The organism is Runella sp. R0.1_18 (assembly GCF_057652155.1).
The window spans coordinates 1-57,671 of record NZ_JBYFCK010000013.1 but is presented as its reverse complement, the minus strand read 5'-3'; the positions used below and the strand labels follow the sequence as shown (position 1 = coordinate 57,671).

Sequence of the window (57,671 nt, the reverse complement as noted above, 5' to 3'; positions counted from 1 at the left end):
CTCCTGGGAACTGAGCAGAAGCGGCGTAATTCATACCTAAAACGGCTGTTAGAATGTAAAATATTCTCTTCATTGTTGTATTTATAAAAAGTCTTGTCTATCTCTTAGACAATAATTCAAGTACAAATGTTGCTGACTCTCTGTTAGTATTCAGAGAAAAACGACCAAATGCAAGGTCTGGACGACTAAATGGGGGTAAATTATAGACGAACTATTAGTCAAATAGCGGCCAATTGAGACCAAAGCCCAAAGAGCGCCCCACAACTGGATAAAGAGGAGTAGAAAAATAGCCCGGATTAAAAGGCCCTTGGAAGCCTTGGCCCGCGTTGGCCATTTTGAGAAATAAACGCACACGATTAATACGTGCATTCACAAAAAATTCAGTGTAAACCACACCTTCCGCTTTTGTTGAGTTTTGAAGATGGAATTGCTGCGTCAGCGGCATGTATGTATCCGCATAATAAGCTGATTTATAGTGCAGTTCTGCACCTAGCTGCAAGAAGAGAACTTTGTAGTAAACAAAGTCAAAGGTGGCTCTAAAATTGGCTACAAAACGAGGAATCCGTAGAATATCGTCGTTGGAGACTAACGTGTAGTAGGTTTGGGTTAAAAACTGAAACTTCCGAGGTTTCCATTCGGCCAATGCCCCTACCCTGACGACGCTAAAAGGCGACGTAAATTGTCGCGCTACAGCCGCCGTGTCATAATAAAAATAATTGGTAATAAGGTGGTAGTCTAGTCGGGGGCTAAACCGTACTTTTTTAGCCGCTACGTTAAGTTGACCATAAATGTTGTTAGAATTGACTAATCTCGACGTATTTTCCCATTTTAAGTGATTACTGGTGTACAACAATTGAAGCATCGTCGGCGATGAAAACACCGAATAATAGCCCGCCGTAAACCACTTACTGATAATCTCACCTTTTATTTTAAAATCACGCCCCAACGAATACTCAAATTCTGCCGTAGCGCGCTGTGTACTGTCTTTTAGGTAATACGCTAACCAAAGCCCTACAAAGTTTTCAAAGCGATTTAACTTGTACGTTGCGTTCGTCGAATCCGCCAAGTTGTACGTGCCATTCATTGACAAAATTCGCTGACGATAATGCGCCCGATAGTTGAACCCTTGATAGCGCCCCTTGATACCAAACTTATTTTCAAACAACCTAAACCGCACCTTTTGGAGCGTATTTGTATTGCTATAGTAATAATTGGGGTAAAAATTATTGGCTTGAGCTTGTGACAGGTCGGCATCAACGTACTGATCTATCGTCCTTTTATAATCAAACACATGATATACCTGAAAACCTTGCGCCAATACATATTGCTGGTAAATATGCCAATTGTTACGGCGTTCCCACGATTGAGCGGTCTTTAAAATTGCCGAAGGGTTGTTGTATTCTATCGTCCCATCCGACCGAAAATTCAGTGTATCCGACGACATACCCCCTTGCTCGTATGCGCTGTGGTTCAAGTGGTTAAACTGCCCCATTAGCAGATATTTCTCATCTTTGGAACGATAATTTCCATGAAACACAAAGGCCCAGTTTTGCGTCAAGTTGTTTTGGGAATCGCTGGTCCCACTGGTGCCGAAGTACTTGTTGGTGGTAAAACGCTGGGCGTTGATGCCCAAATTGAGGCGAGGCGTGATGTTTTGGCTGTGGTCAAAACGGGCGATATTTTGCCCTAAGCCACCCAGTGCTAAATACAGATTGGTGTAGGGCGACTTCGTATCAAAATACTTAACATCCTGAACAGCATAAGCGTAGGGCGTGTACGCTTCGTACCCAAACTGCGTCCCAATCTGCTCAATAGGACGGTAAAAGAGGGAACGAGAAGCCGTTCCCAAATTTCCCAAATCGACCAGCTGAAAATCAGCCCGCTGGACGAAATTATAGCGATGAAAACCGTCGTAAGACGTGTCTATGGCATAGAGCGTCTTACGATTGTTGAAGACATCTTCTTCCAAAAAATAGCGCGACGTATGCGGCCCATAAATCATTTTGGTCGAATCGTCGAGTTTGACTTGTCCACCTTGACCTAAGCCACCTCCCCCGCCGCCGCCAAACGACCCGTTTCCTGGCATACGAATTTGGCCGTAGCTTACTACCGACCAAATGCTACAAACGATGATGAATAACCACTTTTTCACACCGCAAAGTTAGCATAAGTTTCTGCTCAATGCGTTTTCAAAAAGGATTTAAGAAAATTTAACCAATCAAAAATTAATCTGGCAGTATCTTTACCATGATGTCTTTGTACATCACTTTGCTTTTGGGGTCGTGGGCTTGGAGGGCAAAAGTACCGCTGCTAAGTTTACGTCCTTCCGTAATTTTCTGCCCTACTTCCTCAGGCTCGGTATAGTCAATCACGGTTTTGTCATTGATTTTGACCCGAATACGCTTGCCTTCCACAATGATGTGCTCGGTGTACCATTCGTTGTCGTTGACAAACACATCTTTCAAATCTTGCACGCCATAAACACTTCCCGTACGGCGCCAGTCGGTGTGCGAGTTGTTTACCTGTATTTCGTACCCCTTTGAAGGCCAACCTTTTTCTTGGTATTTAGTGTGAATGTACATACCCGAATTGGCACTTGGGAAGGTCATCACTTGGGCTTTGTATTCAAAATTTTTGAAGTCGTGGCCGTTGATTTCGCCATCGTAAAACAAATGCCCGCGTGGGCCATTGACCACGATAGCACCATCTTCGACTTTAAACGAAGCAGCATTTTCTCCTACTTTCCAGCCTGCCAACGATTTACCATCAAAGAGTGAAATCCATTTTCCTGTTTTTACTTTTTGGGCAAATCCAACCGTCGCCCAGATAAGAAGCGCAACGAGACTCAACGTTTTTTTCATCTGTGTTATGGATATAAAGGTTTAAAACTGTATAAGGATGTCGAGGGGTTATTACTACTTTTGTTGTGTCAATTCTTTTTGTCAACCATCGTAATTTTAACTTGTTTTGATTGAGCAACTACTTCTTCGTCATGACTTTGCACCTGTAGTTCCTTTTCAGTGGTCGAAAGGCAATTACCTTGTGCTTGATTTTACGGATAACAACCCCGACCTAGCCACGCTTGATTTACAGTCGAGCGAGACGTTTTCGGACTATGTTTTTGGAAAGCTGCAACAAGCCAAAGTCGTTGTAGGGGTAGGTGGCTACAACGAACACCGTACAATCTACCGCCGCAGTGCGCATTTCCAACAAACCGACGAACCACGTTGTATTCACCTAGGAATTGACATTTGGGCATCGGTGGGCACCCCTGTTTTTGCCCCGCTTGACGGGAAAGTGCATAGTTTTGCCAATAATGATAACTTTGGTGACTATGGCCCAACAATTATTTTGGAACATCAACTTGAAGGAACGACTTTCTATTCGTTGTACGGCCACCTCAGCGAAGAGTCGTTGCGAGGGCTGTATGAAGGCAAGGTCATTGAAGAGGGTGAACGTTTTGCGAGTTTTGGCAATTACCCTATTAACGGCGACTGGCCTCCGCACCTACACTTCCAGCTTATGACCGACATGCTGGGGCTCAAAGGCGACTTCCCTGGGGTTTGTACATTGGGTGAACGGCAAAAGTTTTTGCAACTTTGCCCCAATCCGAATCTTATTTTGAAAATCGAAGAACTGTAATAGGGAATGTCGAGTGCAGAAGGTAGAATGTCGAATGTGGGGAAAATTGCTCTCGTGGAGAGGGTTGCTAATGTGAAGAGGGTTGCTCACAACCCGACGAATACTTTTGTCACCCCGACGTTAGGAGGGGTCTATAGCCTTAGATTCCTCAAAATGATGAATGTGGGGAGGGTTGCTATCGTGAAGAGGGTTGCTCACAACCCGACGAATGCTTTTGTCACCCCGACGTTAGGAGGGGTCTGTGACGGCTTAGCCCTAGATTCCTCGGAATAATGTGGGGAGAATTGCTGTTGTGAAGAGGGTTGCTCACAACCCGACGAATGCTTTTGTCACCCCGACGTTAGGAGGGGTCTATAGCCTTAGATTCCTCAAAATGATAACAGAAACTAGAAAAAGTAACTATAAATATGAGCAATCGTCGTTTGCGAATGGGACAGTACAACCGCTTGAAAGTTATTAAGCAGTTGGATTTTGGGATTTATCTCGATGGATTTGAAGATGAGATTTTGGTTCCTAAACAGTACGTCCCTGCCGACATAGAAATCGGGGATTTTTTGGACGTCTTCATCTATCGCGACTCCGAAGACCGCGTCATTGGGACTACCCTTGACCCTTACGGAACAGTGGGCGAATTTGCCTATTTGACGGTCACAATGGTTACATCATTGGGCGTTTTTATGGATTGGGGACTTCCTAAAGACCTTTTTATTCCGTTCAAACAACAACGGGATAACATGCTCGTGGGTAAAAGTTTCTTGATTTTTATCCACCTCGATACCAAAACCGACCGTATAGTGGGTTCAGCCAAGATTGAACGCTTTTTGGAGGAAGACATCTCAGCCCTTTCGGAAGGGATGCAAGTGGATCTTGTTCCCTACGAATACACCGACATGGGCATCAAAGCACTCATCAATCAGCGGCATTTGGGGGTTTTGTACCGTGACGAGGTTTTCAAAAACATCGAATTAGGAAAACCCGTTGTAGGCTACATCAAAAAAATTAGGGAAGACCAAAAAATTGATTTAGCCCTCGTGGAGCAGTCGTATGGCCGTATCGAAGGCAGTAAAAATGATTTGTACAGTATGCTCCAAGAAGCCCAAGGATTTTTGCCTTTTACGGACAAATCAGCTCCTGAACTGATTTATAAAACCTTTGGAATGTCGAAAAAAGACTTCAAAAAAGCCGTAGGAGCGCTTTTAAAAGAGCGAAAGATTGAATTGAAAGACGACGGAATGTACTTACTGTAAAGCAAAAAGAGCGTGGCCATAGGTCACGCTCTTTTTCACTAATTTCTATTGTTTACCCCAATAGATGTCTTTATATTCAAACGGGAATATCAGCGTTAATAGGTAGCTACCGTTCTAAAGACGCACCAACTGAGGAAAAGGTTGGAATCGTTTTCAATTATTTTTCACTTTCTTTCATTTTTTTCAAATCTTCCTTCTGATCGTCGCGCAACGTGGGGTATTTGATGCCTAATTGTTCCAAATACGTCTTGTACTTGGTAGGGTCATAATAATACTTCGACAACTCTGGTTTGAACTTCTCCATGATGTTGCGATTCAAATACACCGCAGGTACTTCTTTGGGCGAAATCAACGGCTCATACTTCTGATCTTTGGTTTGTTCGTTGCGGTAATACTCCCACGCTTCTTTGATAATTTCGGGTTTCAGCAACATATCAATCAAGGTCATTGCTTCGGCTTTGGCACCGTACACTACGCCTTTGTGCGCAATCGGCGTCGCCATTGAAATGGCGTTCGACCAGTGGTGACCTGGAAGCCCAGGAATATTGGAAGGGTAACGCAGCACGATGGTTGGCAACGACCACGAAATATCCGCAATGTCGTCGGAGCCACCTCCCACCGACATGGCCTGTCCACCCATCATCCGCGTAGGCGAATCCGCAGGCAAACTCAACGTGTCGAGTTTTGTGGCCAATCCTGAAATTTTCGGTGCTTCAAGTTCTTTTTGGGATGCTTTTGCCAACATTTGATCTTCTTCCGACCACGTAGGTAATCCTACTTTTTTGATGTTTTGGTACATCGCTTCTGCAATTGGCTTATTGAAGTGCCCAGGCCAAGCCGACCCCAAAATTTCGTAGGTAAACTTCGTATCGGTCATCAAAGCCGCACCTTCCGCGATTTTCACGCCAATGTCAAACAGCTTTTTGATTTTAGGATAAGAACGCTCGCGGAAATAATACCAAACCGCCGCTTTAGATGGCACAACGTTGGGCTGGTCGCCACCATCTGGAATGACATAATGCGAACGCTGCGTTACTTCCAAGTGCTCACGACGAAAGTTCCATCCTATGTTCATCAATTCAACCGCATCCAAGGCACTACGGCCACGCCAAGGCGCACCTGCGGCATGGGCAGCCGCCCCTTCAAAATTGAAACGAACCGACACCAAACCATTGTTGCCTGCATCGCCGTAAGAAACGCCCAAATTGTTGGCCACGTGGGTAAAAATACAGGCATCAACGTCTTTGAAATAACCATCACGCACATAAAATGCCTTCGCTCCTACCAATTCTTCGGCTACGCCAGGCCACAACACCAACGTGCCTGGGATTTTCTCACGTTCCATGATTTCTTTCACAGCCAACGCCGAAATGATATTGAGCGCTTGCCCCGAGTTGTGCCCCTCACCGTGACCTGGTGCCCCTACCACGATGGGATCTTGATAAGCTACCCCAGGTTTTTGGGAGGCTTTGGGAATGCAGTCCACGTCCGAGCCGATGGCGATGATGGGCTTACCACTGCCCCATTTGGCCAGCCAAGCCGTGGGCATATTGGCAATACCCCGCTCGATGGTGAAGCCATTTTTTTGAAGCAGTTCGGTCAAATAACGCGCACTTTCGACCTCCTGAAATCCTAATTCAGAGAAGCTAAACAGCATGTCGTTGATTTGTTGTCCCAATTCAGCCCGTTTTTCAACGCCTGAGACGGCTTCTTGTTTGAGTTTTTCGAGGCGAGCCTGTTCGGGGGTGAGTTTGGGCGCTTTTTTGGATTGGGCAAAACTAGCCATGCCTAATCCCACCAAAAGCAGTGCGGTGTAGAGCGTTTTTTTCATAGTTTGGGTTAAGAAAAAGTGTAACTTACCCAAATGTAGGAAAAAACGCTCATTTTGGCCTATTTTGCCCTTAAAAGTAATTTTTAGCGGGTTGTTTTTAGTGCAATTCCCCCGTCGTATCCTTCAATAAGCGTCGCGTATTGTTCTTCAAATTTGGATTTACGGTCACTTTTTTTCCACGAAACCGCTGAGTAAAATTTACCTTCGTAACGATTGATTTCTTCCTCCTGCACGGGTCTGCCGTCCAACATATAAATCAGCCTAGCATTTTTTTCAAAACCCGAAAAAAATGGTTGATTATACACAAAACCTCGCACGACAATCATCATCACTTCATTGCCCTCATTGTTTTTAAGAAAACGCTTGCTCAATCGTTTATTCGTCGTATTCAATATTTTTCTTATGTTTTCTACAGCCAACATTCGTTCTTGTTCCGTTTTGAAAAAGCAATCATCAATCGTCTTTATATCCACCACTCCGTCCACTGCCCGAATTCCGTATTTTAAAATGGCTTTAGAATCATTAGGTTTTACTGTGTAAGTCATCCCAAATTTACTTGGATCAACGCGCGTCAGGACACTTGCTGGAAATTCTTCTCCATTGATAAAAACTAACGGATTTTCGCCCAATTCATTTGCTGGTAAAAAAGTACGTATGATATCTGCAGGCCCTCCTGAGCGAAGCGATAGTTTCTTATCAAGCTTAGGAGCTGGCACTTTTTTGAAATCAAACGCCTTTCTCTCTATCCACACAATTTTTTCATTTTTCACTTCTAGTTTGTGTTTCTTTACAAACGCAGAATATCTATTATACTCAGGCTCAAGTATATCTACTTTTTTTATGTGCGATGGCTTCAGCGACTTTACCACATCCTCTTGCACCTTTATACCATCCAAATAATAAATCGGGAATTTGCCCATTCCCACTACCAAACCTGTTGCTGCTGTGCCCTCACCACCTCGGGCAAAAACCAACATTTCTTTTGGCCCATCTGCTTTTGATGTAATCTCAGCTCGTTTGAAGAACATATCCTTTGAGCGCATCTCTTGCACAATCTTGTTAAATTCTTCAAATGAATTTTCATCAGGAAGCGTTTCTTTTTGAGACGTTTCTTGAGGAGCAAAAGGGGTTAAACGCCCATGTTTTTTCATCGCTTCAGTCCGTTCCGCAGCTAAATTCTTGTCATATCCCCTCAAAGGGTACGCTTTCACAGGCATTTCTTTTACCTTTTTGGGCGCTTCAGGCTTTTCGTTGTACACAAGCACTTCTTTACGCGGCGCAAAGGCCAAAACTCCCGCTACTCCCAGCGGTAATCCAAAAGCATACAATAGTTTTTTCATGGCAGAAGTTGGTTTTTGAAATAAAAAATGAATACGATTTGTGACAGGATGTTTTCCAAAAGAATGGATCAGCGGATGCGAAGATTGGGTCGCCAATTTCAAAATCAAATGAGCGTAGGTTTTGGCATCAATGCGAGCCGCTAACTGTTCATCTACCTCATATTCATGAATTTCGGAAAGTGATTTTTTATAAAAATACACTACGGGATTGAACCATAAAATCACTTTGCAGAGCTCAATCAGCAGCACATCTACTGAATGAAATAGCCGAGCATGGGTTTGTTCATGCAACAACACTTGTTGGGCTTCTTCGTCGCTCAATGCTTCTGAATTCATAAAAATAATCCCGAAAAACGAGGCCGCCGTAAATGATTCCGACACTTCTACCCAGTCTTTGTGGGAGGCGTTTTGTCGTTTTCTGCTCAAACGTACTATTTCCCAAAGTCGTCGTGCTAATGCCAACAAGGATACCAAAAGACCCATAACGTACCCCCCTATACTCCCTTGTTCCCACGTAAGCATCGCTAACCAATCCTTCTTTTCAGGGATAGACTCCACCTCTCTTAATTTACTGTTAATCAGTTGACTAGATTCTTCAACCAACGATTGGGTGCTTTGCTCAAAAACCTCACTTTCTGGTGAAGTGACAGGTTCTTCCGCTACGGGAATGACCTCTACGATTCGCTTTTGCTCTATTTCTACCCACGGAATCATAAAGCTCAACCCTAAAGTCAGCAGCAGGTAAATCCGATTGAGACGATGAAAGGTAAATCGTCGGAATAGAAAATAGTACAACCCATAAAACAGCCCCAAACAGGCCGACACTTTGAGCAAATAGAGCAAGAGTAGCATCTTACTGGTTGTTTATAAATTGGCGAAGTCGTTCAATTTCAGCCGCATCCAACGTTTTGTCATTGACCATAAACGACAACAAACTGGCGGGTGAATTGTCAAAATAATTGGCCAATACCTTGTGAAAGGTTTGTTTTCCGTACGACTCTTTGGGGATAATGGGAAAATATTCGTACGTCTTTCCGTAGGCTTTGAACCCAACAAATCCTTTTTTCTCCAAAATACGAACGACCGAAGAAATCGTGTTGTAAGGTGGCTTAGGCTCGTCGTCGAGTCGCTCAATAATGTCTTTGACAAAGCATCGTTCCAAATCCCAAATGATTTGCATGATGCGCTCTTCTGTGCGTGTTAGTTCTTCCATGTCCCAAACTTACACCTGATTTTTCAGTTATACAACTGTTTTATCAGTTTTATTTAAAAAAGTTTTCAATAACCTGAAATACGTATATTTGTCTATTGCCCTTCTAACTTCACTTCAAACCATTTACTTACTCGTATGAGACAACTTTTGCTTGCCTTTTTTATGGGCGTGACCCTCTGCCTTCATGCCCAAAACGGTTACTTTTTTCCCAACAAAAAATTTAATCCTTCGATACCCACCCCCAAACAGTTTTTGGGACACGCGATTGGCGATTACCAAACCCGCTACGACCGCTTGGTGGCTTACATGTATGAGCTCGACCGCTTGTCGGAGCGTGTGCAGGTGAAAGTCATTGGAGAAACCTACGAAAAGCGCCCGCACTTGGTCGTATTTTTCTCGTCACCTACCAACATGGCCAAGTTGACCGAATTACAAAATGAACACCTAAAACTCACCGACCCCAACGCTCCCCTGCCTGATGTGGCGAAAATGCCCGTTTTTGTGCAACTTGGCGCCAACGTACACGGCAACGAAACTTCGGGAGGAGAGGCCATGATTTTGGCGGCGTATTATTTCGCCGCTTGCGAAGACGAAGATGCCAAAAAGATGTTGGACGAATCGGTAGTTTTGATTGAACCCGTGCTCAACCCCGACGGTCGCGACCGTTTTGTGAGTTGGGTGAACCAACATCGCGGTACGCCTTTGGTATCGGACAACAACGACCGCGAACACCTCGAAGTATGGCCAGGCGGCCGCACCAACCACTATTGGTTTGACCTCAACCGCGACTGGTACTTGGCCGTCCACGTCGAAAGTCAGAATCGCTTGAAGTTTTACCACCAGTGGCTGCCCAACGTCGTCACCGACCACCACGAAATGGGCACTAACGCCACTTTTTTCTTTGAACCCACCAAAGAAAACGCCGAAAACCCGCTCGTGCCGCAGTACGTTTACCGAACCCTCAACGGGAAGTTTGCGAAGTACTACGAAAAAGCACTCAACGCCATTGGGTCGTTTTATTATACCAAAGAGTCATTTGATAATTTGTACCCAGGTTATGGCTCTAGCTACCCCGACATCCAAGGCGGACTAGGATTGTTATTTGAACAGGCAAGCTCGCGGGGATTTGTGCAAGACAGCCCCAACGGCCCCGTTACCTTTGCATTTACGATACGAAACCAGCTCGTGTGCGCCTTGGCTACCTGCCAAGCTTCGGTGGACGAGCGCCAAAACTTGCTCAAATTCCAACGCGAGTTTTTTGCTTCAGCCATTTCAGAAGGCAACAAAAATGCCATCAAAGGCTACGTAGTTGGCGAAAGTATGGACGCAACGCGGCTACGTCGTTTTACCCAAACGCTGTTGCATCACCGCATTGAGTGTTACCAGCTTACCGACAACCTTACCATTGATGGAAAAGTATATGAGAAAGGGAAAGCCCTCTTTGTCCCTACAGCTCAGCCCCAGTACCGCCTCGTGCAAAGTGTGTTTGAAAAACCTACCAAGTTTGCCGACAGCCTTTTTTATGACGCTTCTGCGTGGAATTTACCGTTGGCGTTTGGATTGGCCCAAGGAGAAGTGCGTACACCGCTCACCAAAGGAGCGCGCATTGGGGATGAATTTGTAAAAAGCACGGTCATTGCCCCTACTAAATCACCGTACGCCTACCTGCTCGACTATTCCGACTTTATGGCCACCAAGGCACTGTATCGCCTTATCAGTCAAGGCATTTCGGTAAAGGTAGCCACTAAAGCATTTAAGATTGGCGACAAGACCTATTCACACGGAGCGCTGATGATTCCCGTTGAAACCCAACAGGGTATTTCGCCCGATGCGCTTTACGAAGCGGTAAAAGCCGCAGGACAGGAAGCAGACGTTTCGTTTGTAGGTGTACCGACAGGTTACAGCCAAATGGGAGTTGATTTGGGGAGTAACACCTTCCAAAAAGTCACCAAACCCGAAGCACTTATCGCCGTTGGACAGGGTGTGAACGGCAACGAAGTGGGTGAAATATGGTATTGGCTCGATACACACGTTGGGATGCCCATTACGAAAGTGGATGTGGGTACGCTTCCACGGCTAAACCTCAGCAAGTACAACGTCATTGTGATGGTATCAGGACAATATGACCGCACCCTCGCCCCTAAAATCAAGCAGTGGGTGGCCAATGGCGGTACGCTCATTACACTCAAAACAGCTACCGAGTGGGCGATTCGGAGCGATATTGTCAAAGAAAAACTACGGATAAACAGCAAAGCTGATTCCGCCGCTCTTGCCAAACGTGGTCGCATCAACTACGAAGATGCCGCTGCGGCTGAAGGCTCAAAAAACACGGGCGGAACCATTTTTGAAGCTGATTTGGACATTACGCACCCGATTGGTTTTGGGTATAAAAACCGTAAAATCGCGCTTTACCGAAACAATAATACTTTTTTAGAGCCATCGGCAAGCCCTTATAATACGGTGGTTCAATATTCCGACAAACCCTATTTGACGGGCTATGTACATCCTCAATCGTTGAAAAAAATCAGCAGTTCCGCCGCTGTCGTCGTTTCTCCCGAAGGCAGTGGTCGCGTCATTCTTTTCTCCGACAACCCAAGTTTCCGTGGCATTTGGTACGGCACTGAGAAAATGCTTTTTAATGCCATATTTTTTGGAGCTAATATCAGTACTCCCAACCCAATGGGGGGAGAATAGCTCCACGGTGTGTCAGGGTACTCATACCCAGACCATTCGACGCAAGCGGCAGGTTGGGAGCAACCCGCTCCACGGTGCGTCAGGGTATGAGTACCCTGACCATTCGACGCAAGCGGCGGGTTGAGAGCAACCCGCTTCACGGTGCGTCAGGGTACTCATACCCTGACCTTTTCGGCGACAACGGCGGGTTGGGAGCAACCCACTCCACCGTGCGTCAGGGTACTCATACCCTGACCTTTTTCGGCGATAACAGCGGGTAGAAGCAACCCGCTCCACGGTGCGTCAGGGTACTCATACCCTGACCATTCGACGCAAGCGGCAGGTTGGGAGCAACCCGCTCCACAAACCAAATTAGAGTAAAATTGGCTCATTTTTACTTTTGAACTCTATACCAGATGTACCTCTTAAAGCAGAAAAATAATGCTTACCACGGAAGAAATTGAGTTTTTGGACACCAACGGTTATCTCAATTTGGGGCAACTATTATCACCTGAGCAAGTGAAACAAGTCAACGACCGCCTTGCCGAATTGATGGAGTCAGAAGGCGAAAACGCGGGGGCCGAATTGGCCGAGTCGAAGTACATTCGCCATCCCAAAGAAGAAGGCGCCGACCGCCTCGCCGATTTGGTCAACAAAGGAGAAGTATTTGACGTTTTTTATACGCATCCGCGCGTTTTGGCAGGGATTGAAGCCGTTTTGGGGCACGAATTTAAGTTATCATCGCTCAACTACCGAGCGGCCAAGCCTGGCAAGGGACACCAAAAACTCCACGTCGATTGGCGCAACTCCGTCGCGGGGGGCGCTTATAAAGTTTGTAATAGCATTTGGTTATTGGATGATTTTACACCTATCAACGGCTCTACCCGCATTGTTCCCAAGACACATAAATTGAGCCTTTTGCCCGACGAAGCCATGACTGACCCCAACGATAAACACCCCGATGAGGTTCGTATCATTGCGCCTGCGGGCTCGGTATTTATCTTTAACTCTCATGTTTGGCACGGCGGCACTACCAACCAAACCGACCACGACCGCCGTAGTATTCATAGCTATTTCTGCACGAGAGAACAACCGCAACAAATAGACCAGAAAAAGTACATTACCGAGGCTACCCTCCAGCGCATTGGAGAAAAAGGTAAATATATTTTAGACGTTTAAGGAAACCAAAACCGCAAAAATTCAATCCACTATGTCAACCCCAAAACTCCTCACTATCTCGGCGGATAAGATGAAGAAGACCTTGAAAAAGATTCTTCTTCAGCACCAGTTTCCCAACAAGAGAGCGGAGGAATGTGCCACGGTATTTACCCAAAATAGCGTTGATGGTATTTACACCCACGGTATCAATCGTTTCCCTCGTTTTGTTCAATATATTCAAAAAGGCTACATCGTCCCCGATGCGAAACCTACGATTGTGCATCGTTTTGGAGGTATTGAGCAATGGAACGGCAACTTAGGTGCAGGTCCTTCTAACGCTATTTTTGCCACCGAACGCGCCATGAAATTGGCCCAAAAACACGGGATTGGGTGCGTTGCGCTGGCTTATACCAACCACTGGATGCGCGGCGGGGCGTACGGTTGGCAAGCGGCAAAAGCTGGTTTTGCATTCATCGGCTGGACCAATACCACCGCCAACATGCCCGCTTGGGGAGCCACCAATCCTAAACTAGGCAACAACCCACTGGTGTTTGCCGCCCCTTACGGCGACGAAGCCATCGTGCTAGACATGGCCATGTCGCAGTATTCGTTTGGTGCGATGGAGTTGGCCGTGATGAAAAATGAAAAGCTTTCGGTGGTGGGTGGTTACGATAAAGACGGAAACCTCACCGACGAGCCTGATAAGATTTTGGAGTCGTGGCGGTCACTGCCCGTTGGTTTTTGGAAGGGCGCGGGTCTTTCGTTTTTGTTGGATGTACTGGCGGCTACCTTAGCCAATGGATTAGCCACGCACGAAATCACGCAGAAGCCCGCCGAAATGGCTTCTTCTCAGATTTTCATTGCGCTCGATTTGTCGAAACTAAGCAACTTTTCAAGTATTTCTTCGACCATTGACGCCATTATTAAAGACTATAAAACCTCCGTTCCCATCAAAGAGCAAGGCAACGTAAGCTATCCCAGCGAGCGAGTACTAGCCACCCGACTCAAAAACAGTCAACAGGGAGTTCCTGTACTGGAAAACGTCTGGAAAGAGGTAAACGGGTTTTTGAAGAAATAGCGCTAGAAAAAGGTAGAGATGCTTCCTGCCGTCAGCATGACAAACATCTCTTCCTTTATGCCCACACTTGCGTTCCTTCGGTGCAGTTTTTACACATTTCAATTTCAGAGCGGGAGCGAATCAGAGCTTGGCGAAAATCGGTGTAGGCTTTACTTTGCCAAAGGGTTTGAAAAGAAGTTTCAGACACGTCGCCAAGGCGGTAATGAGCATCTTTGTCGAAGCAGCAAGGTACCACTTTCCCATCCCACGTAATGACGCACGAATGCCACATTTTCCAGCAGTGACCGTCTAGGCTATTTTTGATTCGGTAGGTGCCGTCGTTGTTTTCGGCATAGCGAGAATACTTATCTAGCGTCGGAATAAGCGGGTCGCCGTGCTCATAGTCGTAGATTTGAGCCGTTTTAAAACCAATTTCATCCACGCCAATTTCTTTGGCAAGGCGTTTGGCGTCTTCGATTTGATGTTCGTTAGGCCGTACCACCAAAAACTGAAAAACAACGTGAGGCGTCTTAGACTTTAGTTGTTTTTTCCATTTCAATATCGTGCGCGTTCCCTCCAACACTTTTTCTAGCTTCCCTCCTACTCGGTACTGTTGATACACTTCCTGCGTTGTGCCGTCGATAGACACAATGAGGCGATCGAGTCCGCTTTCTACCGTGCGGCGAGCAGCAGCATCGGTCAAATAATGCGCGTTGGTGGAAGTAGCGGTATAAATTCCTTTTTGAGAAGCATATTTAACCAACTCCAAAAACTTAGGGTGCAAATAAGGTTCGCCCTGAAAGTAAAAAATGAGGTACAGAAGAGTATCAGCGAGCTCGTCGATGGTGCGTTTGAACAAATCACCCTCCAGCATCCCCGTAGGGCGCGTAAACGACCGCAAACCACTGGGGCATTCGGGGCAGCGTAAATTGCAGGAAGTAGTCGGCTCAAACGAGATACTCATCGGCAGGCCACGGTGCAGTGCTTTTCCCGTCGCCTTCGATTCGTAGAAACTATAAATAACTTTTAGGGCATTCCAAACCCGCTTGCGCGTGAGTTTGGAGAAAAAATTAAGCCCATCTTGTAGGTTGCGATTCATGGAGTGGTTGTTAAAAATCAACGGGGTTTCGACGCTTAAGCCCATACCCTTGTTGTTCATCAAAGCAATCGACCGCCGTATTTGGGAATGCTTCTAGTAGCGCTTTTACTACCGTGGGTACATCTGAAAAAACTTCATACCAAACCATAAAAAAGCCTTTGGAAATAGCTGCGGTTTGAAGAAGTTTCAAAAATGCAGGAGTAGTTTTTCCCCAATCATTCCATTCATTTCGCCAATACTTGGCCATTTGTAGGGCTTCAAAACGGTATTTCCACCGCAAATCTGTTGCCCGAGGGGTCACTACCACTTTATCTAGTTGGCAAAGATTAACAGTATTTTGGCCTTTAATCGCTTGAGCAGGCGTCAAACCCGATTTGACCGTAATAATACAAGCATTTTTACTACGATAAGAAACATTTCTTGTTTCGAATGCCAATATTGTATTGTGAAAATCGGGTAGATAATGGGTATCTGTTCCACACGGGTTATTACTTTTGGCTCTATTACACGGCCCACACGCTAGCACCATATTGTCCCACGCCAACAAAGAGCCTTGGGGCTGATTAGGCTGAGGATTTTTAGGAACGACGTGCTCCACTTGGGGGCTGTCGTTTAGTACCATGTCACAGTACGAGCAATAATTTCCAATTCGGTCTATCAAGTCCATTCGCCAATCCTTGTAGTCACTCACTACTTTTATCTGCCCATTTTCGTCGATAGGCACTGGCCCACGAAAAACAGGTCTCATAGTGGTTGTTCAGGATTAAGTTGCTTTTTGAGCTTTTTCATTTGAAGCAGCGCTCTCATCGCAGGGTCGGCTATTTGAACTTCTATTTCTTCCAGTCTATCCCGCGTAGTGGGTTCAGCAAGTGTGCCCGTTTCTAATGTCTCGAAATACGTTTTACTTAGCTGTTCTTGCTGCGTGTTTTCAATGCTGTACGCACTTTCTACTCCCATTATTTCTTGAGCAACCTCTTCAACGGTCAATTCCTTAGGCGACACATCCGAAACCGCATCCAAATTAATTAACTCATTGCTATTCAGCGACTGTACAATAAAAGGCGAATGAGTAGTAGCTACAAATTGTATGTTCGGGAAGGCTGTTTTTAGGTCATTGACTACGTGCCGTTGCCAATTGGGATGCAAGTGCATATCCAATTCGTCAATCAGTACAATACCTTTGCTCTGTTTCACTGCGTCTTCTCCTAAATGGCTATTGAGTATGACGCAACGGTAGGCTATCTCAGCGACAAGTCCTGCCATCGTACGCAAGCCATCGCTGAGATAATACAGTGGCATCTTACTAAGCTGCCCGTCGGGCGTATGGAGTGTTCCGAATAAATCATCGGTATCTTCATCCCATTCTTCGGCAGTCCAATTAGGAATACAGGTACTTATTGCCTCCAAAACAGCCTTCAAAAGCCCTTGCGAATCGGCTCCTTTAAGCTGTTTATAATAATTACTTTTTATCCACTCCATCGGAGTGATACGGTCGGAGCGTTGGTCGAGGCAGCGAGCGTAGCCATCTTTCAAGCGCGACCCTTTTGTTTTCAGTTTAAACGTCTGTTTTGATTCTGCCCAAAGCCGCGCCGTACTAAAAAAACCAAGCACAGGAAGGTTTATTTTTTCTTCCAAATTTTCATTTACCCGTTGTTCTATCACTTGGGCAAAGCCAATCAGTTCATTGGCATCGGCCGAAGTGGTACGTCCATCAAGCGTATTTTTGCTTCGTTTCCAAGACACAGGTTGTCCATAAAAATCTCCCTTTACCATAAACTCACAGGGAAATTGTGGGGCAAATCGGGTATTCAAATCAACCCTACGAATATCTTCCGAAAGAATATGAATCCTTTCGGCCTCCTTCAGTCCCAGCAGAAATGTCCCTGCTGCTACCTTTAGTGATTGTAACAACGTGGACTTCCCTTTCCCATTTTCTCCGATGACTACGGTAAAAAGGCTAGGGAATTGAAACGTCTGTTCTTGAAAATTACGAAAATTTCGTAGCGTGATTTCTTCGATTCTCATGTGACTACTTTACCGTTTAACCCAAAAACTGTCGCAAATAGTTTCGGCTGGTCAAAATCGCGGACTTCACGTCTTCGATGCTTCCTTCATACGCCTTGTCTTCTACTTCGATGCAGACAGGCCCACGGTAGCGCACGTCGGTGAGGGCGGCGAAAAACTTCCGCCAGTTGACGTCGCCTAGCCCAGGGAGTTTGGGGCTATGGTATTCGAGCGGATTGGCCATGATACCCACGCGGTCGAGTTTGTCTTTATAGACTTTGGCGTCTTTGAGGTGAATGTGGTGCAAGCGGTCTTTGTAATCGTAAATTGGCTTGGCCTCGTCCATCATTTGCCAAATCATGTGCGACGGATCGTAGTTGAGTCCCAAAATCGGGCTAGGAATAATCTCAAACATACGATCCCAAATCGCGGGTGTAGTGGCCAAATTTTTTCCCCCAGGCCATTCGTCGTTGGTAAAAAACATGGGGCAGTTTTCGATACCAATCTTCACGTTATGTTCTTCAGCGACCTTGATAATTTCGGGCCATACTTCCCCAAACGTTTTGAGGTTTTCGGTCACATTTTTTGACGGGTCGCGGCCGATAAACGTATTTACATTCTGCAATCCTAGCTTTGCGGCAGCCTTGATGAGCGTTTTAATGTGTTCGCGATAGAACACCGCTTTTTCAACGTCAGGGTCCATAGGGTTAGGATAATAGCCCAATCCCGAAATCGTTATCCCCTTTTCTTTGGCATAATACACTAGGTTTTGAGCGTAGGCGCTGTCGGTCAGCACGCGCTCGGCGTTGATGTGCGTCACCCCTGCGTAGCGGCGCGCATCGGCATTATCAGATGGCCAGCACATCATTTCTACACACGAAAAGCCATGATTGGCGGCAAAATCTATCACGTGTTCGTACCCAAAATCGGCCAAGATGGCACTCACAAATCCAAGTTTAAGCATGTTTTGAAGTGGTTAATCTGTTTTTGTTGCAACTTACAAAAAAGGGCGAGATAGTCCAGAATTACCTAGTAACAGGTTAAACTCATTAAAATATAGCGCGACTATTTATTGCTCCAGAGGAGCTAAATCTTAGTAGAAAGAGTGAGTCAGGTCATTGTTTACCTTTTTCTACCCCCAGATTTTTTAGATTAAAAATACCCAAAAAACCCTCCCGAAAGTTTAAAACTTTCGGGAGGGGGAAAGTTTTTAAAGCACATCAGCCTTCATCACATTATCATCAGACATTCTATCGATGAGTTTGTTGTAGGGGTCGATGCCGCCTTTGACGGGCTTGCCTTTTACCACCAACTCAATCGTGTGTTTGCCAGGAGCTAGTTTATGCTTTTTGAGGTACAATGGCACTTTTTGTTTCATGCCCAGCTTGTTTTTAGACTCCTCCGTAAATACTCCAATATCAATGTAATTTGGCGTTTTTCCTTGGGCAATTTCTTTACCTGTTTTATCAAAATACAACTTCTTGGTTTCCACCGTCAGTTTTACTTTGTACTGATCACCCTTCAACGGTGTCGCTTCTACGCCAGTCACTTTGTTTTCGTATAGGGCAATTTTTTTGATGCAGTCCTCCACAAAATACTTCAACGAGTCAGGAGTTTGGGAGTAAATACTGTTGTACCATTCGTCGGTAGTCGTAAAAGGAGCTTGCTGACGGAAAGCCGTGCGTTCGGCGTAGTCTTTCAACCACGTGTTGAGTCGTTTTTCGCCCACCATGTCTTGCAAGGCATAAAACGTCAACGTCCCTTTTCCGTACCAAATGTACGCCCCGTTTTCGTTGTCCATCAGCGGCTGTTCGCCTTTGTTTTCCGTTCCGCGACCGCGCAAATACTGGTCGAGGGCGTACTTGAGGCGCTCTTGCATCACATCGGGGCCGTAGGCGTGGTGCAGTACCATGTGCGAACTGTACTCGGCCAATGCCTCCGCGATGTTGTTCGCTCCCCGCGTAAAACTCGGCATCACTTGGTGCCCCCACCATTGGTGCGCCACTTCGTGCGCCGTCACGTAATACGCATAATCGGTTTTGTTAGGGTCAGAAAAATCGGCCAAGAAGCCAAAGTTCTCGGAGTACATAATGGTATTCGGAAACGACTGCGCAAAGGTCTGATAACGCGGAAATTCCAAAATACGCATTTGACGGAATTGGTACGGACGGAAATTGGACGAGCAATACCGCAACGCATCTTTCAAGCCATTCATAAAGTGGCCAATGTTTTTGTTGTGCGTAGGATGGTGGAAAATTTCCACTTTAATATCCTGTCCATCCGAGTTTTTAACCGTTTCACGATGGACGGCATAACGCGCCGACGCTACGTTGAAAAACAAATCCATGAACTCGTTTTGTTGGTAATGGAAGTACTTCCGACCGTTCTGCGTCCATTCTTTTTGCAAATACCCAGGCATAATCGCAATTTGGTCGGGTTCGGTACTGACCGTGCCTTCAAACGTAATCCAGTCACCTTCTTGGGTAAACAAAAAATTCTTTAACCCTGTGGAATCGGTACGTTTGGGCATTTCAAATTCACGAATTGGAAGTTTATACTTTTTCCGATACCGCTCCGACGACAGTTCGGCTTGCTGACTGTATCCAATGCTCGGGAACAAATCGCCTTGGTTCACAAAAGTACCGTTGTCCGTAACCGTAAACTGCTCTTCTCCCCCATTGCGAAAACCTCTAAATTCACCGTGCGAAACAATTTCAAGCACTGCCGAGTCGTTGGGCATCAGCCTTTTAGGCAATTGGTAAATATAAAAACGTTGAATTGTATCGTTCAACAATTTTTTAGGCTCTACTCCGTCGATTTTTAGGCTCATTCGGTAATGAGGGAAACCACCTCCCACGTTCAAAATCAACGAATCCAACGGATGGTTGTGCTTATTTTTTATCACAAATCGACCTCGGGCGTCTATCATTCGTTTTTTAGGGAACAAATCTACCTCTACCTTCACCGACGTTACTTTAGGTTGGGGTTTAAGGTACAATTTGCGGTATTTTTCTTCGTACTCTGCGCTCCGCTTGCGGCCTTCTTCGGCCGTGCGGTATTTGTTTAACACACTTTGGTTGTAATAAATAAAACCCGCTGAACCCAACCAAACCAAGGTAAATGCTGAAAGCAATGCTCCCGTAGCGGGGGTAAAACGCTGCATGGCCAACCGCCAACGATTTTTGAAGTTGGTTTCGGTACCTCGCGACCAAAATAGGTTGCCAATCACCAAAAAGACTGCCGCCAATCCGCCCCAGCACAACAAATACCACATCGTATTTTCGGTAAAACCAAACCCATTCATGTCTGAATAAGTCGAAGTAGGGACGGCGTTGAAGTACAGCAACATGTATTTATACTCCGAAAACGCCCGCGTGCCGTACAACACCGCCCAAAACGCAATATTGACCACGTGCCCCGTCATTTTGTTATTGACCAAGGTATGAATCAAAAACGTAATCATGGTCAGGAACGTCCACTGCAAAATAGGCACTACGTAGCCTTGCAGGTACAACACCAAGTCGTAATCGAAGTATCCTTTGATGGTTTGCCAAATAACGCCGCACAAAATACCCACGACAGGAATGAACAGCATCACCCCAATCATGGCCAAAAACTTGGAGCCATACACTAACCAGTTGGGCAAAGGCAAAGCATCACCGATGAGGTGAAAATTAACGGTTCGGTCGCGGTGGACTACCTCGCCCGTAATGAAGATAATCAGGATAATTACCACAAAATAAAACGTACTGTCTTTCGACTCCAGCATCAAATAGGTCGTTGGTAATGAGTCGGTTCCGTACATCATTCCCGCATACTGATTGTCTAAAAACAAAAACAACGCCGCTGCCAACAAAATGGCAATAAAGAATGGATCACGGATGATGTTTCTAAACTCAACGTTGGCCATACTCACCATCTGGCGAATGTAGCGGCTCGTGGTGTAGGCTTTAGCTGCCACTGGCAAATCGGCCAACGCGCGAGACACGATCGTTTTTTCAGTTTTTGATTTTTTAAGCTTTTGGGCTTTGGGCGCAATAAACCGCTGAAAATCAAAACGAAACAATAAATACAACAACGGTAGCAAGCCTACTCCCGTCCACAATAAACGGTTCCAGAGAAAATTGCCCTCCAACGGAAAAAAGCGCGTATTTTGTTCGGACACCGTCCAGTAGCGCGTCAAGTCATCAAGTGCCCCTAGCGCAAAAGGGTCGAGAATAGCCGCCAAACTTTTATTGTCCAAATCGGTCATCAGCGATGACGCGACTAGGTAGGTCACCAGCAATACTACCCCACCTGCGTAGGTAACAAACACACGTTTTGTCAAGGCTACGAGGCTAAAAAAGAGGCTTCCCGCGAAGAATAAATTAGGAACGCCAACCACCAAATAAGGCCACAAGTAATTGAGTAAATTGTAGGGACCAATGCGTTCGACGTTATCTCCGACCTCGAAGGTTTTACCAATCACACAGCCAAACAAGTGCCCCACAATCATCCCCGACCCAATGAACAACAGCGTCAGGAAAGACCCCATAAAGCGCCCCATGAGATAGCCCTTTTCGGAAATAGGATAGCTGAAATAGTAATTTTGGGTCTTGTGTTCAATGTCGCGATAGACAGGGACACCCATCACGGCTGTCGCAAGCATGATTCCGAATACACTCATCACCGCAATAAAAACGCCCGCAATCGCGGGGCCGTTGATGAATACTTTTTCGGACGAACCACCGCTGATGCTCACCGAACCAAACAGCGCCAGCACCAATGAAAACAAAAACATCACCGCCCAATACCCCCAAGTAGCGGGTCGCTTGAAGCGGTATTTTAATTCAAAAGAGAGTATTTTAGAAAACATACATTTAGCTGAGTTTACAATTTTTTAGTTTATCTACTTCTTTGTCAAATGACTCACCCCTTTGTCACCAAGACTTATTCTTTTGTCACCCCGACATATTCCTTGTCACCCCGACGAAGGAGGGGTCTATCACCGCGTACTTCGTCGATTTTGATTCCTCCTATCGTCGGAATGACAAAAAACCAAAATGACAGACCCCTCCTTTGTCACCCCGACTTATTCCTTTGCCACCCCAACTTATTCTTTTGCCACCCCGACGAAGGAGGGGTCTATCACCGCGTACTTCGTCGATTTTGATTTCTCCTTCGTCGGAATGACAAAAAACCAAAATGACAGAACACTCCTTTGTCACCCCGACATATTCCTTGTCACCCCGACGAAGGAGGGGCCTATCACCGCGTACTTCGTCGATTTTGATTCCTCCTATCGTCGGAATGACAAAAGTTTTTTCGTCAGTCTTGAATTTCGTCATTCAAGAATTTCCAATCAGGATTAAACTCCTTGATAAGAGCCTCTTTCTTTGACCGTCTCCAACCTTTGATTTCTTTTTCACGTTCAATAGCGTTTAAAACATACTTGTGATGCTCCCAATAGAGAAGATAGAAACAATTGTACTTCGCGGTAAATCCGCTTACTCCCTGTTTATGCTCCTCCAATCGTCGCACCAAATCATTTGTTACACCTACATAAAGTACAGTTTTGGTATAATTGGTCAGGATATACACGTAATAGCTGTGATCTTTCATAGTTTTTGAACGGCAAAAGGGGACAAGGATTTTGATTCCTCCTATCGTCGGAATAACAAAAGGCGCAGAATGACAAATCACACGGCAAGTCCTTGTCGAACTGTAATTTCTGAGAAATAAACATCCTCCAAGTCGGGAGTAGCAACTTCAAACCCTTCTAATGGCTCGTCAGCAATAACCCTAATCTGGGTTTTACCCATTTTTAGCGAAGTAGAAATCACTTGGTAGTTTTCGCGGTAGTTGGTCAGCTCATGTTTTTCAATACTCTTCTTAAACACCTTTCCTTCAAGGCTTTTCACCAATTCGTTCGGGTTTCCTTTAGCGACCACTTCCCCCAAGCAGATAATGGCCATGTGAGAACAAAGATTGGTGACATCTTCGACGATGTGCGTTGAAAGAATCACAATCGTATTCTCTCCAATTTCGGAAAGCAAGTTGTGAAAACGGTTTCGCTCAGCAGGGTCGAGGCCCGCCGTAGGTTCATCGACAATGATGAGTTTAGGATTCCCAATGAGCGCCTGTGCAATGCCGAAGCGTTGTTTCATCCCCCCCGAGTACGTTCCCAAATTTTTCTTACGCGCTTCGTACAAATTCACCTTTTGCAGCAAAGCCGTAACGATGTCTTTTCGCTCAGCTCGATTAGAAATCCCTTTCAAATCTGCAATGTGATCGAGCATTGTTTCAGCGCTTACCCGCGGATACACACCAAACTCCTGCGGTAAGTAGCCTAAAATTTTGCGCACGTCGTCTTTTTGTTGAAGGACATCGAGGTCATCAAGCATAATACTGCCACTATCGGCCTCTTGTAGGGTAGCGATGGTTCGCATCAACGAACTTTTCCCCGCCCCATTAGGGCCCAATAGGCCAAACATTCCCTGTGGAATCGTCAATGAAACATCTTTCAAGGCTTGCACGCCATTCGAGTACGTTTTGGAAAGATTTGTAATTGTTAGCTGCATGAAAAAACGGATTTTAGGTTTTAAGGTTTGTGCGAAAATAAAAAAAAGCCGACTCGATGTACCACTTTTGGTACTAATGGCAATATGAACAGATGAATGTGCCGCAATAGCGATTGAAGTTTTTGTTTTGTAGATTTGAAAGAACTTGATTTTACTGGCTAATATGGATAATTCGCATCATTTACGTCGCTGGCAAAAAGGTGACGAACTCGCACTCGTTCGCTACGCCAACAACTACCACATTTGGCGCAACGTGCGTGATGCCTTTCCTCATCCTTACACCCTTGAGGATGCGCGGCATTGGATTAGTATGTGTGAATCGGAGAAAACCCCTTCTGTCTTCGCCATTGAAGTTGACGGTGAGGCAGTGGGTTGCGTGGGAATTGTTTTACAAAAAGATATTTTCTGTAAAAACGCCGAAATTGGCTATTGGCTTGGGGAGCCGTTTTGGGGCAAAGGAATCATTACGGCCGCCGTCAGCGAAGTCGTTGAGTATGCCTTCCGAACGTTTGATATTCACCGACTGTATGCAGGGGTGATGGCCCATAATCCTGCCTCCATGAAAGTCCTTGAAAAAGCAGGGTTTCAATTGGAAGCTATCTTGAAAAAATCTATCTACAAAGAAAACACCTTCATCGACGAGCATTTGTACGTGCGCTTTCGGGAAGCTAAAAAATAAAATAGGGAGGTTATGAGTAACCTCCCTGCACATTAAAGTGATGGAGGTTACTCATAACCTCTACCATACAACTACCTAATTTTCAAACACACGTCCTTCAATATGTTTGTCAATATCTAAACGAGGTATCCCTTTCGACCACCATTCTGGCGCAGGTTTTCCTTTTAAGAAATGGTCGAAAAACTCCATCATCCGCACAGAATAGTCTTTGCGGTTGGGTTGTTTAGCTAAACCGTGATTTTCGCCTTTGTACTGCACCATCACCACTGGCTTTTTCAAGCGACGTAGCGCCGTGTAGTACTCTACTCCTTGGGTAAAATCAACAGCACCGTCGGCGTCGTTGTGTAACATCAAGAGCGGAGTCTGTACTTTTTTAACGTTGTAAATGGGCGAATTGCGGTTGTATGCCTCCCAGTTTTCCCACGGAGCCACTAAGCGACCTTGCGAGCCTTCAAAAATCTGCCCGTTGCTCGTACCCGAATTTTTGTAAATCAAGCTATACATCGAAACCATGTTGGTCAGCGGTGCGCCTGCGGCAGCCGCTTTAAACATATTGGTTTGAGTAATCAAGAAACTTGTTTGATACCCACCCCACGAATGCCCGTGGATGCCTATCTTAGTCTCATCTATTACGCCCGTTTTGAGCGCCGCTTTCACAGCTGGCAATACACACCATACGGCCGACATTCCTGGGTCGTTGAGCTTGTAAACAATGTCTGGAATAAATACGGCATACCCATTTGAGGTATAAATCGACGGATTCCACCCCGTTCCCGAATACGATGGGTTGGCGAAATTATGGAGTGTTTGCGATAGCTTTTCGTAGTAATAAACCACAGTTGGGTATTTTTTACCTTGCTCATAGCCTGCTGGCAAAAATAACGCTCCTTGCAACGTATCGCCCTTGTCGCTCACGTAATCAACCAAACGCGTGCCTGTTGACCAAGCAAATTTATCAATCAAAGGGGCGTTTTTGGTCAATTGTTTCTCCGAACTAAGGTCGGCACTCGTTGTCAAAAAGTACTGACGCGGCTGGGTAAATGTTTCTTTGGCAAACACAAAAGCATCGGCTTTTTTGGCTTTGGACAAACTACCAATGGCCGCATCTTGCCAAAGCAAAGGCTTCACCGTGGTAGTCTTGCCAATGTCCAAACGCGCCAATCCGCTTTTTTTAGTCCACTCACCATACGTATGCAAATACAACGGCTTTTTCAAGTCGATTCCTTTTTCTTCGGGGTCGAGCTGATAGCGTTGGTCGTAGCGAATCTTGTCTTTTTTACCGTTTTGGGTCAAATTAACCGCTACCAACGCTTTGCCTTTGGCATCTTTTTCGTCGGTAGGTACTTGCCAAATATCCCATCCGTCCGACAACAAGACTGATTTACTATCGCTCGCCCAACCTATCGCGCTTTGAGGCGGCGTTTGTTGGTTGTGGTCATCATCCACATCGACAAACGAAGTAGGTACTTTTTCGGTCAAATTACGACTCGCTTTCGTAGTCATGTCATATACCCAATAGTTGGTTCCTTCCCAGTAAATAAACTTTGTACCGTCGGGCGAAGTCTGCGCGCCTGACCAAAAATTAGGCAAATAGTGCTTCGTTCTTACTTTTTCACGCTTACCTGTTTTGAGTTCGGTAACGTACAAATCCACGTAGTTGCGGCCATCCAAGCTACTTTCTAGCTCATACTCACTATTATCGGTACCAAGGCCGTATAGTTGCTTAGGAGCAATGTTCACGTTTTTCACCACACTATCCGCAAGCTGCACAAATTTCTTAGCTGCGACGTCGTACATCGACACATAATTCAGGTTTTTATCCTGCGTTTCCTGAATCTGTTGCCGCGATTGTAAGCGCTTATCTTGCCAGTTCCAAATTGTCACTTCGGGCTTTTCGGTATCGTCTTTTTTCTCAGCACTTGCCACCGATTTTGTCGAATCTGATTTAACTTTTGCTAGTGCTTTTTGCAAGTCGTCCAAAGTCTTGAGGGTTGTATCAGCCTTTATTTTAGCCAATTTTTCGGCGTCTGATACCTTTTTGGTGGTGTCTTTTGGAGCGGCAGCGGCAGGTTTTTTGTCCTCTTTTTTGGCCAATTCTAACTTATGAATACCAAAAAACAAACGACCCAAATCTTCCGACCAATAAGGCGTTCGGTTGGGGCTTACAGTCATGCCTTTTGGAAAACCAAGGCTGTCGCTTTTGGGGTCGTACGTAACGAGTTCTGGCATCGTCCCAAAATTCTTAATTCCCAATACGCCCACGCGGTCGTTTTTGTATTTTTCGTCTTTAACGCTTTTCAACAACGCCAAGCCATCCCCTTTTTCAGTCCAGTTCAACGACTGGTAACGCGCCTTATCATTGTCCATGGTCAGCGTCACGCCCGTTGTCATGTTGCGCAACTGCACCCCGTTTCCTGCTTTTTCGTTGGCATCAATGGTCATTGCTAGCCAATTCCCCGCTTTATCAAACGCCATTTCGGCTACGTTTCCTACGTTTTGGGTTTTACTAGAACTCAAATCATAAAGCAATAAATCTGACCCTTTGGCAGCATCTGAAGCACCACCTCCAGGCGCAGGCGCTCCTCCGCCAGCAGCGGCGGTGAGCAAAAGCGCTAAATGTGAGGCTTTTTCACCGTTGAAGGCAAAGCTTTTTACTCGATCAAACTCCGTCTTTTTATTAGACGCTAGTTCTATCAAAAACACTTTGTCGGGAATCGGTTTTCCGCCTGGTTTAGCAGCGGCTTTTTTGTCTTTATTTTTGGCAAAAACCTTAAAAGCTAGCCACTTGCTGTTGTCCGAGAAACTCATCTGCGGAAACGACGGTGTACCAATAGGATATACGTACTTGGTCGTATCTGACGTTTTTTGGATGATTAACTCGGCGTCGCTTTCGTAAGTAGCCAATACATACGCGTACCATTGTCCGTCGGGAGAAAGTTGGGTGCCGCCAAAGGAAGGAATTGCTTTCCAATTCAACACGTCTTTCCATCCCATCGCGGGCTTGGGCTTCGGTTGGGCAAACAACGCCAACGTACTAAGCAAAACCCCTAGCAGTAGGGAGATTTTTTTCATAAAAGTTAGATTTTAAAATGGATGAATTTGTATTAGTATCAAAGATAGCACAGGAATCGGTGATTTATCTAGAATTAGCGACGAACTGGCCTTTAGCAAGGTTTAACCAAAGGAAATTGTTAACTTCGCAGCCTTTTCGTTTGAAGTTATTGAAAAGATTTTAGCCTTAGAAAATGAGCAGAACCATAGATATAAGCAATCGCCGCGCATCGTTTGAGTACTTTTTTCTCGAAACCCATACCGCTGGGATTGTATTGACAGGTACCGAAATTAAATCTATCCGCGACGGCAAAGCCAACCTTACCGACGCCTATTGTATATTTTTGGACAATGAACTTTACGTCCACCATTTGCACATTTCGCCTTACGAAAAAGGGACGTACGCCAACCATAACCCTGTTCGCGACCGTAAGTTATTGTTACAAAAAAGAGAGCTTAAAAAACTAGCTGCCAAACTCAAAGACCAAGGCTTGACGATTATTCCAACGCGGCTTTTCATCAATGAAAATGGCCTTTGTAAAATGGAGATTGCCCTAGCCAAAGGGAAAAAACTCTACGACAAGCGCGACTCCATCAAAGAACGCGACCTCAAACGTGGCCGTGGGGAGGAATAACTCCCAAACTTGGAAAGTTTCGTTTTGTACCGAGTTAGACTTTCCAAGTTTTTATACTCCCCTTTTCAAACTTGGAAAGTCTTGTTTTGGACTTAGTCAGACTTCCCAAGTTTTTATACTTCCCTTTTCAAACTTGGAAAGTCTTGTTTTGGACTTAGTCAGACTTTCCAAGTTTTTATACTCCCCTTTTCAAACTTGGAAAGTCTTGTTTTGGAATTAGTCAGACTATCCAAGTTTTTACAATCCCTTTTCAAACTTGGAAAGTCTTGTTTTGAACTTAGTCAGACTTTCCAAGTTTCAATATTAGTTGGAAAGTCTGAAAGAAAATTTGCGTAGCTAAATAACTACACATACATTTGTAGTCAAATAACTACACAATGAATCTACGAAGAGATGTTTTTCAGGCCATTGCCGATCCTACTCGCAGGGCTATTTTGATGTTGGTTGCTTCGCAGGCCATGACTGCGGGAGCCATTGCGGCCAATTTTGACACCGCGCGGCCTACTGTTTCCAAACATTTGCAGATTCTTACCGAATGTGAGTTGTTGTCTCAACACCAAAATGGTCGGGAGATTTACTACCACCTCAACCCACAAAAGATGAAAGAAATTGCCGACTTCATTGAGCCTTTCCGTCAGTTTTGGGACGACCGATTCAACAAGCTAGAAGCCATCATGAAAACTTACCAAGCCAACCAATAACTCCTGATGGAAACAAAAACCCACGTCCATGCCGAAGAAGGGAAGCAAGAAATCCTCATTACACGAGTGTTCGATTTGTCCGTTGAACTTCTTTTTAAAGCCTACGTCGTGCCTGAAATCGTCGAACAGTGGATGGGGACGAAAGTGCTCAAACTTGAAAATCATGCGCACGGTGGATACCAATTTGAAACCACCGACCCACGGGGTCACACGCATCGGTTTAGCGGGGTCACCCATGAGTTTGTCCCTAACCAAAAAATTACGCGAACGTTCGAGATGGAAAATACCGCCTTTCCCGTACAGCTTGAGTTCTTGGAATTTGAAAAACTCACCGAAACAACCAGCAAGCTGACGATGCACATTGTTTTTAAATCCATCGCTTCTCGAAATCAATTGCTACAAATGCCGTTTGCGATGGGCATCAACCTCGCTCACAACCGATTGCAAGCGTTTTTTACCAACTAATTCATCTCCCAAAAAATCAAAAACAGCATACACATGAATAAGCAATTACCCCAAGAACGCCGTGAAGAGCTAATGACGCTTCTAAAAGCACGTTTTGAAAAAAATAAAAACCGCCATGCAGGACTTGATTGGACCAGTGTACAAGCCAAAATCGAAGCAAATTCTGATAAAATGTGGTCGCTCAACGAAATGGAAGAAACCGAAGGCGAACCCGACGTGATAGGCTACGATGCCGCAACAGACGAATATATTTTCGTCGATTGCTCAGCCGAAAGCCCCAAAGGACGCCGTAGTTTTTGCTACGACCGTGCTGCCCTTGACGCCCGCAAAGAACACAAACCCGCCCACAATGCGGTGGAGTTTGCGGAAGAAATTGGGATTGAACTTTTGACTGAAGAACAATACAAACACCTCCAACAACTTGGGAAATTTGACACCAAAACATCCAGTTGGATTCAAACGCCTGCCGCTATCCGCAAACTCGGAGGCGCTCTTTTCTGCGACCGTCGCTACGACCACGTTTTTGTGTATCACAACGGCGCCGAATCGTATTATGCAGCGCGCGGATTTCGGGGTTTGTTGAGAGTCTAAACGCTTATTTAAGGTACAAAACTTCGTAGATAACCACATCTCTCCCACTCTATTCGTTCGTAAGTCGATGAAAATTTTAGCTTTTTTGACCATCATTGTAAGCTGCGTCCATACAACGTACGCGCAAGAAATGTCTGACACAGACAAAGGAAATATCCGTTTTTTTGTTGACTGCATTAAAAAGCAACAGAAAGAAAAAATAGCGGATTTAGTGCTTTACCCACTCAATAGAAACTACCCCCTTCCGCCGATTCGCAACAAGAGCGAATTTATCAAACGCTACCAAGAAGTGTTCGATGCTACGTTTACTCAAATGATTTCGAAGTCAAACATTTCAAAGGACTGGGCAACCGTTGGGTGGCGAGGAATTATGTTTTCAAATGGAGAACTCTGGCTAAACGAAGATGGGGCTTTGCGGGCAGTCAACTATTCATCAAAAATCGAAGAAAGCAAAAGACAGGCACGGATTGCAGAAATTCGCACTACGCTTCATAGCAGTTTGCAGGAATTCAGCCAACCCGTTTTAGTTTTTAAAACCAATAAATTTCTTATTCGGGTCGATGAAATGAAAGATAACACGTACCGTTATGCTTCTTGGACATTGCCCAACAAAATGAGCTCTAAACCCGACATTATCATTCCCAAAGGCGAGTTTTTGGTAGAAGGGACAGCCCAAGAGCCCAACTACCGATTCAAGAACAAAGAGTTTACCTACGAGTGTTCATTTAACTCCATGAATGAGGAGTTACCCCGCTATTTTGTTCGAATTTTTAAGGGGAAAAAAGAAATTGTATTTCAGAAAGCTAGTTTGCTTTACTAGCCCTTTGTATTGTTACAATCGAAGTACGGCTTCATTTTTACTGCGAAAAGCAGGCTACTTTTGGGAATTTTTACGTCCCAAAATAAAAACGATGAGAAGGCGAATTTTTCTAAAAAGTATTCCTGCTTCGCTCTTGGCTTCCTCTTACTTGACGAATGCCTGCCAAGCAGAAAATGGCATCAATCCTACCACCAAAACAGTAGTAGTGATTGGGGCGGGTATTGCGGGCTTAACAGCAGCCAAAAAGCTTCAAGAAGCGGGTTTTAAGGTGCGTGTCTTAGAGGCGCAAGACAAAGTTGGCGGACGTTTACGCACTAATCGTTCGCTTGGCCTCCCTTTTGACGAAGGCGCAAGTTGGATACATGGCATCGACGGCAACCCCATCACCGCGTTGGCACAAGAAGCAGGCATGACGACGTTTCAGACACTTGATGACAGTATGAAATCGTACGACATCGGAGGAATCATCCGAAAAACTTCCACTTACGACTCGGCCGAAGACGACTTTTATAATATCCTCGGTTCGATGATGAAAAAAGGAAGCAATACTCAAAGTTTTGAGCAGGTATTTAACCAGCTTTACCCCGGCAAGACAAACGACCGCCTGTGGAAATTTTTTCTTTCAACCTACCTCACTTTCGACACGGGTGATTTGGACAAGTTATCATCGACCCTCTATTATGAGGGTGAAGAATACGGAGGTGTAGAAAAAATTGCCACTAATGGCTACGACACCGTTGCTACTTATTTAGCCAAAAACCTGTCTATCAGCCTTAATCAACGTGTTTCGGCCATTGATTACAGTGGGGCAACCATCAATATTACCCACAATAACACTGTCACTCCAGCCGACTTTGTGATTGTTACTGTGCCACTTGGTGTATTAAAAAATAACAAAATTGTTTTTACTCCCAATTTGCCTTCTGCCAAGCAAACAGCTATCCAGAAAATAGGCATGAACTGCGTCAACAAGTTTTTATTGACGTGGGAAACCGCTTTTTGGGACGATGTTCAGTACATTTCGTACACACCCGAAATGCGTGATAAGTTTAATTATTTTGTCAATCTCAACAAGTTTCTCCCCTCAGCCAATGCCCTCATGACCTTTGCCTATGCCGACTATGGCCGAGCGACCGAGACCATGACCGACGCCCAGGTGACGAGCGAAATCATGGCGCATTTGAGAGATATGTACGGAACATCGATTCCTGCTCCTGCGCATTTGCTTCGTACCCGATGGAGTACCAATGAAAACTCCTTTGGAGCGTATTCGTACACCGCCGTCGGTACTGAAATGCGCCATTTTGAAGACCTCGCTGAAGAAATTGACAATAAGCTATTTTTTGGGGGTGAACATACCGAAGTCGATTATTTTTCAACTGTCCACGGTGCCTATCTGAGCGGAATTCGCGAAGCCGACAAAATCATTGCGTTGCTATAATCAGTCAATACAATATCTCCTTTCCAACCTTCGGCCAACTTGCCGCGTCTTAGAGAAAAACAACCCATTCCTTTTCTATGCGCCGCTTTGTTTACTTGATTTTGACCAGCCTTTTTATTGCCTGCCAATCCTCTGATTCTGTCGGCACTAACAAAGAATTAACAGGAACATGGAAGTTGATTTCCTATTGCAAATCTACAGGCACCTCTGCCTGCACCCAAACCACCGTTCCCAATGACAAGGGAGTATTTATCTCGTTTTCCAAGAAAAATGAATTTAACGAATATTACCAAAACACCCGCCCCATCGACTACAGTTTTTTGGGATGCGGAGGTGGTAGCTACGCAGTAGAAGGCAGCCAAGTGCGGATTCGTGCCGTGTGCATGTCTTCTTCCAACGGACAACTCATCGACCTTACCTCTCTCAGCCCAACTCGATTGGTGCTCAACCCTTCGGGAAGGGGGGAGTACCTTTTTGAAAAACAATAAAACGCCATTCCTATGAAAACCGCCCTGCTTTTGTTCGTTGTAATGCTCACTTGCTGCTTTGCTTGCGAAACTTCTTCGGATGTAAAAGCAGAGCGAAAAGACGTATGTGCACCCGTACAACTTAGCTCCAACCTCGACGCCCCCACTGGTCTCGAACTTTTTACGGTACAATCCACCCAACTTTCCGACCACATTCTCACCATTTCTTTTGCTTACGGCGGAGGTTGCGACCCCAACCACGCCTTTGCTTTGTACGTTGACCCTTCTGGGCGAGAAGACTCGAAAGGAGTTTACCGAGAAGGCCGCATTGTTTTTACCACACAAAACGCTTGCAAAAGGCTCGATTATAAAGATTTTTGCTTTGATTTGTCCACCCTAAGAAAAGAAGTCCCCTCTGGACGGCTTCGAATCAGGGGAGTAGAGCAAGAAATCAAGTTTTAGTATTACCACTCCCACTATGCCCCGTAAAAAGGCCGTTATTTTTGACATGGATGGCGTTATTATTGACTCTGAACACTTGTGGAAGCAAGCTGAGTTTGACGTTTTTTCTTCGTTGGGAGTCATCGTATCAGAAGAATTTACCCCAATTACCCAAGCCATGACAACCGCCGAAGTAGCCGATTTTTGGTTTGAAAAATATCCTTGGGAAAACGTTTCGTTGAAAGAAGTAGAAGAACGGGTTATTTCGCGGGTCATTGAGTTGATTGAAACCAACAGTTGCGCTATTTTAGGTATAAAAGGCTTCATAGAACGTCTAAAAGCACAGGGGCTAAAAATTGGCGTTGCCACCAATTCCCCTTATCGTATTATTCCTTCTGCTCTTCAAAAAGTAGGTGTTTATGAGCTTATTGACGTTATTTCATCAGCGGAGTTTGAAGAAAAAGGAAAGCCTGACCCTGCGGTTTACCTATCTACTGCCCAAAAACTTGCCGTTGCTCCCTCCGAGTGTATCGTCGTCGAAGACTCTCATTCGGGAATGATAGCAGCCAAAAGTGCAGGTATGACGGTCGTCGCATTTACCAAAGGTCAACTCCATAAATCTTTTGAACTCGCAGATTTTACAATTAGTCATTTTGATGATTCGATTGATTTTTTGCTCAACTAACTTACTTTCTCTCCAATGATTATTTCAGTTGTTGAAATCCATAACGAAAAACTGGCGGTGGTCGAGCAGGCTTCTGTTCCAATTGGCAGTGCTCAAGAAGCACTAGAACTGCTAATGAGAAGACGCTTTTCGTGTTCTGACAACTTCTTTCTAAACTTGTGAGGTTCTCTACTTCCGCTTTATGAATCAGCTTACTGCTCAGCTTGCCGACACGTTTGGAATTAGTGTTTCGCACATTGAAGAAATGATGGCAATTGCTTTCCCAAAAAAAGTACGTCGAGGAGAGTTTTTGTTGCGAGAAGGCGAGGTTTGTACGCACGTTGGCTTGGTGATCACAGGGGCGCTGCGGACATTTTACATCAATGAAGACGGCGAGGACATTAGCTTTTTGTTTCACTTCAACCATCGCCTCGAACACCTCGCTTTTATTGATTACGAAAGTGTGCTGCTGGGAACCCCTACCAAACTCAACATTCAAGCGACCAAAAACTCATTGGTGTATCTGATTCACAAAGACGACCTTGCGGCTCTCTATCAAAAAAACGCGTTTTGGCAAAAATTTGAAAAACACATGGCTGACCGTGTGTATTTATCGGCCAAGCGGCGCGTCGAAGATCTACTGTATTATTCACCCGAGCGGCGCTATCTTCAACTGCTCACTGATAATCCCTTGGTGTTTCAAATATTCCCTCAAAAACAAATCGCCAGTTATTTAGGCGTCACTCCTCAATCACTCAGCCGAATTCGTAAACGGATTACGATTAATTACCTTTAGTGTACGTTTTTTAGGGTTTCGTCCATCTACCTTTGTTCCATGGTCTGACTATCGTCTGACCGTGTATTTAGGTCAGACGATAGTCAGACCGTACCTTTTAGACTAAAACGGCAGTCAGATTGTATTTTTTCAGTTACATGTTGTCTGACTACCATCTGACAACACATTCAATCCATTTTTTATGAACACAGCCATCATTGGGGCAGGGATTGGTGGACTTACCACCGCCCTTACCCTTCAAAAACGCGGAATCGACGTTACTATTTACGAAAGCGCTCCCGCCATCAAACCCGTAGGGGCAGGAATTATCATGGCCAATAATGCCATGCAGGTATTCCAACAGTTGGGGTTAAAGTCGTCGATTGAGAAAGCAGGAAACAAAATCTCTCGCCTGCGCATCACCGACCCACAACTCACCGATTTGTCGGTGATTGATTTACATCCTTTTGAAACGAAATACGGTGTACATAACGTGGCGGTTCACCGCGGCGAGTTGCAGCGCATTCTTGCCGAAGCTGTTGGATATGAGCACATTCATTTATCTAAACGAGTATCTAAAATTGAAAAAAATGAAGATTTTACAATCCACTTCGAAGACAAGACTTCCGCCAAAAGTAGTATCCTTATCGGAGCCGACGGTCTCAAATCAGCGGTTCGGAATCAGCTTTTTGAAAAAAGTGAGCTGCGAAATACGCATCAGTTTTGCTGGCGGGGAGTGGGTGAAATAGAACTTCACGAACGGCATCACCACGCTCCCGTAGAAGCATGGGGCAAAGGAAAACGTTTTGGTTTTGTTAAAATCAGTAATCAAAAAGTATATTGGTACGCGCTGGTTAACTCGCTATCATTCAACACAAACAGCGCAAATTTACTGGAGACTTTCCGCGAATTTCACCCCGATATTTTAGCAATTATTGCCAACACACCCAACACCCAAATCATTGAAAATGAAATCATTGATTTAAAACCCATTCCCCAGTGGCATTCCGAGAATGTCTGCTTAATTGGCGATGCGGCTCACGCCACCACCCCCAACATGGGACAAGGTGCTTGCCAAGCCATAGAAGACGCGTACGTGCTGGGAAAATTGCTGGATAAAGGGCTACCACTCGAAAAAACGTTTGCCGAATACCAACGCGTTCGCCAAAAGAAAGCACGAATGATTGTGGATACCAGCTGGCGAATGGGACAACTTTCTCAACTCGAAAACGAATGGGGAATTTGGGTGCGAAACACCCTGCTAAAACTCATCCCATCGAGCATCAATCAGAAACAAATGGAAACTGTTTTTCGGTTAGCAACTGTTTAGCAGAAAACATCACCCCATGAAACAGCACATTGCTCATCTAGCCTTGTTAGTAACCGATTACGACGAGGCCATCGAATTTTACACCCAAAAATTACACTTTGATTTACTCGAAGATACCCAACTAAGTCCCGCCAAAAGATGGGTGCGTATAGCGCCCAAAGGTACTTCTGAATGTGCGATTTTGCTGGCCAAAGCAGCCAATGACGAGCAGCAAAGCCGCGTTGGAAATCAGACGGGAGGACGGGTTTTTCTGTTTTTAAGTACGGATAATTTTTGGCGTGACTATCAAATGTACCTCGATAACGGCGTCAAATTTGTGCGCCCACCCGTCGAGGAACCCTACGGTACGGTGGCTGTATTTGAAGATTTATACGGCAATTTATGGGATTTGATTGAACATAAATAGTTTTTTTACCTTCTCGAAAGTTAAACCTCCCGAAAGTTCAAAACTTTCGGGAGGTGGCTTGCTATCCTCGCATTTTTTGTACCACTTCAACGATGTGGTTAATGGCAAACGTTATTTCTTCCTCAGTCGTGAAACGTCCCAAGCTCATCCGCAAAGACGCATACGCTTGGTCGTCGGTCAAGCCAAGGATTTTTAGCACATAAGAAGGCAATACCGACGCCGACGTGCAAGCCGATCCCGTTGAAACAGCTACGTCGCGCAGGCTCAGTAGTAAGTTTTCGCCGTCCACGTTTTCAAAACAAATATTGGTCAAATGCGCGAGTCGATGCGGAGTTCTCCCATTTACAAAGGTATCGGGCACTTTTGCCAAAATTTCACTTTCTAAGCGATTGCGCAACTCCTCCAATCGAGCCGTTTCCGACTTCATTTCTTTCTGGGTAATTTCACACGCCTTTCCTAGCCCGACAATCCCAGGCACATTGAGCGTGCCCGAACGACGCCCCCGCTCGTGCCCACCGCCATCCATTTGCGACGCTATTTCTATTCCCGAACGTACCACCAACGCACCAATTCCCTTGGGGCCATATAGCTTATGCGCCGACAAACTTAGCAAGTCAATTCCTTCCAACGGTATATCAATCGGCAGTTTTCCCACCGCTTGCGTGGCATCCGTATGAAACAATGCCCCTGCTCGATGCGCGACCTCCGCAATGTCTTGAATGGGTTGAATCACCCCAATTTCATTGTTGGCATACATCACCGACACCAAGATAGTGTCTGCCCGTAAGACTTCAGACACTTGTTGAGGGGTAATTAGTCCATCGGTTGCAGGTACCAGATAGGTGATTTCGGCCCCTAGTTGTTCCAAATGATGGCAAGTATCAAGCACAGCTTTGTGCTCGGTCGCAACGGTTATGATGTGTTTTCCTAGGTGGCTTTTTTTTTCAAAAACTCCCTTAATCGCTAAATTATTGGCCTCCGTAGCTCCACTCGTAAAAACCACCTCTTTGGGCGTAACATTCAGCAACTTAGCTATTTGTTTTCGTGCCGTAGCTACTGCTTCTTCTGCCGTCCAGCCGTACAGATGGGTTCGGCTTGCGGCATTTCCAAACTGCTCCGTAAACCAAGGCAACATGGTTTCCAACACCCGCGGGTCCACGGGCGTAGTGGCATTGTAATCGAGATACACTGGGAGTCGCATAGGGTCGTTATTTTTTTGCGAAAATAATGCCATCCTCTCGAAGGTTTACCGCTTTCAAAAGATAATTTTTGACAGGCAGTTTTGTAGCTTTGCCTCCTATGAAAACTGCGTTGGCTATTCTGCTTTATTTGACGTTTCCGCTGCTACTGTTTTGGTGGGGATGGTTTTCGCCTTGGGTTGCGTTGGTCAGTACCATTGCATTAGTGGGACTATTGTATCAATTTTACCCCGCTATTGCTTCTTTTTGGAAAGAAAAGCCCACCAAAACGTCTCTTTGGGCTTTATTCTATTGTGGTATAGCCGCCTTTGTATGGACGTACTTGGCGGGAGTCGGAGGTTTTCGCCCGCAGCATTTCGACTACTACAAACACAACCTTGTTCTCAACAACTTAGTGCGGTATTCTTGGCCAGTACAGTATTCCGATGGTAGTTATTTGTGCTATTACCTGGCTTATTATTTACCTGCGGCCGCCTTGGCCAAACTAACAGGTGGCATGGCGGCCATACCTTATTACCTCTTTGGCTGGACATGGTTAGGGCTTTGGCTTATCGTTTGGTTACTTTATCAATTAGGTGGCAAACGACTTTTGTTATTTTTTGCCCTCTTCAGTAGTCCTAATGGGCTATTATTGGTTTACGAAATCATCCAATCGCCCCTCCCACTCGGTGCTGCCTTGCGGGATATTTGGACGAATGACCACACCATCGAGCTCATTCAATCCCCTGGAGGGTTGATGTTTATCAGTCACATCGACTCGTTTTCTGCCTCCCCCCAACATGCCCTTCCCGCTTGGCTTATTACGGCGTTGTTTCTTCGGTTTTGGAGTTTGGGTTTTGGAGTTGCGGGTTTGGAGTTTCAGGTTTGGAGTTTGGGGTTTGGAGTTTCAGGTTTGGAACAGAAACAAAAAAACAGGCAATCCAAAACAGAAAACCCAAAACAGAAAACCCGAAACAGAAAACAGAAAACAGAAAACTCACAACTAACCCTTCTGTTAATAGCCACCATCCTCTACTGGTCGCCGTTGGTGGCGGTGGGCTTTTTGCCGTTTCTGGGGTATCAGATTTTTCAGGAATACAAAGGTCAGCGGGCAGCAGGCAGCAACCTGTGGGAATACAGTCATCTTTGGAAATTTCTTTCGGTTTTAATTATTTCGATACCTGCATTTCTGTTTTTTTCGGGACACGTTCCATTACACGACGCGCGAGGTTGGTGGTGGAACCTGTTATCAACCCCACACCAATTTATCCTTTGGGGAGTTTTCATTTTCTTGGTAGTCGGTGTTTGGGCAATGTTAATCATTTATTTGAAGAAAAAAGGTGCATTTTCTCCCGCTGAATTTCAGCTACTTTGCCTTTCGCTCATTGTACTTTTTGCACTAACCCTTTTTAAATATGGCCATTACAACGACTTACCTCGTCGCGCGGGGCTGCCTGCTACGCTGGTGCTTTGTTGGGGGTTAGCTCAATCGCTTCGCGCCTCATTTTTCAAAGATAAATACCTTCGGGTGGGACTCTGGCTGGTAGCGATTTTTAGTGCGTTTTTGCCCTTTAAACACCATGCAATGTGGCTAACTGCGCGACCATACGTTGCCACTACCGACAAAACCATACGCGATTTTACCCCTTACCCTATTCATTATTTAAGTCATTATCACTGGGGAGAATTTGATGTGGTTTCACAATACTTGGGCGCAAAAAAATCAATGTATCTACGTTATTTTGCTCCTGCAAAACCCACCCCTCCACGACAACTAACGAAAGCATTTTACTACTGGAAGTCTGAATTTTCGCTTTCGGAGTATGAGAAAAGAGCCCTTACCCAAAACGACATCAACAAGCTTTACATTCGATTTTTTGACGTGGACTGGGATCCTATCAGCAATCAAGCGGTTCCAAAAGCCGTGGTTTATTTCAAGGAAAACCCGCCCGTAGCGTTTGTACCCACCGTTTTTATCACCAACCGCACCCTCGAAAAGCTTTCATGGGGAGGAATAGAAGAGTTGGCAAAGAAGGTTCAGCAGAAAATTTGGCAAATCCATCGTCAACATTCACAAGCAGATATTCCTAGAATAGATAATAGCGCAAAATTTTCCCGCAACACTTTACACATCCATGAACTGCAAATCGACTGTGACTGGACTTTACAGACGAAAGCCAAGTACTTTGAATTATTGAATCAACTTTCTAAGCAACTGGACGCAAACCATAGTCATTTTGGCTATAAAGTAGCGCTCTCTGCGACTATCCGTTTACACCAAATCAAGTTTTATCGAACCACAGGCGTCCCTCCCGTGGCCCGAGGAATGTTGATGTATTACAACATGGGTGATTGGAAAAGTCCCCGCACCGAAAACTCCATTCTCGACCTCAATACCGCCAGCAGATATGCCGATTACGTCTCAGATTATCCATTGCCACTCGACGTTGTTTTACCTTTATTCCGCTGGGCTATTTTTTACCGAAATGGACGACCATTAAAAATCATTAACCATTTGTCTCACAAAGACTTTCAAAACAGTTCACTATTCAAAAAAGCCTCCGAAACCAACCAATATATTGCACTCACCAACACCCGTTTATGGGGAATTTCGGTACGGCGTGGCGACCGTTTTCGGGTAGAAGAAAGTACCGTCAACCACCTTTCAATAAGTGCCCGAACTTTAGCTCAAGAAATACAAAATACTAAGCTTACCTTTGCGTTGTACCACTTAGATTCGACCAACCTCTCCCATTATGAAAGAGATTCTCTCCAACAAATTATTCAAGCATTCCGCTAGAACCATTGCAGTATTGATACTCCTTGCGTGTGCGGGAGGCCCTGCTGATTTAAACGAATTTACAAGCTATTTTTTACCCGAAACCGCCACTACCCAAGCGGGCGATGGGCGCTACCACTTTACACAACAGTTTCTGTATTTGGACGATTACAGCGACACCCTCCGCCCCGACAAAGACATTAATGCCAAAGCCTGGGCGGCCTACGCGGGTGTGGATGAAGCCATCGCCTACAACTATTTTTATACCGAAAGTGCAAATAATACGCTGCCCAACCGCCTTATGTTGAAGGGCAACAAAGCGGCCGTTACTTATCTCCAACTGGCCAAGTCGATTGAAAAATCATACCAGCCGTCCGTTTATTCGTGGGAAGAAGGAAGCAAAGACTCCCTGGCATTGGTAGAAGCATTTGCCAAAAGTCAGCAACTAGCCCGCAGTACGACCGACCCATTTTTGAAAGAACGTTATGGGTATCAAGCCGTGAAATTGGCCATGATTTTGGCACAGCCTGACAACTGCATCAAACTCTACGAAGAGCTTATCAAACCCCTGAAAACCAAGACATTTATCAGCGACTGGGCTTTTTCAAGAAAAGCAGGTGCTACCATGGCTTTGGGAGATACAGCCAAGGCTTTGTACGAATTTGCCCAATTGTTTGAGCGCTGCCCGTCGCGCCGCCGCGAGGCCGATTTGAGTTTGCGCATCAAAGGAGTTCGTTTTCAAGAAAAAGCGTTGGACTATTGCCAAAACAACGCCGAAAAAGCCGCCGTTTACGCCATAAGCGCCATTCAACCTTTGGAGGATGGGTTGCCTATGCTCAAAAAAGTAACGGAGTTAAATCCTAAAAACGGCCTTATTGAGCTTATCACAGCCCGCGAAATCAACAAAAATGAGTACTATGCCAACGGCGAAATGCCTTACGTAGAAGATACCCTTGCCTACGAAAAACGCCGTGGTGAAAGCAAGTCGTACATTGAACAATTAGGGGATTTTTGCGCCGACAATGCCACCAACAAAGCCTTGAACAATCCTTCCTTTTGGTACACTTCTGCCTCTTACGTTGCCTACGTCAACAAAGACTACAAAAAATCAGAAGAATACCTTACGCAGGCCAAAGCCGCTCCCGCACCCAACGACTACCTCAAACAACAAATAGACATTCAGGAAGTATTGTTGTTGATTGCCCAGCAGGAGGGAATTACGTCAGAGTTTGAAGGCAAAGTGATTGGAATGTTAGAAAAGCTCAATAAATCGGAGAATTTCCGCATCGTTAATGCCTATACGCGTGCCTGTGGCTTGTTGGCAAAAATGTACCGAGGCCAGCCTACCGAAGAAAAAAAATCAGGCGGATGGTGGTCGAGTTGTAGCAGCAAATCATCGGGCGATGTTTCTGCCACACATTTGGCCAAAGCCTTTTTATTGGAAGCCGCTGCAAGTTGGCAATCACGTCCAGTTAATGCCGACGGCTACGCTCCCGCTTTTGCCACCAACTTAGACCGATACGCTGTAGAGGATAGCACGTCGATAGAAACCCTACGCGAAGCGATTTCGTACGCACAACAACCTCAATTGGATGATTTTGGCAAACGCCTTCTGGGACTATCGGGCGTAAATGCTGACTACCTGAACGTCGTCTTAGGTCGCCGTCTTTTGGGCGAACACCAGTACGCCCAAGCCGCCGAAGTATGGAAAAATGTGTCAACCAAAACGTGGACATCGTCTCCTTTTAGCGATTACCTGACGGAGAATCCATTTTATATTAAACCCGACAATGGGCAAGCCCCTTCGCAATCAATAACACCTGCGGCATTTGCGGCTCGTATGGTTCAATTAGAAACCCAAATGAAAGCAGGTGATGCTCAAGCCGCCTATTTGTTGGCCTGTGGCGCCTACAACATGGGGTATTTTGGCAACAGCTGGTTATTGCTCAACCGTCAACGCAGCAGCAGCGAATACGAATACACCTATCCTCCCCGCGATTTAACAGGCGTTGACTATTACACCTCCGCCAAAGCAAAAACGTATTTTGAAGAGGCATTACAATTGACCAAAGACCCCGAATTAGCAGCTAAAGCGGCCTTTGGTGCCTCTCTTTGCGAAGAAAGCGCCTTCTATGTCTTTAGGGCAAACGAAGGCCGCGACCTTGGCTACGACGAAGCCACCCAAGCGGCATTTAAAAAGCGAATGAACGAAGAGCAAAAGAAACGCCTAGGCAAGTACTTTGATTTACTTCGTCGCAATTATGCTAACTCTGCCTACACCAAAGAAATCATCGAAGAATGTAGCACCTACCGCGATTTTGTGGGACAATAACAACTAGAAGCGTTTTAGGAAGAAAAATTTTTAAAAATTTTTCTTCCTAAAACGCTCTGAAAAACAACAAGATACAAAAAAAGGCTCATTTTTTTGATTTTTTTTCAGCAAAAACGTTTGCATTTAAAAAACACATCGCACATCTTTGCACTCCCGAACGACGGGAACAAAACAAAAAACGATGGTGATGTAGCTCAGTCGGTAGAGCAAAGGACTGAAAATCCTTGTGTCGGCGGTTCGATTCCGTCCATCACCACCATCGGTAAGAGCCGTTATAACGCAAGTTATAACGGCTTTTTTTGTTGGTTAATTTCTCCTTATTCAACACTTCATCAAACTCATCAATACGTCAATTTTTTAATGTTATCCATGTAGCCTCGGCTCACGCGCACCCAATCGCCGTTTTGCATAATGACATCGTAGCTGCTGAGTTGTTTCTGGATTTCTTTTACAAACTCCAAATGAATGATGGAAGAACGATGTACCCGAATAAACTGCTGCGGGTTGAGTTTTAATTCGAGCTGGCTAATGCCATAATTGCTCAAATAATTGCCCCGATGGGTAATTATTTTGGAATAGTCGCCCTCAGCCGCAATCCAAATGATGTCGCGAACATTGACCGTTACTAATTTTTGATTTTGCTGAATGAGAATCTTTTCGGGATACTGTAAGGGATTGATGAGGCTTTCGGCCAATGGTTGAATGGGGGTTAAATTCTGACTCTGATTCAACCGTAATTTTTGAATGGCAGCGTTGAAACGGCCACCCGTGTAAGGCTTTAACAAATAGTCAATCGCATGGACTTCAAAAGCCTGCAAAGCGTATTGGTCGTAGGCCGTTGAAAAAATTATCTGCGGAATTTCTTCCAAGTGCTTCAGCACATCAAAGCCCGTCAGGCCAGGCATTTGAATGTCCAAAAACACCACATCGGGTTTAAATTCATTGATAATCTTAACGGCATCGACACCGTTGTTGGCCTCCCCTACCACAATCATCGTAGGGTATTCCTGCAAATATTGCTTGATTAGCGTACGTCCTGCCGCTTCATCGTCGGCAATTACTATCTTTTGCATGGCTATTATTGGAGCGGTATTTCAAACCAAACTCGAAAACCGCTCGGTTGGTTTTGTTGAAAATGTAACGTTTTCCCAAACATCTTCTCTAAGCGTAATTTTGTGTTGGTCAACCCCACTCCTTTTCCAATAATTTCTCCTTCATTGACAAACCCAACACCCGTGTCTGTAACCTCCACTATCAGGTCGTAGTTAGTTTTTTTGATTGTTATTTTCACTTCTCCTCCTTCGATTTTGGGTGAAATACCGTGTTTGATGGCATTTTCCACAATCGGCTGAAGCAACATCGGCGGAACCCGTTCGGTCATCAATGCTTCGTCCATCTCAATCGTTGTCTGCAACCTACTGCCAAAGCGGTCTTTTTCCAAGGCAAGGTATTTTTCAACAAATTCCATCTCGTCTTTCAGTTTGACAAAATCCACCCGAGATGCCTTCAACTGGTACCGAAACAAATCAGCCAATTTCGCAATCATCTCCCGTGTTTCCTCCATTTCGGGCGGTACCGACGCGCTAATGGTGTTGAACACATTGTACAAAAAGTGCGGATTAAGCTGGGCTTTGATGGCCGAAAGCTCGCTCTCAAGCGACGCCTGTCGAAGGGCATTTTCGGTCTCTTTTTGGCGTTGATAGTGCAAATGATATTCGTAAGCGTGAAAAAAGCCAAATTGAATGATGTAAATAAGCGCAGGTATGTAAATGTCCCACACTTGACTCGGCCCCCGCAAATGCCCACGTCCAAGGGTATCCATCGTGAAATAGAAGGCTTTTTGCCACGTAAAAACAAAAAGCAACATGGTGAATACGTGCAAAAGAATCTTGGTCGAAAGCTTCCAATGCGGAATCACTCGAAAGTAGAAATACCAAAGGGGGATGGTCACGATAAATTTTAAGGCATAATCAAAAAATTGGCTGATGGCATAGTTGAGAAGCAGTGCGCCGTAAGTCATTTTAACATACGACAATTCATTGAATGTCAACGTCAAACAATACAAAGCATACAACACAAAGTAAACCCCCACGACGGCCAGCAATTCGCCAAGCCGAACTCCCCAAATGAGTTTTTTTTGCCAATTTATCATTTTTCTCAGCTGTGTTTATTGTGAATCTGTTTCAAATCTCCCACAAATAATTCGATTCTGCTACGTTTTTTCGACGAATTGCCGTATGAGCCGTTCAACTGCATTACGCGTCATTCGTCGGGTTATTTGTCGATTCACCGAATGTCTGTTTGATGTGTTTTGTCGCGTTCGCAACTTTGTCCCATCAACCATCGCAACCATGAAAACCATCTTACTTCCATTTCTCGTTTTATTTACCTTCGTATCGGCAACAGCCCAGCGCTTTTCTATCTCAGGACTGGCAAAAAACGAACAAAACGAAGGTATTCCCTTTGCCACTGCCACCCTTTTCAAAGTAAGCGACTCCAGCCTCGTAAAAGTGGAGAGCTGCACCGAAAATGGTCATTTTAAAATGAACGGAATTACCCCCGAACACTACTATTTGGTCATCAGTAGCGTAGGTTTTCAAAAATACCGCTCGGTCAACTTCAAGCTCATTGATACCAACATTGACTTCGACGCCTTCGTTTTACGCAGCGATAATCAACTGGCCGAAGTGAAAGTAAAAGCCCAAAAACCGTTGGTCGAAGTTCTTTCGGACAAAACCATTTTTAACGTCCAAGCGTCCCTCAGCGCTACGGGAACGACGGGCTTGGAACTGCTGCGGAAATCGCCAGGGGTGGTGTTGGACAACAACGAAAATATCATTCTCGAAGGTAAAACAGGCGTCCGAATTTTCATTGATGGCAAGCCTTCGGTATTGCAAGGCGCGGACTTGAACCAATTCCTAAAATCGTTACAAGCCTCTGACATTGAAGCCATTGAAATAATCACCCAACCCTCCGCTCGCTACGATGCCTCAGGCAATGCAGGTATCATCAACATCCGACTCAAAAAAGACAAACGCTTTGGCACCAATGGGTCTTTGGCGCTGGGGTATGACTATGGTCGTTTTGGAAAAGTTAATGGCTCCGTTTCGTTCAACCATCGAAACCGCAAAACCAACTTTTTTGGCACATACAGCAACCGAACAGGACAAAATTGGTCGTATTTGAATTTTTACCGCGAACAAGTCAATACCATTTTTGACCAGAAGGCCGAGACGATCAACAACAACCAAAGCAATAACATCAAACTTGGCATGGATTACTTTGCATCGGCCAAAAGTACGTTTGGCCTTATTTTGAACGCCAACCTCAATGCCAACGATAACACGTCGCTCAGTCGAACGCCCATTTATCCGCAAAACAGCCCACTCCCGACGCAGGTTTTGATTGCCGATAATACTTCCCAACAGCACAGCAATAACTTGTACCTCAACACCAACTATCGTTTTGCAGACACCCTCGGTCGCGTCCTGAACGTGGACGTTGACTTGGGTTCATACAACAGCAATCGCCATAGTTATCAGCCTAATTTTTATAAAAACGGGACAGAAACCCAAACTTTGTTCAGCCAAATTTACCGCATGAAAACCCCGACTGATATTGTTATTTTTTCGGCCAAAGCCGATTATGAGCGGCCATTTTTGAAAGGAAAACTAGACATGGGGGCAAAACTGTCAATTGTCAAAACGAACAATACCTTCGATTTCTACGATGTGGTTGACGGAATGGATGCGTTCAATGCCAATCGCTCCAACAATTTTGTTTATACCGAACAAATCAACGCTGTCTATCTCAACTACAACCGAAGCCGTCAAAAATTCGACCTTCAATTTGGTCTTCGGGCCGAGCAAACGGTGTCGGAAGGGAAGTTGACTGGAACGCAAAAAAATGCCGATGCTTTTGTGCGCCGAAACTATACCAATCTCTTTCCCAGCGGTGGTATCACCTACAAAGCCAACCCCAACAACAGTCTTGCGTTGACGTACAGCCGCCGCATCGAACGGCCTACGTACCAATCTCTTAACCCTTTCGAGTGGCAATTGGATGAATTGACCTACCAAAAAGGAAATGCGTTTTTGCAACCCCAATACGTCAACAACCTCAAACTTGCCCATACCTACAAATACACCCTGACGACCTCGCTGAGTTACAGCTACGTCCGTGATTTTTTTGCCCAAATTACCGATACCACGGGCTACAATCGCAACTTTATGATGGAGCGTAACATCGCCGACCAACAAGTCATCAACTTGGGCGTTTCGTATCCGTTCCAGGCCGCGAAGTGGTGGAATGTGTACCTCAGCCTCAATGCCTACCACACCGCGTTCACATCTGACGAAAAGAAGTTTATGAACGTAAAAGCCAATGTGTTGAGCATATACGGACAAAATACCTTTAGTTTACCCCTAAATTGGAATTTAGAAATATCAGGTTGGTATAGTTCGCCAGGGATTTGGGGCGGCACCTACGTGACGCGCAGCCAAGGTTCGCTCGACTTTGCGCTCCAAAAACGGATTTTAAAAGAGAAAGTGGCGTTTCGCTTGGCCTTCAGCGATGTATTTTTTACCTCACCTTGGCAAGGCACAACCCAGTTCGGCGGGCTACGCATCACAGGCTCGGGCGGTTGGGAAAGTCGCACTGTCCGAATCAACTTGAGTTATAACTTTGGTAATAAACAAGTTAAATCGGCACGACAACGACAAACGGGAGTTGAAGAGGAGAAAAACAGAATTAATTGATTGTTGCAGCCTTTAGCGCAGCTCCTTCCTATTATTTAATCCATTTTCTAATGCCCTACCTTGCCCTAACCCTACAGGCAAGTAGGGCATTTTTCGTGAGTAAGTATTTTTCAAAAAAATTCGTTATCATTGCTTTACTGATTGTATATCAGCACCCTACTCACGCTTTGACCCTCAACTTTATGGCTCTCATTCAACCACTCGCAAACCAGTTCCACCGTGAACTACTTCGTAAAAATCTTACCCGTATTTTTGGTGATTTTGACGACACCCTTCTACATAGCCTCGAACCTCAGCTCCAATGGGTGGAAATAGGAGGAGGCGAACAACTTTTTGCCCAAAAAGACGTCGGTGACTCGCTCTATTTTGTCATCAGCGGACGCCTACAGGCCCAGATAACTACCGAGGAAGGCACCCAGAAGGTCATCGGGGAAATCATGCGGGGTGAAACCGTGGGCGAAATGGCCATTTTCACGGGCGAACCACGTTCGGCTACGATTGTCGCCATCCGTGATAGTGTTTTGGTGAAGCTGTCGAAGGAAGTTTTTGAACAAGTCATCTTAGACTACCCCGCCGTTTCCATGAACGTCACCAAGCTCATTATCAGCCGATTAAAAAACTCACAGGGCGGACGAAAAAGCGTAAAAAAGCCCGTTAATATTTGTTTATTGGCCTTACACGAAAGCATTTCTTTGCCCAATTTTTCTCACGATTTATACCAAGCATTGACTGCCAAAGGTACGGTTTATCTGGCCTCAAGCACGGCCGTGGACGAGTTTTATGGCATTGAAGGTTTTTCCCAAACCAATAAAAACGATAGAAAAGCCTACCACGAACTATCGCAGTGGCTTGATAATCAGGAATCGAAGCACGAGTACATGCTTTACGTGACGGATTCCGAAAATACGGAATGGACGCAGCGGTGCATTCGCCAAGCCGATGAGATTTTTCTTATTGCAGACGCTGCCCAGCCTTCTGTGCTGGTTTCACACGAACAAAGTATCAATACCAGATCCGCCACTACTGGCGTTCCGCAGGTGTTGGTGTTGCTGCATCCTTCAGATACAGTTTCACCGCGCCATACCCGCGAGTGGCTGAGTTTGCGTCCAAACGTAAAATCTCACTACCATTTGCGCCGAGGAAGTTCCCAAGATATGAAGCGGTTAGCCCGTATTATCAGCGCAACAGCCATTGGTTTTGTGGTGGCGGGCGGCGGAGCCAAAGGTTTTGCGCACATTGGGGTGATGCGTGCGTTGGAAGAATTTGATATACCCATAGATTTTGTGGGCGGAACGAGCGTGGGCGCGATGGTGGCCGCAGCGGTATCGTTTGGAGAGCCTTCCGAAACCGTGCAACGTATTATGAAAAAGGGAGCCATGTTTAATCCGACCAAAGATTACAATTGGCTGCCTTTTATTTCACTCATTCGTGGCAAACGCATCAAACAAATGATTGACGACACAATTGAAGCCTTCGTGGGCGTACGCCAAATCGACATAGAAGATACGTGGCGAACGCTTTTTGTGGTGTCGAGCAACTACACCCAAGCCCGCGAAGAAGTACACACCCGTGGCTCTATGAGCAAATACTTGCTGGCTTCTACTGCCATCCCAGGCGTATTTCCCCCGATTATTGATGGCGACGACCTGCTGGTGGATGGCGGAACGTTCAACAATTTTCCTGCCGATGTCATGAGCCGCGCCAACGTAGGTAAAGTGATTGGCGTGGACTTGGCCCGCGACCAAAACTATCGGCTTGATTTAGAGGAAATTCCCAGTCCAAAACAATTATTACAAGACCGATTTCGTCCCAAAAAACAGCGTAAATATCGGTTGCCTTCACTTACATCGTTGTTGCTCAACGCGACCTTGCTTTACAGTGCTGCGCGGCGCAATGAAGCCATCAGCTACTCCGATTTGTATTTCAACCCCGATGTGAGTCGGTTTGGAATTGTGAGCTGGGCGGCCTTCGATACCATTGTCGAAAAAGGCTATGAACACGCCAAAGAGGTTCTCCAAAACATGAGTAGTGAAGAGTTGGCTTCGTACAAATCCTAAAGCAAAAAACGTTATGCAATTGCTTCAATCGCTAATCCATAATTTTAAACAACCGTCTTTTGGTATAGGGCGCGCCTACTACCCACTGCGTATTTTGGGCTACGCTTACGGCATTCTTTTGCTTGTTTTACAGGGCAATAGCCGTGGTTTTGACAGCAACATTCACCTGCTCATCGGTGTTTTTTTGATTTATCCTCACGTTTGTTTTTTGGTTTATAAATTTTCTGGTTCTAGCCGATTTATCGAACTCTCATTTTTAATCATAGATACCTTTTGGGCAGGTATGTTTATTGGCATCATGTCCTTTGCGGTATTCCCGACCATCATGTACATCGTAATGACTTGGACGGGAAACATCGGCGTACGAGGCGTGCGGCAGTGTCTTTATGGCGTCGTGGCAACCATCGTTGGCATCGGCGTGAGTAGTTTTTTAAAGCCAATTACCTTTGAACCTGATAGTAGCTTATTGATAGAACTAATCTGTTGTGGCCTGGTCACAGTTTATGCGCTTTATTTTGGCTATACGGCCTATCTTTCTACGATTTATCAGAAAAAACTTAGGAAAGAAATCGAAGCCGAAAAGAAACGTTCAGAAGAATTATTGCTCAATATCTTGCCCTACGAAACGGCCGCTGAATTAAAAAACAAAGGCTACGTGGACGCCCAAACCTACGGATTGGTCACGGTGATGTTCACTGATTTCAAGGATTTTACCAAAGTGTCTGAACGTATGAGTGCGCAAGAGTTAGTATTAGAAATTGACAAAATATACCGAGAGTTTGACCGTATTATTGGTAAACATGGCATCGAAAAAATAAAGACCATCGGCGATGCGTACATGTGCGCGGGCGGGCTACCTAAATCTAACCAGACCCATGCCGCAGATGTGGTGGCGGCGGCTATTGATATTTTAGGCTTTATCCACCAAGAAATCGACGCCCGCAAACGTTTGAATTTGCCCTATTTTGAAATTAGAATTGGCATCCATACAGGGCCGTTGGTAGCGGGGGTTGTGGGTATCAAAAAATTCAGTTATGACATTTGGGGAGACGCCGTCAACATTGCCAGCCGTATGGAAAGCAGTAGCGAAGCAGGAAAAATTAATATTTCAGAAACGACCTATCAACTCATCAAAGATCGTTACGCATGTCGCCATCGAGGCAAAATTACTGCCAAAAACAAAGGCGAAATCGACATGTATTTTGTAGAATAACCAACCTTTATTATGCAATATCCACTCTTTCTACTTGCCCTAGTTGATCGTTATTTGTTAACTGTTATTCGTTCAAAATCAACGAATAACACCAAAAATAATGCACTAAAACGGCTACTTTTTTACTTCGTCACTTGTTATTCTGGTCTGGTTTATGGACAAACTACGCCTACGTTTGACAATATTTCTCCGAAACAACTGGCTAAGTTCAAAGCCGCAGGGGTGGTTAGTTACCATGATTTTGGGGCCAAGGGTGATGGCAAAACCGACGACATCGATGCCATCGCCACAACTCATGCTTTTGCAAATGTCAACGGGCTTAAAGTCAAAGCCGACGCCAACGCCACTTATTACGTGAGCGGTAAAGAACAGACGGCGGTGATTCAGACCGATACAGATTTTGGCACGGCAGCCTTTATCATCGACGATACCAACGTCCAGAACCGCAATGCGTCGGTGTTTACGGTAAGCTCTAACCTCCAGTCGTTTAAGCTTTCTACGGTTTCTACCCTCAAAAGAAACCAGAAAAAAATCGAAGTATCCTTGCCAAGTACTTGTCTGATTACGGTCACCAATGCCAACGTAAAGCAATACATTCGGTTTGGGTTAAATCAAAACAACGGGTCTTCGCAAACCGATATTTTTGTGGTTGACAAAAACGGCAACGTTGACATGAACGCTCCCATCATTTGGGATTTTGACCAAATCACGGATATTACAGCGCTGCCCATCGACGAAAAACCTTTAAAAATCACGGGAGGACGCTTCACGACCATTGCCAACAAAGCCGAATCAAAATATACCTATTATAGCCGAAACATCGCCGTCCGTCGGTCAAACGTTCTCATCGAAGGACTCGAACACCGCATCACGGGCGAAGGCGAAAACGGTGCGCCTTACGGCGGATTTATCAACGTCGGGGATTGTGCGTACGTCACCGTCAAAAATACCCTACTGACTGGCCACCGCACCTACAGTACCATCGGCGCAGCGGGCAAGCCCGTGTCCATGGGCACTTACGACCTGTCGGTTAACCGCGCGGTGAATGTGTCTTTTGTCAATTGTACCCAAACCAACAGCATCGACGACAATACGTATTGGGGCATTTTAGGCTCCAATTTTTGCAAAAACTTGCTATATGACCGCTGTACACTCTCGCGTTTTGACGCGCACCAAGGTGTAGCCAACGCCACCATCCGCAATTCCACCCTCGGACACATGGGCATCAATGCCATTGGAAGCGGCACGTTTTTGGTCGAAAACTCCACTATTCGCGGCCGAAGCATCGTCAACCTTCGCTCCGACTACGGCAGTACGTGGCAGGGAGAACTCATCATTCGCAACTGCATTTTTGTTCCTGCGGGCGGCAAACCTACCAGCGCCGACCTCATCAGCGGCTCATATTCTGGCCTGCACGACTTTGGTTATACCTGCTACATGCCCGAACGCATCACCATCGAAAACCTTCGCATCGACGATTCGCAGCACCCCGACAACTACCAAGGCCCTGCCATTTTTGCCAACTTTAATCCCCAAATGACGGACAACTCTTACCAAGAAAAATTCCCCTACGTCATTACCAAAGAGGTCATTCTTCGCAACGTCACAACGGCCAGCGGTAAGGCAGTGCGGGTTAGCAATAACTTGTTTATGTTTAGGGAGGTGATGGTGAAAATTGAGAAATAAAGTATTTACTACACAAAACACCCCACCAGCAGTGCTAGTGGGGTGTCAAACTCTACTTTTCAAGGCTTGCTTTACCTAAAAATTATATGTTAGCTGTACGAGCTACTTTTATACCTATTCAGAGTATTCGATAACTATCTCATTTTTTTACCACCAGTGCCTTACTTATCACTTCATAACGATTTGCGAGTCTTATCTTATAATTACCTGCAGGAACTTTGGAGGTACTTAACAGTATCGTATTCACACCTCGCTTCGTTTTCCAATCTATCGTTTGTAGTATTTTACCTGTCACGTCTATCAATTCCAACGTGGATACCACTTCGTCAAAACCTAAAAAATATTTCACTGTCGATTCATCTACGGCTGGGTTTGGATAATTGATCAACTGATAGTCCCCTGTCAAACCGCCTTCAACATTCCCCCCTAAATCAAATCCTACTTTTTTACTCATATTCAGTAAAGCACTTTTTAAACTCGTCGTTGACGAAAACTGTTCCATTGGAAAGGCGTGCGATACTGGTTTTTGGCCTGATCGAGAATAAAAACTATTTCCCACATTGAGGGATAGTTTCTCGTTAGCAACGGATATAAATGGGTCATCCGAATCCATCGACTTAACTTCTGACAATCCTTCTTCGCTGCCTTTAAACGTAAATAAGGCAACTGGTTCACCACTTCGAAATGCTCCATAGTTCGTTTCGGAGGGTGATTTTCCAATAATGTAATAGTCTGAAGCGATACCCGCCTTCTTAAAAACATCTTCCGTACCCAGTTTAACGGGAGCTTTATCCCAATTCCCACGTATGTCTTGTATTTGATTGATTGCAAAACCACGGGGTACTTTTAAAGTAAATTGCGCTGTCGCTCCTTTCTCTTGAGTATCTGCATTATTAACGTTTGGCGTATCATAGTTAGGAACAATCCACGCGGTATATACTTTCTTGTCAGAATCGTAACTAACCATATATTTCACCGTCAGGTTGGAGAGACCCTGACTATATAAGAGAGCAGGTGTTAGTAAACTGAGCAATAATAAAAGGTAGCAATTGTTCTTTTTCATTTGATTTGTCAGTTTGAAATGGCGATACTTTCACAAGTATCGCCATTTGTTGTACGAATTATTTCTTTGTCTTTTTCACCATGACTGGAATACACAGATTAACTGGACAGCAATTTGTACCTGTTTCTATTATCAAAGGGCAACAGCCCGAGGCAGGACAGGTTGAATTACTCGCCGTAAAGGTGTATCTGCCAATTTCGGAGAACAATACAACATTGCCTGTTGCTACCTGTTGGCCATTTTTGTACCAAATCACATTCGTATAGGTCGCAGGTACAGTAGCTTCTACCGACTGATTGACACACAACTTGATTGGTACAGTTACACATACATCCGTTTCATTATTCGTCTTTACAGGATCGTTTTGATCAGAACTCACAATACGGGCATAATTAAAACGAATTCCTTCCTGTACTGCTTTTGCGGTAACCGTTAGCACTGCACTATCTCCTGAAGCCAGCGATGGAATATTCCAAAGTGGGGCAGAAAATGTTCCTTTGGTGGGCACACCTGTCAATAATTGCAAACCTACATCTACGCTATCTTTAACGACGATATTGGTAGCTAAGTCTGGCCCCAAATTTTTTACCACTATCTGATAAGTTACGTTTCCGTTCAATTGAATGATTTTATCACTCGCTCCGATGACAGTTTTTCTAATCTGTAAATCAGAAGTTCCTTTTGCAACTAATTTAGGAATGATAAAAACAACTGCCTGAGAACATGCTTTAGGGGTAAAGTTATCGCATACTTCATACACAAATTGATCAGGACCAGTATAACCGCTATTAGGCGTGTAAGTAAACGTTCCATCCGAATTTATTACAACTGTTCCGTTAGAAGGCCCTACCACTGGGGTGGTATTGATTGTTAGTACTCCTCCTTCTGGGTCTTTATCATTGGTCAATACGTTTCCTGTTGCCGAACCAGAAGGAGTGCGCGTAAATAAATCAGCATTGGCTACTGGTGGCAAATTTGAAAACCCTGAACCATATACGTTGATACTTACAGTGGCATTCGTACACAACTGTGGCGTACCACTATCGCACGTTTTATATACAAATTGATCTGTTCCAGTAAACCCTGCATTAGATGTATAAGTGTATGTACCGTTCGGATTAAGAGTCACCGTGCCATTCGACGGATTACTAACCAATGAAGCCGTCAGAGTCTGACCAGGGTCTGGATCACTGTCATTGGTAAGTACGTTTCCTGAAACAGGAACACCCGATTTTGTCGCCGCATTGTCTCCCAATGCAACAGGAGGATTATTGGTGGCTTGCGGGTCTCGAACGGTAATAAATACTGTAGCTGTATCACATACCGAAGGAGTACCACTATCACACACCCTGTACTTAAAACTATCTGTACCTGAATAGTTATTGGCAGGTGTATAATTATAATTACCAGAGCTAGTCAACGTCACTGTTCCGTGGCTTGGTTGCTGGACAAGCGTTGTACCTACTATCAATGGAGCAACACCCGTTGCTTTGTCATCATTAATGAGCACATTACCTGACACTGGTGTGTTTTTCAGGGTAACTCCATTATCATCGTACGCATAAATTACCCGTTTACAATCAGCGGCGAGCCCTGATATATTCACAAACTGTTCTAGCGGAACGACATTTCCCCCAGCCCCTTGGCCAGAACGAGAATAAAAACTATTGGCAACGTTTAATGAATAATTGGTATTAGCAATTCCAATAAAGGCATCACCAGCTGGCAAAGGTTTAATTGGCCCATAACACCCATTTCCTTTAAAACTAAACAAGGCTACTGGCATACCTGACGTAAAAGTTCCATAATCTGTTTCGCCTGGAGATTTGCCTAATACATAATAATTAAGAGAAGCATCGAGTGTCCCTGGCCACGTTTGGCCTGCATTCCCTGGGCCTAATTTCCGAAAATCTGATTCGGTAGGTTTTGTCCATACGCCTTTAATGTCTGTGATTTGAGTAATAGTAAAGTCTTTGGGTACAACTATCGTGTACTGAGCCGTTCCACCTTTCTCCGTAGTTCCTGAATTGTTTGCGTTGGGTACTGAGTAATCGGGGATTACCCATGCCGTGTAGGTTTGTGTACTTGCATCATACGTAATCTGATACTTTACCGTGTTACTTGATAATTGGGCTCGTACAATCAGGCTTAATCCAAGCAAAATCCCTACCACCCCCATCAAGGTTTGAGCGAAAATCTTTTTCATTGACTTGTTCTTTTAATGGTTTGCGTTTTCAAAGTTTTTCTTTCGTTTAGAAGAGAGAGGCAAATGCCTCTCTCTTTATTGATGGTTAGGGAAGTTGCTCTCTGATTTTGAAGAAAGGTACTATGAGACTATTACCTGCGTGGTTTTTAATCACATTTTGATAAATAAACTCTACATCGTTACCTGTTCCTTGGAATATAACCTCTCCGTTAAGGTTGATATCCCCACTGTAGTACCCCTTCAATTTGTAAGAAGGTAGTACAAATGCATTGGATGCGGCATTAATGACCTGCTGATAAATTACATTCACGTCATTATCAGTTCCTTGATAAATCACCTCATGTTTGCCATCAGCAACGTTAGCATTTAAGGCATTTCCTGCCCACATCGCTACCCCTTGCTCAACTGCAACTTGAGGGACATTTACCGCATTCGTCACATCGAGATTGTAAGTTGGAGTCGTTGGTTTACGGAAATCTACCACCGTGCACCCTTTACTTAAATCTATGGCTGACTTACTCATGACACCTAAGTGATTGCGATGTTTGACCACAACATAATAAGAACTCGGAGCTGCTGAGGTAAAGGTTAATGAACTCACACCATCAACATCAACAATGTCTCCATCACGTTGCAATAATGCCGAACGACTATCTACCACTTGTGTCGGATCTGTAGCACTACGTAATTCAACAAATACCCAATCAACAATTGCATTATTTCCCGATGGGCTGCTTGTTCCTACAACTGACAGACTTGTTGTATTTGCGGATGTTATACCGTTCATACCTAATGCAGGATAAGGACTTGTAGTAGGTATATAACCCTTTGTTCTCAAATCATCTCGCATTAATGAATCTGGCATAAATACTCCTAACAAAGCCCCTTGTAAATACACTTTGGCTTGCAAACACACTTTTGAATTGGGCAAAATTCCAATACTCACCGTGGCCGTGTCACACTTGCTAGGACTGCCACTGTCGCACACCTTGTAGGTAAAACTATCGTTGCCGATGTATCCACTCGTCGGTGTGTACGTATATGTCCCATCCGTGTTCAACGTCACCGTTCCGTGCAATGGATTCGTCGCCTTTGCGTAACTCAATGGTACGTTGTTGTCGGGGTCGTAGTCGTTGGACGCTACTGTCCCCGATACTGGCGTGTTTACATTCGTCAGCTTGGCATCGTCCACCGCTATCGGAGGCTGATTGCCCGCCACGGGTTCGTTCACCCGTACATTCACCGTCGCCGTGTCGCACTTGCTCGGTACACCATTGTCACACACTGAATACTTAAATGTATCTGTTCCTACAAAGCCTGAATTCGGCGTGTAAGTAATCGTCCCGTCGGGGTTTACCGTCGCCGTACCGTTGGTCGGGTTGCTAATCTTCGTCGGTACTCCCAAGACGTTGCCATCAGGGTCGCCGTCGTTGGCTTTCACATTGATTACCACTGGCGCATTCTTTGGCGTCTCCGTGTTGTCATCCACCGCTACGGGTGCATCATTGCCCGCAATGGGAGTCGGTACTATATCCACCGTCACACAAGCCGTGTCTTTCAACCCTTGCGCATTACTCACTTCGTAGCAGAACACATCTTCACCCGTTTTACCTGGCGTCGGCGTATAAACAAAACTTCCGTCAGGATTCAACGTCACCGTTCCTTTCGTCGGTGGTGTCACTGGCGTGGTTGTCACCACCAACGTGCCCCCTTGTGGGTCATCGTCGTTGGTCAATACATTCCCATTCACGGGTTTATCTTGTGGTGTCACCGCAATGTCTGGGTTCGCTTTTGGGGCTTGTGGGGCCAATGGTAAAATTCCAATACTCACCGTGGCCGTGTCACACTTGCTAGGACTGCCACTGTCACACACCTTGTAGGTGAAACTATCGTTGCCGATGTAGCCACTCGTCGGTGTGTATGTGTAACTACCATCCGTGTTCAACGTCACCGTTCCGTGCAATGGATTCGTCACCTTCGCGTAACTCAATGGTACGTTGTTGTCGGGGTCGTAGTCGTTGGACGCTACCGTCCCCGATACTGGCGTGTTTACATTCGTCAGCTTGGCATCGTCCACCGCTATCGGTGGCTGATTGCCCGCCACGGGTTC

Annotated in this window: 48 protein-coding genes and 1 tRNA gene (1 of these 49 running past the window's edge); 26 read left to right on the top strand and 23 right to left on the bottom strand. The window is 45.2% G+C overall.

Translation table 11 applies throughout. The features are described 5' to 3' along the window. From AC23P2_RS20825 to AC23P2_RS20815, 3 genes are all read right to left on the bottom strand, one after another. On the bottom strand, positions 1-73 hold the start of the coding sequence (locus AC23P2_RS20825; protein ID WP_487774988.1) for a TonB-dependent receptor. Its footprint begins 2,609 nt before the window's first position; only the first 73 of its 2,682 coding nucleotides appear in the window; its start codon is at positions 71-73; the stop codon falls past the left edge of the window. 141 nt (positions 74-214) lie between these two features. Beyond that, positions 215-2,152, bottom strand: a complete 1,938-nt coding sequence (locus AC23P2_RS20820; RefSeq protein WP_487774987.1) for a putative porin — start codon at positions 2,150-2,152, stop codon at positions 215-217. Between the two features lie 73 nt (positions 2,153-2,225). Beyond that, positions 2,226-2,861 (bottom strand): 3-keto-disaccharide hydrolase, encoded by a 636-nt coding sequence (locus tag AC23P2_RS20815; RefSeq protein ID WP_487774986.1) that lies wholly within the window; start codon positions 2,859-2,861, stop codon positions 2,226-2,228. Positions 2,862-2,967: 106 nt separating this feature from the next. Here AC23P2_RS20815 and AC23P2_RS20810 point away from each other — a divergent pair, with 106 nt between their 5' ends. Then, complete coding sequence (locus AC23P2_RS20810; RefSeq protein WP_487774985.1) at positions 2,968-3,642, top strand: peptidoglycan DD-metalloendopeptidase family protein; 675 nt, start codon at positions 2,968-2,970, stop codon at positions 3,640-3,642. Between the two features lie 407 nt (positions 3,643-4,049). Continuing rightward, positions 4,050-4,889 carry a CvfB family protein gene (locus AC23P2_RS20805; protein WP_487774984.1) on the top strand — a complete coding sequence of 280 codons (840 nt, stop codon included), beginning with the start codon at positions 4,050-4,052 and terminating at the stop codon, positions 4,887-4,889. Between the two features lie 157 nt (positions 4,890-5,046). On the opposite strand, the gene AC23P2_RS20800 is transcribed toward AC23P2_RS20805, so the two are convergent. From AC23P2_RS20800 to AC23P2_RS20790, 3 genes are all read right to left on the bottom strand, one after another. Then, the gene (locus AC23P2_RS20800) at positions 5,047-6,720 is read right to left on the bottom strand and encodes an amidohydrolase (protein WP_487774983.1); all 1,674 of its coding nucleotides are present in this window, start codon (positions 6,718-6,720) and stop codon (positions 5,047-5,049) included. 83 nt (positions 6,721-6,803) lie between these two features. Further along, positions 6,804-8,912, bottom strand: coding sequence for a M56 family metallopeptidase (locus AC23P2_RS20795; protein WP_487774982.1), 2,109 nt, complete (start codon positions 8,910-8,912; stop codon positions 6,804-6,806). A 1-nt stretch (position 8,913) separates the two neighbouring features. Next, positions 8,914-9,273: a BlaI/MecI/CopY family transcriptional regulator gene (locus tag AC23P2_RS20790; protein ID WP_028526247.1), complete on the bottom strand. Its 360-nt coding sequence runs from the start codon at positions 9,271-9,273 to the stop codon at positions 8,914-8,916. 135 nt (positions 9,274-9,408) lie between these two features. Between AC23P2_RS20790 and AC23P2_RS20785 the strand changes: the two genes are divergently transcribed. Then, the gene (locus AC23P2_RS20785) at positions 9,409-11,967 is read left to right on the top strand and encodes a M14 family zinc carboxypeptidase (protein ID WP_487774981.1); all 2,559 of its coding nucleotides are present in this window, start codon (positions 9,409-9,411) and stop codon (positions 11,965-11,967) included. A gap of 21 nt (positions 11,968-11,988) precedes the next feature. Here AC23P2_RS20785 and AC23P2_RS20780 read toward each other — a convergent pair whose 3' ends face one another. Next, positions 11,989-12,126, bottom strand: a complete 138-nt coding sequence (locus AC23P2_RS20780) for a hypothetical protein (protein ID WP_487774980.1) — start codon at positions 12,124-12,126, stop codon at positions 11,989-11,991. Beyond that, positions 12,123-12,338: a hypothetical protein gene (locus AC23P2_RS20775; RefSeq protein ID WP_487774979.1), complete on the bottom strand. Its 216-nt coding sequence runs from the start codon at positions 12,336-12,338 to the stop codon at positions 12,123-12,125. Before AC23P2_RS20775 ends, AC23P2_RS20780 begins: the two co-directional genes overlap by 4 nt. A 49-nt stretch (positions 12,339-12,387) precedes the next feature. Between AC23P2_RS20775 and AC23P2_RS20770 the strand changes: the two genes are divergently transcribed. Both AC23P2_RS20770 and yiaK read left to right on the top strand, forming a co-directional pair. Then, entirely contained in the window at positions 12,388-13,125 is a 738-nt protein-coding gene (locus tag AC23P2_RS20770; RefSeq protein WP_487774978.1) for a phytanoyl-CoA dioxygenase family protein, read from the top strand. Positions 13,126-13,156: 31 nt separating this feature from the next. Further along, a complete protein-coding gene (gene yiaK, locus AC23P2_RS20765) occupies positions 13,157-14,182 on the top strand; it encodes a 3-dehydro-L-gulonate 2-dehydrogenase (protein WP_487774977.1) in 1,026 nt (341 codons plus the stop codon). A gap of 55 nt (positions 14,183-14,237) precedes the next feature. On the opposite strand, the gene AC23P2_RS20760 is transcribed toward yiaK, so the two are convergent. The 8 genes from AC23P2_RS20760 to AC23P2_RS20725 all read right to left on the bottom strand — a co-directional run bounded on the left by AC23P2_RS20760 (position 14,238) and on the right by AC23P2_RS20725 (position 23,824). Further along, the gene (locus tag AC23P2_RS20760; protein WP_487774976.1) at positions 14,238-15,260 is read right to left on the bottom strand and encodes an SPASM domain-containing protein; all 1,023 of its coding nucleotides are present in this window, start codon (positions 15,258-15,260) and stop codon (positions 14,238-14,240) included. A gap of 10 nt (positions 15,261-15,270) precedes the next feature. Beyond that, the gene (locus AC23P2_RS20755) at positions 15,271-16,008 is read right to left on the bottom strand and encodes an HNH endonuclease (RefSeq protein WP_487774975.1); all 738 of its coding nucleotides are present in this window, start codon (positions 16,006-16,008) and stop codon (positions 15,271-15,273) included. Next, positions 16,005-17,285 carry an AAA family ATPase gene (locus AC23P2_RS20750; RefSeq protein WP_487774974.1) on the bottom strand — a complete coding sequence of 427 codons (1,281 nt, stop codon included), beginning with the start codon at positions 17,283-17,285 and terminating at the stop codon, positions 16,005-16,007. The genes AC23P2_RS20755 and AC23P2_RS20750 overlap by 4 nt, the downstream gene beginning before the upstream one ends. 16 nt (positions 17,286-17,301) lie before the next feature. Continuing rightward, a complete protein-coding gene (locus AC23P2_RS20745; RefSeq protein WP_487774973.1) occupies positions 17,302-18,228 on the bottom strand; it encodes a sugar phosphate isomerase/epimerase family protein in 927 nt (308 codons plus the stop codon). Between the two features lie 246 nt (positions 18,229-18,474). Further along, entirely contained in the window at positions 18,475-22,119 is a 3,645-nt protein-coding gene (locus AC23P2_RS20740; RefSeq protein WP_487774972.1) for an ABC transporter permease/M1 family aminopeptidase, read from the bottom strand. A 160-nt stretch (positions 22,120-22,279) separates the two neighbouring features. Next, positions 22,280-22,591: a hypothetical protein gene (locus AC23P2_RS20735; protein ID WP_487774971.1), complete on the bottom strand. Its 312-nt coding sequence runs from the start codon at positions 22,589-22,591 to the stop codon at positions 22,280-22,282. After that, on the bottom strand, positions 22,572-22,865 hold the full coding sequence (locus AC23P2_RS20730) for a GIY-YIG nuclease family protein (RefSeq protein WP_487774970.1): 294 nt from the start codon (positions 22,863-22,865) through the stop codon (positions 22,572-22,574). The genes AC23P2_RS20735 and AC23P2_RS20730 overlap by 20 nt, the downstream gene beginning before the upstream one ends. Before the next feature lie 77 nt (positions 22,866-22,942). After that, a complete protein-coding gene (locus tag AC23P2_RS20725) occupies positions 22,943-23,824 on the bottom strand; it encodes an ABC transporter ATP-binding protein (RefSeq protein ID WP_487774969.1) in 882 nt (293 codons plus the stop codon). Between the two features lie 163 nt (positions 23,825-23,987). Here AC23P2_RS20725 and AC23P2_RS20720 point away from each other — a divergent pair, with 163 nt between their 5' ends. Next, the gene (locus AC23P2_RS20720; protein ID WP_487774968.1) at positions 23,988-24,503 is read left to right on the top strand and encodes a GNAT family N-acetyltransferase; all 516 of its coding nucleotides are present in this window, start codon (positions 23,988-23,990) and stop codon (positions 24,501-24,503) included. A 75-nt stretch (positions 24,504-24,578) separates the two neighbouring features. Here AC23P2_RS20720 and AC23P2_RS20715 read toward each other — a convergent pair whose 3' ends face one another. After that, the gene (locus AC23P2_RS20715) at positions 24,579-27,575 is read right to left on the bottom strand and encodes an alpha/beta hydrolase family protein (RefSeq protein ID WP_487774967.1); all 2,997 of its coding nucleotides are present in this window, start codon (positions 27,573-27,575) and stop codon (positions 24,579-24,581) included. A 173-nt stretch (positions 27,576-27,748) separates the two neighbouring features. Here AC23P2_RS20715 and smpB point away from each other — a divergent pair, with 173 nt between their 5' ends. From smpB to AC23P2_RS20650, 13 genes are all read left to right on the top strand, one after another. Beyond that, the gene (gene smpB / locus AC23P2_RS20710) at positions 27,749-28,189 is read left to right on the top strand and encodes an SsrA-binding protein SmpB (RefSeq protein WP_122929239.1); all 441 of its coding nucleotides are present in this window, start codon (positions 27,749-27,751) and stop codon (positions 28,187-28,189) included. Between the two features lie 377 nt (positions 28,190-28,566). Beyond that, on the top strand, positions 28,567-28,890 hold the full coding sequence (locus tag AC23P2_RS20705) for an ArsR/SmtB family transcription factor (RefSeq protein ID WP_472490088.1): 324 nt from the start codon (positions 28,567-28,569) through the stop codon (positions 28,888-28,890). A gap of 6 nt (positions 28,891-28,896) precedes the next feature. Beyond that, positions 28,897-29,355 (top strand): SRPBCC family protein, encoded by a 459-nt coding sequence (locus tag AC23P2_RS20700; RefSeq protein ID WP_487774966.1) that lies wholly within the window; start codon positions 28,897-28,899, stop codon positions 29,353-29,355. 33 nt (positions 29,356-29,388) lie between these two features. Beyond that, positions 29,389-29,946 (top strand): DUF4256 domain-containing protein, encoded by a 558-nt coding sequence (locus AC23P2_RS20695; RefSeq protein ID WP_487774965.1) that lies wholly within the window; start codon positions 29,389-29,391, stop codon positions 29,944-29,946. 67 nt (positions 29,947-30,013) lie between these two features. After that, positions 30,014-30,766: a hypothetical protein gene (locus AC23P2_RS20690; protein WP_487774964.1), complete on the top strand. Its 753-nt coding sequence runs from the start codon at positions 30,014-30,016 to the stop codon at positions 30,764-30,766. Positions 30,767-30,857: 91 nt separating this feature from the next. Further along, entirely contained in the window at positions 30,858-32,207 is a 1,350-nt protein-coding gene (locus AC23P2_RS20685; protein ID WP_487774963.1) for a flavin monoamine oxidase family protein, read from the top strand. Between the two features lie 77 nt (positions 32,208-32,284). Then, positions 32,285-32,695 (top strand): lipocalin-like domain-containing protein, encoded by a 411-nt coding sequence (locus AC23P2_RS20680; RefSeq protein ID WP_487774962.1) that lies wholly within the window; start codon positions 32,285-32,287, stop codon positions 32,693-32,695. 12 nt (positions 32,696-32,707) lie between these two features. Further along, positions 32,708-33,136, top strand: coding sequence for a hypothetical protein (locus tag AC23P2_RS20675; RefSeq protein WP_487774961.1), 429 nt, complete (start codon positions 32,708-32,710; stop codon positions 33,134-33,136). A gap of 16 nt (positions 33,137-33,152) precedes the next feature. Beyond that, a complete protein-coding gene (hxpB, locus tag AC23P2_RS20670) occupies positions 33,153-33,800 on the top strand; it encodes a hexitol phosphatase HxpB (protein WP_487774960.1) in 648 nt (215 codons plus the stop codon). 15 nt (positions 33,801-33,815) lie between these two features. Continuing rightward, complete coding sequence (locus AC23P2_RS20665; RefSeq protein ID WP_487774959.1) at positions 33,816-33,962, top strand: hypothetical protein; 147 nt, start codon at positions 33,816-33,818, stop codon at positions 33,960-33,962. Between the two features lie 19 nt (positions 33,963-33,981). After that, on the top strand, positions 33,982-34,575 hold the full coding sequence (locus AC23P2_RS20660) for a Crp/Fnr family transcriptional regulator (protein ID WP_487774958.1): 594 nt from the start codon (positions 33,982-33,984) through the stop codon (positions 34,573-34,575). 181 nt (positions 34,576-34,756) lie between these two features. Beyond that, the gene (locus AC23P2_RS20655; RefSeq protein ID WP_487774957.1) at positions 34,757-35,884 is read left to right on the top strand and encodes an FAD-dependent oxidoreductase; all 1,128 of its coding nucleotides are present in this window, start codon (positions 34,757-34,759) and stop codon (positions 35,882-35,884) included. A gap of 16 nt (positions 35,885-35,900) precedes the next feature. Further along, positions 35,901-36,290: a VOC family protein gene (locus AC23P2_RS20650; protein ID WP_487774956.1), complete on the top strand. Its 390-nt coding sequence runs from the start codon at positions 35,901-35,903 to the stop codon at positions 36,288-36,290. A gap of 61 nt (positions 36,291-36,351) precedes the next feature. Here the strand turns inward: AC23P2_RS20650 and AC23P2_RS20645 are convergent, their stop codons facing one another. Then, positions 36,352-37,491: a cysteine desulfurase family protein gene (locus AC23P2_RS20645; RefSeq protein WP_487775103.1), complete on the bottom strand. Its 1,140-nt coding sequence runs from the start codon at positions 37,489-37,491 to the stop codon at positions 36,352-36,354. A 98-nt stretch (positions 37,492-37,589) separates the two neighbouring features. On the opposite strand from AC23P2_RS20645, the gene AC23P2_RS20640 reads away from it, so the two are divergent. The 3 genes from AC23P2_RS20640 (at position 37,590) to AC23P2_RS20630 (ending at position 42,838) form a co-directional block, all read left to right on the top strand. Next, positions 37,590-40,268 carry a hypothetical protein gene (locus tag AC23P2_RS20640; protein WP_487774955.1) on the top strand — a complete coding sequence of 893 codons (2,679 nt, stop codon included), beginning with the start codon at positions 37,590-37,592 and terminating at the stop codon, positions 40,266-40,268. After that, the gene (locus tag AC23P2_RS20635; protein WP_487774954.1) at positions 40,225-42,579 is read left to right on the top strand and encodes a hypothetical protein; all 2,355 of its coding nucleotides are present in this window, start codon (positions 40,225-40,227) and stop codon (positions 42,577-42,579) included. Before AC23P2_RS20640 ends, AC23P2_RS20635 begins: the two co-directional genes overlap by 44 nt. Before the next feature lie 183 nt (positions 42,580-42,762). Further along, positions 42,763-42,838: transfer RNA gene (locus AC23P2_RS20630), tRNA-Phe, on the top strand. 82 nt (positions 42,839-42,920) lie between these two features. Here the strand turns inward: AC23P2_RS20630 and AC23P2_RS20625 are convergent. Both AC23P2_RS20625 and AC23P2_RS20620 read right to left on the bottom strand, forming a co-directional pair. Further along, a complete protein-coding gene (locus tag AC23P2_RS20625; RefSeq protein ID WP_487774953.1) occupies positions 42,921-43,652 on the bottom strand; it encodes a LytR/AlgR family response regulator transcription factor in 732 nt (243 codons plus the stop codon). 5 nt (positions 43,653-43,657) lie between these two features. After that, positions 43,658-44,731: a sensor histidine kinase gene (locus AC23P2_RS20620; RefSeq protein WP_487774952.1), complete on the bottom strand. Its 1,074-nt coding sequence runs from the start codon at positions 44,729-44,731 to the stop codon at positions 43,658-43,660. 85 nt (positions 44,732-44,816) lie between these two features. Between AC23P2_RS20620 and AC23P2_RS20615 the strand changes: the two genes are divergently transcribed. The 4 genes from AC23P2_RS20615 to AC23P2_RS20600 are packed head-to-tail and all read left to right on the top strand — an operon-like array spanning position 44,817 to position 52,292. Further along, a complete protein-coding gene (locus AC23P2_RS20615) occupies positions 44,817-47,336 on the top strand; it encodes a TonB-dependent receptor domain-containing protein (protein WP_487774951.1) in 2,520 nt (839 codons plus the stop codon). A gap of 50 nt (positions 47,337-47,386) precedes the next feature. Then, positions 47,387-49,393, top strand: coding sequence for a patatin-like phospholipase family protein (locus tag AC23P2_RS20610; RefSeq protein WP_487774950.1), 2,007 nt, complete (start codon positions 47,387-47,389; stop codon positions 49,391-49,393). A 13-nt stretch (positions 49,394-49,406) separates the two neighbouring features. Further along, positions 49,407-50,606, top strand: a complete 1,200-nt coding sequence (locus AC23P2_RS20605) for an adenylate/guanylate cyclase domain-containing protein (RefSeq protein ID WP_051397900.1) — start codon at positions 49,407-49,409, stop codon at positions 50,604-50,606. Positions 50,607-50,618: 12 nt separating this feature from the next. Beyond that, positions 50,619-52,292: a hypothetical protein gene (locus AC23P2_RS20600; protein WP_487774949.1), complete on the top strand. Its 1,674-nt coding sequence runs from the start codon at positions 50,619-50,621 to the stop codon at positions 52,290-52,292. Positions 52,293-52,431: 139 nt separating this feature from the next. Here AC23P2_RS20600 and AC23P2_RS20595 read toward each other — a convergent pair whose 3' ends face one another. The 3 genes from AC23P2_RS20595 to AC23P2_RS20585 form a co-directional block, all read right to left on the bottom strand. Continuing rightward, a complete protein-coding gene (locus tag AC23P2_RS20595) occupies positions 52,432-53,355 on the bottom strand; it encodes a T9SS type A sorting domain-containing protein (RefSeq protein WP_487774948.1) in 924 nt (307 codons plus the stop codon). Between the two features lie 58 nt (positions 53,356-53,413). After that, positions 53,414-55,561, bottom strand: a complete 2,148-nt coding sequence (locus AC23P2_RS20590) for an Ig-like domain-containing protein (RefSeq protein WP_487774947.1) — start codon at positions 55,559-55,561, stop codon at positions 53,414-53,416. 85 nt (positions 55,562-55,646) lie between these two features. Further along, positions 55,647-57,671 (bottom strand): Ig-like domain-containing protein (locus AC23P2_RS20585; RefSeq protein WP_487774946.1); only part of this gene is annotated, 2,025 nt, incomplete at its 5' end.

Bases quoted from the DNA above. Each gene is read 5' to 3' on its own strand.
- AC23P2_RS20715 (WP_487774967.1), bottom strand. From the start codon at position 27,575: ATGAAAAAAATCTCCCTACTGCTAGGGGTTTTGCTTAGTACGTTGGCG.
- AC23P2_RS20615 (WP_487774951.1), top strand. From the start codon at position 44,817: ATGAGCCGTTCAACTGCATTACGCGTCATTCGTCGGGTTATTTGTCGA.
- AC23P2_RS20635 (WP_487774954.1), top strand. From the start codon at position 40,225: ATGAAAGAGATTCTCTCCAACAAATTATTCAAGCATTCCGCTAGAACC.
- AC23P2_RS20625 (WP_487774953.1), bottom strand. From the start codon at position 43,652: ATGCAAAAGATAGTAATTGCCGACGATGAAGCGGCAGGACGTACGCTA.
- AC23P2_RS20760 (WP_487774976.1), bottom strand. From the start codon at position 15,260: ATGAATCGCAACCTACAAGATGGGCTTAATTTTTTCTCCAAACTCACG.
- AC23P2_RS20640 (WP_487774955.1), top strand. From the start codon at position 37,590: ATGAAAACTGCGTTGGCTATTCTGCTTTATTTGACGTTTCCGCTGCTA.
- AC23P2_RS20800 (WP_487774983.1), bottom strand. From the start codon at position 6,720: ATGAAAAAAACGCTCTACACCGCACTGCTTTTGGTGGGATTAGGCATG.
- AC23P2_RS20660 (WP_487774958.1), top strand. From the start codon at position 33,982: ATGAATCAGCTTACTGCTCAGCTTGCCGACACGTTTGGAATTAGTGTT.
- AC23P2_RS20700 (WP_487774966.1), top strand. From the start codon at position 28,897: ATGGAAACAAAAACCCACGTCCATGCCGAAGAAGGGAAGCAAGAAATC.
- AC23P2_RS20725 (WP_487774969.1), bottom strand. From the start codon at position 23,824: ATGCAGCTAACAATTACAAATCTTTCCAAAACGTACTCGAATGGCGTG.
- AC23P2_RS20590 (WP_487774947.1), bottom strand. From the start codon at position 55,561: ATGAAAAAGATTTTCGCTCAAACCTTGATGGGGGTGGTAGGGATTTTG.
- AC23P2_RS20735 (WP_487774971.1), bottom strand. From the start codon at position 22,591: ATGACGAAATTCAAGACTGACGAAAAAACTTTTGTCATTCCGACGATA.
- AC23P2_RS20620 (WP_487774952.1), bottom strand. From the start codon at position 44,731: ATGATAAATTGGCAAAAAAAACTCATTTGGGGAGTTCGGCTTGGCGAA.
- AC23P2_RS20740 (WP_487774972.1), bottom strand. From the start codon at position 22,119: ATGTTTTCTAAAATACTCTCTTTTGAATTAAAATACCGCTTCAAGCGA.
- AC23P2_RS20770 (WP_487774978.1), top strand. From the start codon at position 12,388: ATGCTTACCACGGAAGAAATTGAGTTTTTGGACACCAACGGTTATCTC.
- AC23P2_RS20680 (WP_487774962.1), top strand. From the start codon at position 32,285: ATGCGCCGCTTTGTTTACTTGATTTTGACCAGCCTTTTTATTGCCTGC.
- AC23P2_RS20755 (WP_487774975.1), bottom strand. From the start codon at position 16,008: ATGAGACCTGTTTTTCGTGGGCCAGTGCCTATCGACGAAAATGGGCAG.
- hxpB (WP_487774960.1), top strand. From the start codon at position 33,153: ATGCCCCGTAAAAAGGCCGTTATTTTTGACATGGATGGCGTTATTATT.
- AC23P2_RS20655 (WP_487774957.1), top strand. From the start codon at position 34,757: ATGAACACAGCCATCATTGGGGCAGGGATTGGTGGACTTACCACCGCC.
- AC23P2_RS20595 (WP_487774948.1), bottom strand. From the start codon at position 53,355: ATGAAAAAGAACAATTGCTACCTTTTATTATTGCTCAGTTTACTAACA.
- AC23P2_RS20790 (WP_028526247.1), bottom strand. From the start codon at position 9,273: ATGGAAGAACTAACACGCACAGAAGAGCGCATCATGCAAATCATTTGG.
- AC23P2_RS20745 (WP_487774973.1), bottom strand. From the start codon at position 18,228: ATGCTTAAACTTGGATTTGTGAGTGCCATCTTGGCCGATTTTGGGTAC.
- AC23P2_RS20665 (WP_487774959.1), top strand. From the start codon at position 33,816: ATGATTATTTCAGTTGTTGAAATCCATAACGAAAAACTGGCGGTGGTC.
- AC23P2_RS20815 (WP_487774986.1), bottom strand. From the start codon at position 2,861: ATGAAAAAAACGTTGAGTCTCGTTGCGCTTCTTATCTGGGCGACGGTT.
- AC23P2_RS20650 (WP_487774956.1), top strand. From the start codon at position 35,901: ATGAAACAGCACATTGCTCATCTAGCCTTGTTAGTAACCGATTACGAC.
- AC23P2_RS20695 (WP_487774965.1), top strand. From the start codon at position 29,389: ATGAATAAGCAATTACCCCAAGAACGCCGTGAAGAGCTAATGACGCTT.
- AC23P2_RS20720 (WP_487774968.1), top strand. From the start codon at position 23,988: ATGGATAATTCGCATCATTTACGTCGCTGGCAAAAAGGTGACGAACTC.
- AC23P2_RS20690 (WP_487774964.1), top strand. From the start codon at position 30,014: ATGAAAATTTTAGCTTTTTTGACCATCATTGTAAGCTGCGTCCATACA.
- AC23P2_RS20780 (WP_487774980.1), bottom strand. From the start codon at position 12,126: ATGAGTACCCTGACGCACCGTGAAGCGGGTTGCTCTCAACCCGCCGCT.
- yiaK (WP_487774977.1), top strand. From the start codon at position 13,157: ATGTCAACCCCAAAACTCCTCACTATCTCGGCGGATAAGATGAAGAAG.
- AC23P2_RS20805 (WP_487774984.1), top strand. From the start codon at position 4,050: ATGAGCAATCGTCGTTTGCGAATGGGACAGTACAACCGCTTGAAAGTT.
- AC23P2_RS20775 (WP_487774979.1), bottom strand. From the start codon at position 12,338: ATGAGCCAATTTTACTCTAATTTGGTTTGTGGAGCGGGTTGCTCCCAA.
- smpB (WP_122929239.1), top strand. From the start codon at position 27,749: ATGAGCAGAACCATAGATATAAGCAATCGCCGCGCATCGTTTGAGTAC.
- AC23P2_RS20675 (WP_487774961.1), top strand. From the start codon at position 32,708: ATGAAAACCGCCCTGCTTTTGTTCGTTGTAATGCTCACTTGCTGCTTT.
- AC23P2_RS20795 (WP_487774982.1), bottom strand. From the start codon at position 8,912: ATGCTACTCTTGCTCTATTTGCTCAAAGTGTCGGCCTGTTTGGGGCTG.
- AC23P2_RS20750 (WP_487774974.1), bottom strand. From the start codon at position 17,285: ATGAGAATCGAAGAAATCACGCTACGAAATTTTCGTAATTTTCAAGAA.
- AC23P2_RS20685 (WP_487774963.1), top strand. From the start codon at position 30,858: ATGAGAAGGCGAATTTTTCTAAAAAGTATTCCTGCTTCGCTCTTGGCT.
- AC23P2_RS20730 (WP_487774970.1), bottom strand. From the start codon at position 22,865: ATGAAAGATCACAGCTATTACGTGTATATCCTGACCAATTATACCAAA.
- AC23P2_RS20605 (WP_051397900.1), top strand. From the start codon at position 49,407: ATGCAATTGCTTCAATCGCTAATCCATAATTTTAAACAACCGTCTTTT.
- AC23P2_RS20705 (WP_472490088.1), top strand. From the start codon at position 28,567: ATGAATCTACGAAGAGATGTTTTTCAGGCCATTGCCGATCCTACTCGC.
- AC23P2_RS20645 (WP_487775103.1), bottom strand. From the start codon at position 37,491: ATGCGACTCCCAGTGTATCTCGATTACAATGCCACTACGCCCGTGGAC.
- AC23P2_RS20610 (WP_487774950.1), top strand. From the start codon at position 47,387: ATGCCCTACCTTGCCCTAACCCTACAGGCAAGTAGGGCATTTTTCGTG.
- AC23P2_RS20600 (WP_487774949.1), top strand. From the start codon at position 50,619: ATGCAATATCCACTCTTTCTACTTGCCCTAGTTGATCGTTATTTGTTA.
- AC23P2_RS20785 (WP_487774981.1), top strand. From the start codon at position 9,409: ATGAGACAACTTTTGCTTGCCTTTTTTATGGGCGTGACCCTCTGCCTT.